Genomic DNA, 54,221 nt, shown 5'->3' with positions numbered 1-54,221 from the left:
CGATATTGGGCGGATCGTGGGGACCTCCTGGTTCGCCATCTGGTTCGCCTTCATCATCCTCATCGGCGCGGCCATGCTGATCGACCCGGCGGACATTCCGTGGCTTTCGGCAATCGATCCGCGCATCGATATTCTCGCCGGGGTGCTTCTGCTCGGCGGTATTGGCTGGCTCATCTACTGGCTGTCGAAGGGCGACCGCTCCCTGCAGATCGGCCAGTTCACGCTGAAACTCCCCACCTCACGCGGCGCGCTCATCCAGGTCGCCGCCGGTCTCGTCGATGTCACGGCGGCGGCGGCGACGCTTTACGTTCTGATGCCCGAGGGGGTGGTTCCCAGCTTCGCCATCTTCGCGCTCGTCTACGTCATTGCCGTCATTATCGGCGTCGCCAGCCATGCGCCGGGCGGCCTCGGCGCCTTTGAGGCGACCATCGTAGCGGGTCTCGGCCTTGGAGCAAATCCCCAGGCCATTGCCGCCCTCGTCGTCTACCGGCTCATCTATACCGTCATGCCGCTGCTGACTGCCGTGGCCGGCCTTCTCGTCTGGGAGGTTCTTCGCCGTCGCCAGCAACTGACCAAGCGGGCGCGTTTCGCAGCACGTATCATCGAGCCAATCATTCCGGGTCTCGCCGCCAGCGTGACGTTCCTCGGCGGCATCGTCCTGCTCATCTCGGGCGTCACCCCGGCAATGCATTACCGGCTGGAAATCCTGTCGGACATTCTGCCGCTGTTCTTCGTCGAGATGTCGCATCTAGCTGCGAGCTTTGTCGGCGTAGCCCTCCTCATCGTCGCGCGCGGGCTGGCGCGACGCCTGGCGCGCGCCTGGGTCACGACCATGATCCTGTTTTTGGCGGGCGCGGTTTTCTCACTCGTCAAGGGCCTCGACTGGGAGGAAGCGCTCATTCTCTGCGCCTTTGCGGGAATCCTCTGGGTGTTCCGCGATTCCTTCTACCGCCGTCCGATCACCGGACCGTTCGAACTCACCTGGAACTGGATCGCCAGTGTCGGCACCACGGTGCTGGTCGCCACATGGCTCGGCTTCTTCGTCTACCGGCATGTCGAATATTCCAATAGCCTGTGGTGGGATTTTGCCTGGAACGGCAGTGCGCCGCGCTTCCTGCGGGCGACCGTGCTCGTGCTCGCGGTGGTGTTCGTGGTCTGCCTCAACACCGCCGTCAACCGCCGGGGCGTGCGGCGGTCGAAGGCAGACTTTGCTATCCCTGAAGCTGTGCCAGCGCTCGTCGCGGCGTCGCCCAATGCGGAGGCCGCGCTGGCGCTGCTCGGCGACAAGCAGTTCCTGATGGATCCGGAGAATCGCGGCTTCGTCATGTATGCGCAGTCCGGCGGCAGTCTTATTGCGCTTGGCGAGCCGGTGGGTGACAGCCGGGTTGCCGAAGAACTGGCCTGGTCGTTCCACGCGCTGGCGGACCGGATGGCGCTGCGCACCGTCTTCTACGGCGTCGGGCCGCAGAGCCTGCCGCTCTTTCTCGATATGGGGCTCGTCGCGCTGAAGCTCGGCGAAGTCGCGCGCGTCGAGTTGCAGGATTTTTCGCTGGACGGCCCATCGCGCCAGCCCTTTCGCTATGCCGATCGCAAGGCGACGCGGGATGGCCTCGTGTTCGAAGTCATCCCCGCTGAGCAGGTTCCGGCGCTGATGCCGGAACTGCGGCGCGTGTCGGACGCTTGGCTCGCCCACAAATCGGGCAGCGAGAAGCGCTTTTCGCTGGGCTTCTTCAACCCGGAATTCCTGTCCCGCTTCGATATCGCCGTCATGAAGAAGGATGGCGCCATCGTCGCCTTCGCCAATATCTGGCGCAGCGCCGACAAGAACGAGTATACTGTCGACATGATGCGTTATCTGCCCAACATATCGAAGATCATGATGGACGCATTGTTCGCCAAGCTGCTGATGCAGGCCAAGGCTGAAGGTTTCCGCTGGTTCAATCTCGGCGCGGCTCCTCTCTCCGGTCTTTCCGGCAGTCCGCTTGCCTCGCGATGGAACCGCTTCGGCTCCTTTCTCTACCGGCGCGGCGCGGATCTCTACCATTTCGACGGGCTGAAAGCCTTCAAGGAAAAGTTCGATCCCGTCTGGTCCCCGCATTATCTCGTCTGCCCCGGCGGCCTCGATACGCCCCGCGTGCTGGTGGATGTGACGACGCTCATCAACGGCAACCCGCTGGAGTTCATCCGCAAATGAGGAAACGTCCACTCCTTGCCGCCGCGATGGCCGCGCTGGTGCTGGTTGCCGCAACAGCCGGATATCTCGGATATTCCGGCAAACTTCCGCGCTATTGGGCCCGGCTGACCGGCGCGGAGGATATCGCCACCCATGTGAGCGCCGAGCGGCTCAAGGACATTCCCGTCCTCATGCCTCCTGACGATCCCATCGGCCTTGCCGTCCTCGTTTCCGATACGGGCGGGATGAATGCCAGGGATCGTGCCTTTGCCGATGCGCTGCTCGCCCGCAATCTCATCGTGTTGCCTGTCAATCTCGACACATGGCGCGCCGAGCTCGACAAGGATGACGGCGAGTGCATCTATCTCGATTCGGATTTCGAAGGCATCGCCAAGGAGGCGCTGCGGACGCTCGATCTCGACGTCTATTTCCATCCGGTCGTCGCGGGCATCGGCCAGGGCGCGACTCTCGCCTACGCCGCCGCCGCAGATGCGCCGGATGCGACGCTGGCGGGCGCGGTCGGACTTGACCCGGCGGATGCGCTGAAGTCCCGCCTTCCCTCCTGCGAAGGCGCCAAGGCGACGGCTGCGCCCAGTGGCGGCTATACATACGCGCTTGACGCTATATTGCCGACACCGGTGACGCTTGTGAGCCAGTCAGGCCCGGTGAACGACCCGGCGGAGGCAAAGAAGCGGCACATTGCCGTTCTACAGAAGGCGGAGAACCCGACGGTACGGCTCAACATGGCGGCGGATGCGGCGGCGGCGATGGCGACCAAGGACGCCGCCAACGAGGCTCTGCCTATCATCGACATTCCGGCCAAGGGCAAGGCGAATTACGTCGCCGTGTTCTTCTCCGGCGATGGCGGCTGGCGCGATATCGACAAATCCATCGGCGACTGGCTTAGCAATCACGGCGTCCATGTGGTGGGGGTCGATTCGCTGCGCTATTTCTGGACGGAGCGCACGCCGCAGGAAATCGCCGAGGACACCGATGCCATTCTTCGGAAGGCGGACCCCTCCGGCAAGCTGCCCATCGCCATCTTCGGCTATTCCTTCGGCGCGGACACTTTTCCCTTCGCCTGGCAGTATCTTGATCCTGAACTTCAGAACCGGACCCAAATGATCGCTCTGCTGGGCGCTTCGACGACGACCACCTTCCAGGTCACCATCGAGGGCTGGCTCGGAATGGAAGGCAGCCACAAGACCGCCCCGGCCATCGCCACCCTGCCGCTCGACAAGGTCGTCTGCGTCTATGGCGAGGAGGAGGACGATACCGTCTGCACCGAGCCCACGCTCTCCGCCATGGAGAAGATGAAACAGCCCGGCGGCCACCATTTCGACGACAATTACGAGCCGATTGCCGAGGCGCTGCTGAAGGAATTGCAGGAGCGGGCCGGGAACGGAGGCGGTGCGAAGGTTGACTAGGCTTCGGCCATATCCGGCTTAAATAAGCTCTCAGGGACAGGAACGTTTATGGCGTCCCGTCGTTCGGTTGCAGTCAGTGTACTCCAACCCAAACGAAGGGAAGCCAGATGTTCTTCAGAACAAACCAGTTCCAGTATAATGCGAAGCCCGAACGTCCCGACCCCGTATATGCCAAGAAGCTCCAGGAAGTGCTTGGCGGCCAGTGGGGCGAAATCAGCGTGATGATGACCTATCTGTTCCAAGGGTGGAATTGCCGTGCGCCGGCCAAATACCGGGATATGATTCTTGACATCGGCACGGAGGAAATCGCGCATGTCGAGATGCTGGCGACCATGATCGCCCGGCTGCTGGAAACGTCGCCCGTGGAGGCGCAGGAGGCGGCGGCTGAGAACTCCGCGGTCGGCGCGATTCTCGGAGGCTCGCGCCTTGAGGACGTGCTCGTGTCCGGAATGAACCCGCAGCATGCCATTGTCTCAGGCATGGGCGCCACCCCAACCGACAGCGTCGGCTATCCCTGGAATGCGCGGTATACAATCGCTTCCGGCAATCTTCTTGCCGATTTCCGCTTCAACGTAACGGCTGAATCGCAAGGACGCCTCCAGGTCTGCCGTCTTTACGAAATGACTGATGACCCCGGCGTTCGCGACATGCTCTCCTTCCTGATCGCGCGGGATACAATGCACCAGAATCAATGGCTTGCTGCTATCGCCGAACTGCAGGAAGACGGCCTCGAGACAACGCCGGTGCCGCAGAGCTTCCCGCAGGAGCGCGAAATGTCCGAAGTCGCCTATCAGTTCTGGAACTGCTCGGACGGAACCGAAAGCGAAGCCGGACGCTGGGCCAAGGGCCCCACTCCCGACGGAAAGGGTGAGTTCGAGTATTTGGCCGATCCCCAGCCCTTGGGAGAAACCGTCAACGAGCTTGCTCCCGGCGATCCGCTGCTGCACGGCACGCCAAAGAAACCGATGCCGCCTGCCGCTTCGTGAGTACCGATCCGTATCGTAACAGGAAATGGGCGTCACATGGCGCCCATTTTTGCACCCGTTCGTCTATTAGAAATTCAAGTAACTGCTTGATTTTGTTGGTGAGCGCGCAGGGATTCGAACCCTGGACCTACTGATTAAAAGTCAGTTGCTCTACCGGCTGAGCTACGCGCTCCCTGGGGGACGGGGTGTCCCCGGGAAGTCGCGCGGAACATAAGGGCGGGAGCCGCGCGGGTCAACAGCATTCTGCAGCGTACCACACGAAAATCGGGAGCGATTTCCGTGTGGTAAGGCTGGCTTCTGTCACAAACCCATCACATCCGCCAATATCTCGAACGAACGGATGCGGGCGGCGTGGTCGAAAATCTGCGCCGTAACCATCAGTTCATCGGGACGGGTGCGGGCGATGAAAGCGTCGAGGTCCTGCTTAACCGTTTGCGGCGCGCCGACAAAAGAGCAGGACAACGCATGGCGAAGCAGCGCGCGCGCCGTCTGGTCCAGCCCCTCCTCGTAGTTCTCGACAGGCGCGGGCAGCATTCCGGGGCGGCCCATGCGCAGGTTCACAAAGGCCTGTTGTAGCGAGCTGAAGAGCAGCTTCGCCTCGGCATCCGTTTCCGCGGCGAAGACGTTCACGCCCAGCATCAGATAGGGCTTGTCGAGATATCGCGACGGCCGGAACTGGGCGCGGTAGAGCTCTATCGCGTGTTCCATTTCGGCGGGAGCAAAGTGCGAGGCGAAGGCGTAAGGCAGGCCCAACAAGGCAGCGAGTTGCGCGCCGAAAAGGCTCGATCCCAATATCCAGACCGGGACCTCCAGCCCCTCCCCCGGCACGGCGCGTATACGCTGGCCTTCTTCCGCCGGGTCGAAATAAAACAGGAGCTCCTGGACATCCTGCGGAAAAGAGTCCGCATCGCCGCTCAAATTGCGGCGCAACGCCCTTGCCGTCAGCTGGTCGGTGCCCGGCGCACGACCGAGGCCAAGATCGATTCGCCCCGGATAAAGCGCGGCGAGCGTGCCGAACTGCTCGGCAATCAACAGCGGCGCGTGATTGGGCAGCATGATACCGCCTGCACCGACGCGGATGGTCGAGGTGCCTCCGGCGACATAACCTATCACCACCGAGGTCGCCGCGCTGGCGATGCCCGGCATGCCATGATGCTCGGCGAACCAGATGCGGCGGTAGCCCAGGCGCTCGGCATTGCGGGCTAGGTCAAGCGAATTGCGCAGGGATTGCCCCACGTCGCCTCCCTCTGGAACGGGCGACAGATCGAGAACCGATAACGGTATGCTGCTCATGATATCCCCTCACACGGGAAAAACTCCCATGCATTTAGAAAACAAATTCTAGGCCGCATGATCCTATCCAAAAAGTCTGCAACTTCTCCGGATCATGCGCAAAAGAAAACGCCGGTTATCAGAGATAACCGGCGTCGCCCATTTTCGTAAATGCAAGTTTCGGTGAACTGGCTCAGTGGTGCGCCGGTTCCGGCTCGCCCATTTCCTCCGCCAGCCCCTCCTTCTTGGAGATGTAGGTGTAGAACATCGGCACCACGAAAAGGGTGAAGATCGTTCCGACCAGGATGCCGGTGAAGATCACGAGGCCCATGGAGTAGCGCGCCGCGGCGCCCGCGCCGGTGGCGATGATCAGCGGCACGACGCCGAGCGCCATCGCCGCCGTGGTCATCAGGATCGGACGAAGACGGGTCTTCGCCGCCTCGATGATCGCCTCGCGCCGTGTCATGCCATGCAGCTCGCGCTGCTGGTTGGCGAACTCGACCATGAGGATGCCGTGCTTGGTGATCAAGCCGACGAGCGTAATGAGGCCCACCTGCGTATAGATGTTCAGCGTCCCGAGCCCCATGTTCAGCGGCACGATGGCGCCGAAGATCGACAGCGGCACCGACATCATGATGATGAAGGGATCGCGGAAGCTCTCGAACTGTGCCGCCAACACCAGGTAGATGACTACGACAGCCAGGATGAAGGCGACGAGGATCGTATTGCCCTGCGTGGCCTCAAGCCGCGACTGGCCGGAATAATCGATGAAGTAGCCTTCCGGCAGGTTCTTCCGGGCGATATCGACAATCGTCTGCAGCCCCTGCCCCGAGGTCACGCTCGGCATCGGCAAGGCGGAGAGGGTTGCCGAGTTCAACTGGTTGAACTGCTCGATCGCCGCCGGCGCCGCATTCTCGGAAACCTTGATGACCGAGTTCAGCGGTATCATCTGGCCCGAGGCGCTGCGCACATAGAACTCGCCCAAGCGGTCGGGGTTGTTCCGGTACTGGTCCGGCACCTGCGGGATGATGTCATAGCTGTTGGAATCGCGGTCGAACTTGGCAACCGACGCGCCGCCGGTCAGGAGACCGAGGGTCTGGCCGATATCGCTGACCTTGACGCCCAGCGCCGCCGCACGGTCGCGGTCGATGGTAACGGTCGTCTGCGGCGAGTCATAGGACAGCGAGTTCTGCACGATGATGAACTGTCCCGAAGCCTGCGCCTCGTTCTTGATCTTCTCGGCCATCTCGTAGACCTGATCGGCAGGGCCGGTGGACTGGATCACGACCGAAATCGGCAGGCCACCGCCTGCGCCCGGCAGCGAGGGCAGAGCGAAGGCGAATGCCTGCACGCCCGCGAGCTTGGTGAGGCGCTGGGTGATTTCCTCCTGAAGCATTTTCTGCGACTTGGTGCGCTGCGACCAGTCCTTGAACGCCCAAAGAGCGATGCCGGAATTGGTGCCGCCGTCCATGCCGACGATCTGGAAGCGCGCCCGAAGCTCCGGAATATCCTTGGTCAGATTGTCCATCTGGTCGGAATAGAGCTTCATATATTGGGACGTCGCGTATTTCGGCCCCTGTATCTGCGCGAAGAGAGCGCCCGAATCTTCTTCCGGCGCGAGCTCCGTGCTGGTGTGCATGAACAGGAGGCCCGTCACGCCCACCAGCGCAAGAACCATCAGCAACGTGATGGGGCGATAGTTCAGCGAACCTTCGACGCGGCGCGCATACCAGTTTTCGAAGCGCCCGAAGGTGCGGTCGATGAACTGCTGGAAGCGCGAGGCATTGCCATGGGACAGCATACGCGAGCACATCATCGGCGAGACCGTCAAGGCCGCGATACCGGAGATGATGACCGCGCCGGCGAGCGTGAAGGCGAACTCGCGGAAGAGCGAACCCGTCAGGCCGCCAGTGAAGCCGAGCGGGGCGAACACGGCGGCGAGCGTGATCGTCATGGCGATGATAGGGCCGGTGATTTCCCGCATGCCCTTCAACGCCGCGTCGATGGGCTTCAATCCCTCTTCTATGTGCCGGTGGATGTTCTCAAGCACCACGATGGCGTCGTCGACCACGAGGCCGATGGCAAGCACCATGGCCAGCAGCGATAGAAGATTGATCGAATAGCCGAGCACATAGAGGAAGAAGCAGACGCCGATCAATGAAATCGGAATCGTCACGATCGGAATGATGACCGAGCGGAACGAGCCCAGGAAGAGGATGATGACGATAACGACGATGGCGACGGCTTCGCCGATGGTCGTGAACACCTCATGGATCGACGAGCTGATCTGCTCGGTCGCGTCATAGACGATGACGAGCGACATGCCCTCGGGCAGCGACGCCTGAATGTTGGGCAATTCCTTGCGGACCGCGCTCGCCACGTCGATGGGGTTGGCGCCCGGTGTCGGCATGATGCCGAGGAAGGTGCCGTCCTGGCCGTTGAACCTGACAATGGTGTCCGTGCTCTCGGCGGCGAGCTCCACCTTCGCCACGTCACGCAGGCGCACAATGTTGTCGCCGTCGGACTTCACCACCATGTTGCCGAACGCCTCGGGCGTCTGCAACGTGGATTTCAGCAGGATCGAGGTGCTAACGAATTGGTTCTTGGTCTTGCCCGGAGCAGAGAGGAAGTTCGAAGCGTTGATCGCGCCCAGCACCTCCGCCGCGGTGATATTGCGCGCGGCAAGCTGGACGGGATCGAGCCAGACGCGCATCGAATAGGTCTGGCCGCCGAGAATCTGCGTCTCGGCCACACCGGGAACGGTCGAAAGACGCGGCTTGATCACCCGGTCGAGATATTCGGTGATCTGCTCGTTCGTCATGTTCGGGTTCTGCGCGGCCAGATACATCGTCGCGAAGCTTTGCCCGGTTCCCTTGAGGATAACGGGGTCTTCCGCCTCCGAAGGCAGGTCGCCACGCACCTGGTTGACCTTGGAGATCACCTCAGTCAGCGCCGCGTCAGGGTTGGCGCCCAGGCGCATATGCACGCTGACGGTGCTCGTCGACTGCGCGCTCGAGGACGTCACGTAATCGATGTTCTCGGTTGTCGCGACGGCCTGCGCGATGGGCGACGAGATGAAGCCCTGGATCAGGTCCGCGTTCGCGCCGGGATAGGCCGTGGTGATGGTGATAACCGTCTCATCGACCTTCGGATATTCGCGAACCGAGAGGTTGGAGATGCCCAGCGCGCCCAGAAGAATGATCATCAGGGCCACGACCGTGGCAAGCACGGGACGGCGAATGAATATGTCCGAAAAGCTCATAGCGTCGCCCTATTGCTGTTGTTGCAGCGCGTCAGAGGGATTGACGGTGTTGTCGATGACCACATGCTGGCCCGCGCTCAGGCGGTTCTGGCCGGAATCGACGATGATGTCACCATCCTTCAAGCCGCTTGTGACTTCCACCCGGCCATGGGACTGACGGCCAAGCTTGACGAAGACCTGCGCCAGCACCTGAGCCGGCTTGCCGTCGGGTCCCTTTTCCGCCGGCTTGCCGTCCTTGGCTTCAGCCTCGCGCACGGCGAAGACGTAATCGCCGTAGAGGCTGGTCGTCACCGCCGTCTGCGGCAGCGCGATCACATTGTTCTCTTCCGGCAGCTTGACGCGAACCTGCACGAATTGGCCGGGCGTCAGCTTGCGGTCGGGGTTCTCCACCTGGGCGCGCACGGAAACGAGCCGGGTCGACGGATCGATGCGTGGGTCGATGCCGATGATCCTGCCGTCAAAGGTCGTGTCGTCGTCGGAAAGGTTGACGCTGACCGGCTGGCCGATCTTCAGCTTGTCAAGCGACTGCTCAGGAACGGTGAAATCGACGCGCATCGTGTCGAGGTTCTGCAGCGTGGCGACCGTCGTGCCCGGCTGCAAATACTGGCCGATATCGATCTGCGGAATGCCGATGGTGCCGGAGAACGGCGCAGTCAGGCGTTTCTGATCAACCGTCGCCTCGAGCTTGGCCACGGTAGCCTGCGTCGATTCGGCCCTCGCCCTGGCGGTATCGACATCCGATACGGAGCCGACGCGCTGGCCCAGAAGCGTCTGGGCACGCTTCAGATTGATCTCGTTCAAAGCCGCGTCGGCCTGCGCGGAAGCGAGATCCGCCTGCTCGATGCTGTCATCAAGCTGGACGAGAAGCTCGCCCTGCTTGACGCGCTGGTTGGCCTTGAAATTGATCTGCTTGACGATCCCCGCGACCTGGACGGCCAGATTCACGCCTTCCGAGGCGTTCACCGTGCCGATCGCCTCGATATACGGATCCCACTTCGCCGGCTTGACCGTGACGGTGGAGACCGTCAGCGGCGGCTGCTTCATGTTGGCGAAATAGCTCGCAACCATCTCCGGCTTGAAGATCAGATTGAACCAGACGAGCCCACCGCAAACGGCAAGGACGAGCAGGAGAAGCAAAAAGGGAAGAAGGCGACGCATCGGTGGGAGGCTCCAGAGCGGGCATGACTTCGGACTGCCTGCACGCAATCACATCATGGCGAGGGCAATCGTTTTAGGTTGAATTCCAAGCGCGGATTACTGTACCGTCCGGACGGTATTGTCAACCGGATGTGTACGCCGAAAGTTCTAGATGTACGGTAAAAAATTGTCGTCGCGCGAGAGAATCCTGCAGGCCGCCACGGCCTTGGCCAAGGAAGTGGGCCCTGCGCATCTCTCGCTCGATGCGGCCGCCGCCCGCGCGGGTCTTTCCAAGGGCGGTCTCCTCTATCATTTCCCGACGAAGGCGAAGCTGCTGGAAGCGGTGGTCGAGGAGCATCTGAGAGAGCATGAGGCGGCGCTCAATGCCGAAGACGAGAAGCGGCAAGATGCGCCCAATGGCGTCGCGGAAGCCTATCTCGAAGTCTTCCGCGCAGAACAATGCCACAAGGAGCCGCCGCCCTCGGGCGTTCTGGCGGCGCTTGCGGAAAATCCGGATTTCATCAGCCCCATCCGCCGCTACAACAGGCAATTGCTCGACCGGATGCAGTCGCGCTCGAGCGACCTGGCCGTGGCCCTCATCACCTTCCTCGCCGTCGAAGGAATGCGCGCCATGCAGCTTTTCGACTGCGATATCCTGACAGATGCTGAGCGGGAGCTGGTAATGGAGCGGCTGACGGGGTTGTTGAGCGAATAGCCGCAGGACCAAGCGCCCTCATCGATAACGAGATTCCCCTTCCCTGGACAAGCTCAAGGCCAGGTCGCGCCTAGCCATGAGGGATTCACTGGAATGTCTCGGAATGCCCCTCACCCTTACCCTCTCCCCGTGAAATACGGGGAGAGGGGGACATTGACGTCGTTCGCTTGTCTCTTTTGCCAGGTGCAGGGGGAGAAGAAGAGGCGGAAAGGTTCACGTCCCCCTCTCCCTGCTTGCGGGGAGAGGGTAAGGGTGAGGGGCATTCCACGCGGTGTGTTTTTTAGGCTCTACCCCTTTCACCCTCGTCTTGAGGTGAATCGCGAGATCTAAGCCTCGAAGGGCGAGGTTCACAAAGCGGAAATATCCCCCTGCTCCCATCCCGCCTGCGTTTCCGCGACATAATCCGCGTAACGCCCCGCCTCGATAGCATCGCGGCAACCTTGCATAAGCTTCTGGTAATAGGCGAGATTGTTCCAGGTGAGCAGCATAGCGCCCAGGAACTCGTTCGACTTCACCAGATGGTGCAGATAGGCGCGGCTGTAATCGCGCGTGGCGGGGCAATCGGATTGCTCGTCCAGCGGGCGGTGATCCTCGGCATGACGGGCATTGCGCAGATTGATCTTGCCATGGCGCGTGAAGGCGAGGCCATGACGGCCGGCGCGGGTCGGCATGACGCAGTCGAACATGTCGATGCCGCGCGCCACCGACTTCAATATGTCGTCCGGCGTGCCGACACCCATGAGATAGCGCGGCTTTTCCGGGGGCAGGATCGGGCAGACCACATCCAGCATGTCGAGCATCACCGCCTGCGGCTCGCCCACCGCAAGGCCGCCGACCGAATAGCCCTTCAAGTCCATCGCTTTCAGCGCAGTCGCCGAGCGCTCGCGCAGCCGCGCATTGTCGCCGCCTTGCACGATGCCGAACATCGCCTTGCCCGGCTGGTCGCCGAAGGCCGTCTTGCAGCGCTCCGCCCAGCGCAAGGACAACTCCATCGCCCGCTCGATGTCCTTTTCGGAGGCCGGCAGTGCGACGCATTCGTCGAGTTGCATCTGGATATCCGAATCGAGCAGGCCCTGAATTTCGATGGAACGCTCTGGCGTCATTTCATAGGCGCGGCCATCGATATGCGACTGGAAAGTTACGCCCTTTTCGTTGAGCTTGCGCAATTGCGCCAGCGACATGACCTGAAAGCCGCCGGAATCGGTCAGGATCGGCCCGGGCCAGCGGGCGAATTCGTGGAGGCCGCCAAGCCGCGCGACACGCTCCGCGCCGGGGCGCAGCATCAGATGATAGGTATTGCCCAGGATGATGTCGGCGCCGAGATCGCGCACCTGGTCCATATACATGGCCTTGACGGTGCCGCCAGTGCCGACAGGCATGAAGGCAGGGGTGCGGACGGTCCCGCGCGGCATGGTGATTTCACCGCGCCTTGCAGCGCCATCGGTGGCAAGGAGTTTGAACTGGAAGTCTGTACTCATGATAGCGCACGCCATAGCAGGCTTGCGTCGCCATAGGAATAGAAGCGGTAGTTTTCCCGGATCGCGTGCTCATAAGCCGCGCGCATCGTCTCCAGCCCGGAGAAAGCCGAGACGAGCATGAACAGGGTCGAACGCGGCAGGTGGAAGTTCGTCATCAGCCCATCGACCGCGCGGAAGCGGTAGCCGGGGGTGATGAAAATATCCGTCGCGCCCGACCATGGCCGCATCGCGCCGTTTTCGTCCGCGGCACTTTCCAGAAGCCGCAAGGAAGTGGTGCCGACGCAGACGATTCGCCCGCCATTGGCCCGCACGCGATTGAGCGCTCCGGCGGTTGCCTCCGAGACATGGCCGATCTCGGAATGCATCTTGTGGTCGTCGGTATCGTCGGCCTTCACCGGCAGGAACGTTCCTGCCCCGACATGAAGCGTGACGAAATGCTTCTCGACACCGCGCTCCGTCAGCCTTTCGAGCAGTTGCGGCGTGAAATGCAGTCCGGCGGTCGGCGCGGCGACGGCCCCCTCTTCGCGGGCGTAGACGGTCTGGTAATCCGTGCGGTCGCGCTGGTCCTCGGGCCGCTTGGAGGCGATATAGGGCGGCAACGGAATATGCCCCACCGTGGCAATCGCCTCGTCCAGCATTGCGCCGCTCAGGTCGAAAACAAGCAGCGCCTCGCCCGCTTCGCCTTTTTCCGCGACGATGGCGTCGAGGGTGCCAAGATAGCAGCTCGCCCCGCCATGGCCGAAGCGGATGCGCTCGCCCTCCTTCACCCGCTTGCCGGGGCGCAGGAACGCCTTCCAGCGGTCCGGCCCGACGCGCATATGCAAGGTCGCGCTGATCTGCGCGACCGTGCCTTCGCGCTCACGGATGCCTTCGAGCTGGGCTGGAATGACCTTTGTATCGTTGAAAACCAGCGCGTCGCCGGGCTGGAGCAGATCGGGCAGGTCATAGACGTGCAAGTCGGCGAGCGGCTCGCCCGGCCTGACATGCAGAAGACGTGCGGAATCACGCGGCTCCGCCGGGCGAAGCGCGATCCGCTCTTCCGGCAGATCGAAATCGAACAGGTCTACGCGCATGGCTTGCTCAGTTGGAAAATGTTGGCGGGACAGCGCCCCCTCTGCCCTGCCGGGCATCTCCCCCGCAAGGGGGGAGATCGGCTGTCACTTCTGCTTTCGCCAATCGTCGTCGGAGCAGAATGCAAAGCCGCCATAGATGAAAGCTAATCTCCCCCCTTGCGGGGGAGATGTCCGGCAGGACAGAGGGGGGCGCTGTCCCGCCGGCGTTCTCGCTTAAGCCGCGATATCAGCCGCAATCCGCGCCGACACAATCGAATCCGGATCCTGCACCGGCTCACCGCGCTTGATCTTGTCGACATTGTCCATGCCTTCGATCACTTGGCCCCAGACCGAATATTGACGGTCAAGCCAAGGCGCATCCGCGAAGCAGATGAAGAATTGCGAGTTGGCCGAGTCCGGCGCTTGACTACGGGCCATGGAGCAGGTGCCGCGCTTGTGGTTGACGTTGGAGAATTCCGCCTTCAGGTCCGGCTTGTCGGAGCCGCCCATGCCGGCGCGGGCCGGATTGAAGTTCGCGCCGCCGGTCTTGCCGAAGCGCACGTCGCCGGTCTGGGCCATGAAACCGTCGATGACGCGGTGAAAAACCACGCCGTCATAAGCGCCTTCGCGCGCCAGCTCCTTGATGCGCGCGACATGGCCGGGGGCCAGATCGGGATAAAGCTCGATGACGACGTTCCCCTTGGTGGTTTCGAGGACGAGCGTGTTTTCGGGATCTTTGTAAGCCATTTCAGTCTCCTTTGGTCAGTTGGAAATCGGCTCTTGGTAGTTAATCGCATTGTATGAGCCAGGCACCAAACCCGGCTCGCAAACGCATTTAGGTGGCCGCGTGATACAACGCCAGAGCTTCCGCTTCGGCGCTGACGCTTTTTTACTTCTTCACATCGGCCTGGATGACGGCCTTGATGATCTCGTCGGGGTCCTTGACCGCGCCATTATTGGCTTCGTCGCCCTTCTTGATCTTATCTACGGCGTCCATGCCGCTGACGACATTGCCTATCACGGTGTATTGGCCGTTGAGGAACGAGCCGTCACCATACATGATGAAGAATTGCGAATTGGCGGAATTCGGATTGGCCGAACGGGCCATGCCGACCGTGCCGCGCACGAAGGGCTCTTTGGAGAACTCGGCCGGCAGATCGGGCAGCTTCGAGCCGCCGGTGCCGACGCGCGCGGCGTCGAAGCCCTTCTTGGAATTGCCGAATTCGACATCGCCGGTCTGCGCCATGAAGCCTGGGATGACACGGTGGAAGGCGACGTGATCATAGGCGCCTTCACGCACCAGCTTCTTGATCTGCGCGACATGCTTGGGCGCGAGGTCCGGGCGCAGCGCGATCACCACGTCCCCATATTTCAGGGTGAGGACCAGCGTGTTTTCCGGGTCGGCAGCGCGGGCGGACAGGGACGCCACCAGCGTGAACGCGACCATGGCGATAGCGGCCATGCTCAAACGGAACAGTTTCATGGAAGTCTTCTCCATTCAGGATTTGAACTTGGATTTAAGCGCCTGCCCGACGGCAGCGGGCACGAAGGGGCGGATATTGCCCCCCATTGAGGCGATCTGGCGCACAAGAGTGCCGGTAATGGCGCGCGATTGCGGGCTTGCAGGAAGGAAGATGGTCTGAATATCGGGCGCCATCGCGCCGTTCATGCCGGCCATCTGCATTTCATAATCGAAATCCGTGCCGTCGCGCAGGCCACGCACCATCAGCGTAGCGCCATGTTTTTTGGCCGCGTCGATAACAAGCCCATCGAACGAAACCACGCGAATGCGCCTGGCGTCCACGCCGAACATGGCCTTGGCCGCCTCGCCGATGAGTTTCTCGCGCTCCTCGAAGGAGAAGAGCGGCTTCTTGCCCGGATGGATGCCGATGGCCATGACGACCTCATCCGCAAGGCGCAGCGCGCCCTTGAGGATGTCGAGATGGCCGTTGGTCACGGGATCGAAAGATCCGGCATAGATAGCGATGGTCATGAGACTGGCGTAACGCGTTTGGGAACGGGATTCAATGTCTCGATCCATGCCTCTCTTACAAAAAGAAACGGCCCTCAACAAATTATGAATTGAAGATGAACCGGCACTTCACGCGCAATTCAGATCGCTTTTGACAATATCAGACAACGATTATGCAACTTTTTTCGTGTTAAAGCGTAATGGTTGCGAAAGGAAAGTCCGATGCTGATATTTCTGCTCTCGCTGTCCATGATGATCTCGATGACGGTTGCGGCAATCATCCTGCTGCTCGAGGAGAACGCCGCGCGGCAGAAGATCGCGGAGCCGGTCTTCGATATTCGCACCGTTCGCCGCATGCCGCGGCACAAATAACAGTTTACCTGGCCCTCCAGCCAAAGAAAGAAAGGCGGCGCTCTCCCAAGCGCCGCCTTTCTTGTTTCTTATGCCTCGCCGCCGTCTTCGCCGGTCTCGCTCTGGATCTCCTCGACATCGTCGCCTTCGGATTCCGAGATGCGCTCGACGGAGACCACCCGGTCGCCATCGGCGGGCTTGAAGATGGTGACGCCCTTGGTCGAGCGGCCGGCGATGCGGATGCCGTCCACGGGGACGCGGATCAGCGTGCCGCCATTCGACACCAGCAGGATCTGGTCCTTCGCCTCGACCGGGAAGAGTGCGACGAGCTTGCCGATCTCGTCCGTCTTCGAAGTGTCGGTGGCGCGGATGCCCTTGCCGCCGCGGCCCGAGATGCGGAACTCGTAGGAAGACGAGCGCTTGCCGTAGCCATATTCGCTGATGGTCAGCACGCTCTGCTCGCGCGCCTTCAACTCCTGATAGCGCTCTTCGGAAAGCTCCGCGTCAGCCCCTACATCCTCGCCTACAACAACGATATCTTCCGCGTCTTCCGCCCCCTCCGCGCGCCGCTCGGCGATGGAGCGCTTCAGATAAGCAGAGCGCTCGGCGGGCGTCGCATCGACATGGTGCAGGATGGCCATGGAGATGACCTTGTCGCCCTCGGCCAGATTGATGCCGCGCACGCCGATGGAATTGCGGCCCGCGAAGACGCGCACATCGGTGACGGGGAAGCGGATGCACTGGCCGCCCGCCGCCGTCAAAAGCACGTCGTCGAACTCGGTGCAGGTATCGACGGAGAGGATCTCGTCGCCCTCCTCCTCCAGCTTCATCGCGATCTTGCCGTTGCGGTTGACCTGGACGAAATCCGAGAGCTTGTTGCGCCGCACCGTGCCGCGCGTCGTCGCGAACATGACGTCGAGGTTCGCCCAGCTATCCTCGTCCTCAGGCAGCGGCATAATGGTGGTGATGCGCTCGCCCTCCTGCAAGGGCAGCATGTTGATGAGCGCCTTGCCGCGCGATTGCGGCGTGCCGATGGGCAGGCGCCAGACCTTTTCCTTATAGACGATGCCGCGCGAGGAGAAGAACAGCACCGGCGTGTGGGTGCTCGCCACGAACAGGCGGGTGACGAAATCCTCCTCCCGCGTGGCCATGCCCGAGCGGCCCTTGCCGCCGCGGCGCTGCGCGCGATAGGTGGCGAGCGGCACGCGCTTGATATAGCCGGCATGGCTGACGGTGACGACCATGTCCTCGCGGGCGATCAGATCCTCATCGTCCATCTCGGGACCGCCCTCGCCCAGCTCGGTGCGGCGCGGCGTGCCGAACTCGTCGCGAAGCGCGGCAAGCTCATCCTTGACGATGTTCATGATGCGGATGCGGGACGCGAGAATATCGAGATAATCGCGGATTTCCTCGCCGATCTTGTTGAGCTCGTCGGCGATCTCGTCGCGTCCGAGCGCGGTCAGGCGCTGCAGGCGCAGATCGAGAATGGCGCGGGCCTGCTCTTCGGACAGGTTGTAGGTGCCGTCCTCGTTCAGCACATGGCGCGGATCGGCAATGAGCGCGATGAGCGGCGCGATGTCCTGTGCCGGCCAGCGGCGCTCCATCAATTGCTCGCGCGCGGTCGAAGGGTCCGGCGCGCGGCGAATGAGGTTGATCACCTCGTCGATATTGGCGACGGCGATGGCGAGACCGACCAAGACATGCGCCCGATCACGTGCCTTGCGCAGCAGGAATTTGGTGCGGCGGCTGACCACTTCCTCACGGAAGGAAACGAAGGCGCGCAGCAAGTCGAGCAGCGTCATCTGCTCCGGCTTGCCGCCATTGAGCGCCACCATGTTGACGCCGAACGAGCTTTGCAGCGGCGTATAGCGATAAAGCTGGTTCAGCACGACATCGGCAACGGCATCGCGCTTCAACTCGACGACAACGCGATAACCCTCGCGGTCGGATTCGTCACGCAGATCCGAGATACCCTCGATGCGCTTCTCGCGCACCAGTTCGGCCATCTTCTCGATCATCGTCGCCTTGTTCACCTGATAGGGAATCTCGGTGATGATGATCGCCTCGCGGTCGCCACGCATGGACTCGATCTGGACGCGCCCGCGCATGATGATGGAGCCGCGCCCGGTCGAATACGCGGAATGGATGCCCGCGCGGCCCAGAATGATGCCGCCGGTCGGGAAATCCGGCCCCGGAATGATCTCCATCAGTTCCTGAAGATCGATAGCGGGATTGTCGATGAGCGCGATGCAGCCGTTGATGATCTCAGAGAGATTGTGCGGCGGGATGTTGGTCGCCATGCCCACAGCGATGCCGCCGGAGCCGTTGACGAGCAGATTGGGAAAGCGCGCCGGCAAAACGGTCGGCTCCTGCTCGCGGCCGTCATAATTGTCCTGGAAATCGACCGTTTCCTTGTCGATATCGGCAAGCAGCGTCTCGGACAGCTTCTCGAGGCGGCATTCGGTATAACGCATGGCCGCAGGGGGGTCGCCGTCCACGGAGCCGAAATTGCCCTGCCCGTCGATCAGCGGATCGCGCAGCGAAAAATCCTGCGCCATGCGCACCAGCGCATCATAGATCGAGGCGTCGCCATGGGGATGGTATTTACCCATCACCTCGCCGACCACACCGGCTGACTTACGATAGGGGCGGTTCCAGTCCAGCCCCATCTCGTTCATGGCGTAAAGAATGCGCCTGTGAACCGGCTTCAAACCGTCACGCGCGTCGGGCAGCGCGCGGCTCACGATCACGCTCATCGCGTAAGCGAGATAGGAGGTCTGCATCTCCTCGACAATGGAAACCGGCTCAATGCCGTTGGGATCTTGCGGACCGGTCGGCGGAGTTTGATCTGACACTGTTCAAAGGTCTTTCATGCGAGAATCGATCCAGCCCTTATAGCGGAAACGCGGAAGAAACACCAATAAACAGGCCTTTTCATAGGGGATAATTGGCCTTATATTTCAATGCGATAGAAACGGGCATACAAAGATGGGCGAATCATACGCCACATTCGGGCCATGATTGGCCTCGTCTTGAAGGAGCAAGGCAACAGGGAAACAAGAAAGTATGTTTTATTCGCAAACATACTCCCTGCTCACCTATTCCCTTACACCCCAATTCCCTTTCAACGGAAAGCATCCGATGGTCTACGACACAATCCTGAGTGCCTTCGTCACGCTGCTGGTGACCATCGACCCACCGGGGCTGGCGCCGCTGTTTCTGGCACTCACGACAGGCATGGACCGCAAGGCGCGGGGACAGGTGGCGCTGCGGGCAAGCATCATCTCATTCTGCGTGCTGGCGCTCTTTGCTGTTGCCGGGGCACAGATATTGGGCGTGTTCGGGATCACCATCGGCGCGTTCCGCGTTGCTGGCGGGCTGCTCCTCTTCTGGATCGCCTTCGACATGATCTTCGAGCGGCGGCAGGAGCGGAAGGAAAAGAGCGCCGAGGTGGCTATCACCAAGGATCACATCCGCAACATCGCGGCCTTCCCGCTGGCGATCCCGCTCATCGCGGGACCCGGTGCGATTTCGGCGACGATCCTGCTCGGCGGCTCGTTTCCCGAGACGGGGCCGCGGCTGGTGCTGGTGCTGATCCTCCTGGTCTGTATCCTGACCACATATCTGGTGCTTCTGCTCGGTGAACGGATCGACCGTTTTCTAGGCGAGACGGGCCGGTCGATCCTGACAAGGCTCCTCGGCGTCATCCTCGCCGCGCTGGCGGTGCAGTTCGTGGCGGATGGGGTGAAGGCGCTGGTGGTGGGGTGATGCGGACGATGCGATCAATGGCCACTGGAGCGGGACGAGATGACAATAAGTCATCTCCAGCCAAATCATGCGCCGGAGCTATGGTCACCGCCACCGAAATATTGGGCATAGCCGCTGGCTAATAGCAAATGCGCTTCGGCATTCGCCAAATAGCGCACACTCGGTAAATCAGGCGATGCCAGCCAATTCCAATCTGGGATGGCTGGCATCATAGGGGTGCTTGAATCGTCTCCCGCTTAGAACGGAATCTCATCGTCCAGATCGCGCGAGAAGCCGCCACCGCCGCCCTGCGATGGGCTGGAGCGGCCGAAATCGGAGCCGCCCTGGTCGGAATAATCGTTCATCTGGCCACCGCGGCCGCCTTCGAAGCGTCCGCCGCCGCTGCCGGCACCCTCCCCGCGGGAATCGAGCATCTGCAGCTCGCCGCGGAATTTCTGGAGCACCACTTCTGTCGTGTAGCGGTCATTGCCGGTCTGGTCCTGCCATTTGCGGGTCTGCAGCGAGCCCTCGATATAAACCTTCGCGCCCTTCTTCAGATATTGCTCAGCCACCTTGGCGAGATTGTCATTGAAGATCACGACGCTGTGCCACTCGGTCTTCTCCTTGCGCTCGCCCGACTGCTTGTCGCGCCAGGTCTCGGACGTCGCGATGCGCAGATTGGCCACCATATCACCGGAATTCAGGCGCCGGATTTCCGGATCCGCTCCGAGATTGCCGACGAGGATGACCTTGTTGACGCTACCTGCCATAAAACCCACTCCAACTTTTGTGTTTCCCCGCACCATACAGGAGCGAGGCGCAGGGCGCGCATCCGTATGGCAATTCGCCCCTGACTATCCACAGAGTTATTGTTCTATGTTTGTTCTATAGATTTTTGCGCCAAATGCAAGGGGAAGTTGGTAAATGGTGAAGAGAGTAACCCAAGCCCACCATTCACAATTCACTATTTTGCTATTCACTCATGTGATTGGCCCCGCCGCTCTTATGTTCCTGGCGCGCGGGGCCGGATTGGGGATCACCCTCTTTGCCGGTAGTGATTCACCGGCAAGTTCTCAAGGAAACATCCGTTTCCCTTATCAATCGTCCAAATTTTCAGTAGCCGGCTTAAGCGTGTCACCTATAGGTGGCTTAAGCCTTGGATGAATTATCAGGTGGACTCATGCCTCATTCCTCCTGTCAATTCCCGTCCCGACCGAAGGCGGAATTGCGCGATGACCGCTCGTCCATCCGGCCATCATTCCGCGCCTTCGATCACCATTGAATGTGTGCCTGTCAGGAGCATTCGTCAACGATCTTGTCATCACAATTTGCGTGGCTTATGTCAGGAGTCGGTTGTTCGATGTTTGTTCCAGTGATAAGAACGGCATCTCTTGAACTTTCGCGAAGACAGGATGGCAGGGGCGCGAATGAGCGATCAGAAATTCATCTCCATACGCGGCGCGCGCGAGCATAACCTGAAGAATGTCGATCTCGACCTGCCGCGCGACAAGCTCATCGTCATGACCGGCCTGTCGGGTTCCGGCAAGTCCTCGCTCGCCTTCGACACGATCTATGCCGAGGGACAGCGGCGCTATGTCGAGAGCCTTTCGGCCTATGCGCGCCAGTTCCTTGAAATGATGCAGAAGCCCGATGTCGACCAGATCGACGGGCTTTCGCCCGCCATCTCCATCGAGCAGAAGACGACGAGCCGCAATCCGCGCTCAACGGTCGGCACCGTCACCGAGATCTACGACTATATGCGCCTGCTCTTCGCGCGTGTGGGCGTGCCCTATTCACCCGCCACCGGCCTGCCGATCGAAAGCCAGACGGTGAGCCAGATGGTCGACCGGGTGATGGCGCTCCCGGAAGGCACGCGGCTCTATATCACCGCGCCGATCGTGCGCGGGCGCAAGGGCGAGTATAAGAAAGAGCTGGCGGAGCTGCAGAAGAAGGGCTTCCAGCGCGTCAAGGTGGACGGCACCTTCTATGAGATTGCCGACGTTCCGGCGCTGGACAAGAAATATAAGCACGACATCGATGTGGTGGTGGACCGCGTGGTGGTGCGGGACGATCTCGCCTCGCGCCTGGCGGATAGCCTCGAGACCTGCCTGAAGCTGGCGGATGGCCTCGCCATTGCCGAATTCGCGGACAAGCCCCTCCCCCCGGAAGAAACCGCCGAAGGCGGCTCTGCCAATAAATCCGCCAATGAGACGCATGAGCGCATCCTGTTCTCGGAGAAATTCGCCTGTCCGGTTTCGGGGTTCACAATTCCCGAGATCGAGCCGCGGCTGTTCTCGTTCAACAATCCGTTCGGCGCCTGCCCGACCTGCGACGGGCTCGGCTCGCAGCAGGCCATCGACCCGAACCTGATCGTTCCCGATGAAAACGCGGTCGTGAAGAACGGCGCGATTGCGCCATGGGCCAAGTCGTCCTCTCCCTATTACAACCAGACGCTGGAGGCGCTGGGCGCGGCCTATGGCTTCAAACTGGGCGCCCGCTGGCGCGATCTTTCGGAAGAGGCACAGAAGGCCATTCTTTACGGTACAGGCAGCCGGGAAATCACCTTCGCCTATGATGACGGGTTGCGCTCCTACAAGACGACCAAGACTTTCGAGGGCGTGATTCCCAATCTGGAGCGGCGCTGGAAGGAGACGGATTCGGCCTGGTCGCGCGAAGAGATCGAGCGCTATATGGCCTCCTCCCCCTGCCCCGCCTGCAATGGCTATCGCCTGAAGCCCGAGGCGCTGGCGGTGAAGATCGGCGGGCTGCATATCGGCGCGGTGACCGAGATGTCGATCCGCAAGGCGGATGCCTGGTTCCGCGATATCGACAAGACCTTCAACGAGAAGCAGCATGAGATCGCGGCGCGCATCTTGAAGGAAATCCGTGAGCGGCTGCGCTTTCTCAACGATGTCGGCCTCGATTATCTGACGCTGTCGCGCAATTCCGGCACGCTTTCGGGCGGCGAGAGCCAGCGCATCCGGCTGGCCTCGCAGATCGGCTCGGGACTGACCGGCGTGCTCTATGTGCTGGACGAACCGTCCATTGGATTGCACCAGCGCGACAATGCCCGGCTGCTCGACACGCTCCGGCATTTGCGCGACCTCGGCAACACGGTCATCGTCGTGGAGCATGACGAGGATGCGATCCTGACCGCCGACTATGTGGTCGATATCGGCCCTGCCGCCGGCGTCCATGGCGGGCAGATCATTGCCGAGGGCACGCCCGAAGAGGTGATGGCGAATTCGAAATCGCTCACCGGGCAGTATCTCTCCGGCGCGCGCGAGGTGGCGGTTCCCTCGGAGCGGCGTCCGATCTCCAAGGCGAAGCGCATCAAGGTCGTCGGCGCGCGCGGCAATAATCTGAAGAATGTTTCCGCCGAAATCCCGCTCGGCACATTCACCGCAGTCACCGGTGTTTCGGGCGGCGGCAAGTCCACCTTCCTCATCGAGACGCTGTTCAAGGCGGCTTCGCGGCGCATCATGGGCTCGCGCGAGCATCCGGCGGAGCATGACCGCATCGACGGGCTGGAACATCTCGACAAGGTCATAGATATCGACCAGTCGCCTATCGGGCGCACGCCGCGCTCCAACCCGGCTACCTATACCGGCGCCTTCACGCCCATCCGCGACTGGTTCGCGGGGCTGCCGGAGGCGAAGGCGCGCGGCTATCAGCCGGGGCGCTTCTCCTTCAACGTCAAGGGCGGGCGCTGCGAGGCCTGCCAGGGCGATGGCGTCATCAAGATCGAGATGCATTTCCTGCCTGACGTCTATGTGACCTGCGATGTCTGCCACGGCAAGCGCTACAATCGCGAGACGCTGGAAGTGACCTTCAAGGGCAAATCCATCGCCGATGTGCTCGACATGACGGTGGAGGAAGGCGTCGAGTTCTTCTCCGCCGTTCCCGCCGTGCGGGACAAGCTGCAGGCGCTGCTCGATGTGGGCCTCGGCTATATCAAGGTGGGCCAGCAGGCAACGACGCTGTCTGGCGGCGAGGCGCAGCGCGTCAAGCTCGCCAAGGAATTGTCGAAACGCTCGACGGGCCGCACGCTCTATATCCTCGACGAGCCGACCACCGGACTCCACTTCCACGACGTGGCGAAGCTCTTGGAAATGCTGCATGAGCTGGTCAACCAGGGCAACACGGTGGTGGTGATCGAGCACAATCTGGAAGTGATCAAGACCGCCGACTGGGTGATCGACCTCGGCCCCGAGGGGGGCGATGGCGGCGGCGAGATCGTCGCGGTGGGAAGGCCAGAGGATATTGTGAAGGAGACACGGTCCTATACCGGACAGTTCCTGAAAGAACTGCTGGAGCGGCGGCCGAAGCGCAAGGCGGAAGCGGCGGAGTGAACCATGGCGAACGCAGGCACCATACGGGCAGGCATCGGCGGGTGGACCTTTGAGCCGTGGGAGGGGACGTTCTATCCGGACGATCTGCCGAAGAAAAAGCAACTCGAATATGCCAGCCGGCAGCTTGCCACCATCGAGATCAACGGCACCTATTACGGTTCACAGAAGCCGGAGACCTTCGCCAAATGGGCAAGCGAGGTGCCGGAAGGTTTCGTCTTTTCGCTGAAAGGCAATCGCTTCGTCACCAACCGCAAAGTTCTGGCGGAAGCGGGCGAGTCGATGGAGAAGTTTCTGACGCAAGGGATCACGGAGCTTGGGTCGCATCTGGGGCCTATCCTCTGGCAGTTCGCGCCGACGAAGAAATTCGATCCGGAGGATTTCGAGGCGTTTCTCAAGCTTCTGCCGGAAAAGCAGGATGGGCTGAAGCTGCGCCATACGGTGGAGGTTCGCCATCCTTCCTTCGTGGTCCCGGAATTCGTGGCGCTCGCCCGCAAATACAATGTGGCGATCACCTGTGCCGAGCATTTTGACTATCCTGAAATCGCTGACGTCACCGCCGATTTTGTCTATGCCCGGTTGCAGAAGGGGGATGACAATATCCCCACCGCCTATTCGCCCGCGGCACTCGACCGATGGGTGGAGCGCGCGGAACTCTGGGCGAAGGGCGGCGCGCCTGACGATTTGGCCTATGCCGATCCGGACAACAAAATCCCCGCCGCGCCGCGCGATGTGTTCGTCTACTTCATCCATGAAGGGAAGGTAAGAGCGCCTAATGCGGCACGGGCGTTCATGGAGCGGGTTGAGGGAAAAGGATGAGGTTACACGTGAGGTTGCTGCCGGATTGATTCTGGGAATTTACGTAAGTGGCTGATTTTATAAGGAATGACGTATTTAATTTTAATGGCGAGGCTGGCGGTCTCACACCCTCCTTCCCCCTTGCGGGGAAGGTGCCCGCTTTAGCGGGCGGATGGGGATGGGGACATTTGCGCTTTTGCTGGAGGTAGAGGCATCAGCGTCACCACCCCCATCCGTCTTCGCAGACACCTTCCCCGCAAGGGGGAAGGAGGGTGTTTCCCAGCATCTCCGGCAAATCCTCCGCGATCAAACCCGGGCCGAAGCGTCTGGCGGCGGCGGCGTGAAGCCAGACGGCGGCGGTGGCCGCCTCAAAAGCGGGCATGGCTTGTGCGATGAGGCCGGCAATCATGCCTGCCAGCACGTCGCCCGATCCCGCGGTTGCCAGCAGCGGCGTGCCGTTGGTGTTGATCGCCGCGCGACCATCGGGGGACGCGATGACGGTGTCAGGGCCTTTGTAGATCACCACCGCATTGGCGCGTTTTGCCGCCGCCCGCGCCTTTTCCAGCTTCGACAAGGCCGTGTCATCGGCGATGTCAGGGAACAGGCGGCGGAACTCGCCTTCATGCGGCGTCAGCACCAGCGCATTGGCGTTTTCTCTGTTGGAAGCTCGGAACAGAAGGCCGGGATTGTCCTGGAAAGCCGTCAGCCCGTCAGCGTCCAGCACCAGCGCGCGAAAACCGTCGCCCGTCTGGCGCTGGTCAAGCAAGTTTGGCGCACGGGCCCGAATGTCCGCCATATTGCCGAAACCGGGTCCCAAAACAGCGGTGGCAACCTTGCGCTCCCGGATGAAAGAGAGGTCGGCCGCGTCGCCTTCCATTTTGCGCAGCATGATGCTGGTCAGATGCGCGGCGTTCACAAGAAGCGCGTCGGGCGGCGAGAGCACGGTGACCGCCCCTGCCCCTGTTCGAGCCGCAGCCCGCGCCGAGAGCCGCGCGGCGCCCGCCGCAGTCAGGCCGCCGGAAAACACGGCCACATGTCCGCGCCGGTATTTATGCGTGTCCTCCGCCAATCTCGGAAAAGCCCCGTGCCAAAGATCGGGCGTGTTCTCGAAGCAGCGCGGCGCGATTTTTTCGAGCACGTCGTCCTTGATGCCGATATCGGCGACCAGCACCTCGCCGCAGTGCTCGCGTCCCGGCAGCAACAGATGGCCGGGCTTCTTGCGAAAGAAGGTGACCGTCAGCACCGCATGAAGGGCAGCGCCAAGAACTTCGCCGCTCTCGCCGGAAACGCCGCTAGGCAGGTCCACCGCCACCACCGACAGGCGGGCTTCATTCACCTTTTCGATCATTACGCGCTCGATCCCCTCCACCGGACGCGACAGTCCGGCGCCATAGAGCGCGTCGATGACGAGATCGCAATCGCTCACGCCGAAATCCTCGAAACCATGCACCGGTCCCAGATAATCCCGCGCGGCGAGGAATGCGTCGCTGCCCTCGCGCGGCGCGGCCCCCCGGAAGCAGCGAACGGAGAGCCCGGCCTCCCGCAACAGCCGGGCTGCTACATAGCCATCCCCGCCATTATTGCCCGGCCCGCAAAGTATGGCGATGCGGCCCGCGGCGGGAAACCGCTCCAGCACGGCCCTAGCGATGGCCGCACCGGCGTTTTTCATCAGGCCATAGCCGTCAAGCGGGCCTTCGTTTATTGCCAACCGGTCGGCCTCGGCCATTTCCCGCGGGGTCAAAAGCGCGTGCATCGGGGCACTCCATGACTATTCATTATGCATATTGCCTATCTTTTGCCCAGTTTCACGCCGCTTAGTGCGCGCGAGGCGAGGCATAAAGCGCGCCGGGCAATGACCGGCTCGTTTATCCTGCCGGGTCGCATGGCGCATTTCCATCCGTTTTTCGGCGCCATCCGAAAGAAACGCGAGGGCAGGCGAAATTTCTGCAGTTTGGCACGGTTCCTGCTTACAAAAGAGCGAAACGGGCGCAAGGTCCGTTTCGCTTTTAAGAAAAGCGGAGTCCGTTCTCTGATGAAAAAGATCGAAGCCATCATCAAACCGTTCAAGCTCGACGAAGTGAAGGAAGCGCTTCAGGAAGTCGGGCTCCAGGGCATTACGGTCACCGAGGCCAAGGGTTTCGGGCGGCAGAAGGGCCATACGGAACTCTACCGCGGGGCGGAATATGTCGTGGACTTCCTGCCGAAGGTGAAGGTGGAAGTGGTTCTCGGCGACGAATCCGTGGAAGCGGCGATCGAAGCAATCCGCAAGGCCGCGCAGACCGGCCGGATCGGCGACGGAAAGATCTTTGTCTCCAACATCGAAGAAGTCATCCGCATCCGTACCGGTGAATCCGGTATCGACGCGATCTGACTTGGGGTCCTCCCATCATCCATCGTCGCAATGTCGTGTGAATTGAGGAAAAAATCGAAATGACGACTGCAAATGACATTCTGAAACAGATCAAGGACAACGACGTAAAGTTCGTCGATCTCCGCTTCACGGACCCCAAGGGCAAGCTCCAGCATGTGACGATGGATGTCGCCGTTGTCGATGAGGACATGTTCGTTGACGGCGTGATGTTCGACGGCTCCTCGATTGCGGGCTGGAAGGCCATCAACGAGTCCGACATGGTGTTGATGCCCGATGTCGAGACCGCCCATATCGATCCGTTCTTCGCCCAGTCGACCATGGTCGTCATGTGCGACATCCTCGACCCGATCTCCGGCGAGGCCTATAACCGCGACCCGCGCACGACCGCCAAGAAGGCCGAAGCCTATTTGAAGTCGCTCGGCATCGGCGACACGATCTTCGTCGGCCCGGAAGCCGAATTCTTCGTCTTTGACGACGTCAAGTACAAGGTCGATCCCTACAACACCGGCTTCAAGCTCGACTCGACCGAACTGCCCTCCAATGACGACACCGATTACGAGACGGGCAATCTCGGCCACCGTCCGCGCGTCAAGGGCGGCTATTTCCCGGTTCCGCCGGTCGACAGCGCGCAGGACATGCGCTCCGAGATGCTCTCCGTGCTGACCGAGATGGGCGTCACCGTCGAGAAGCATCACCACGAAGTCGCCGCCGCGCAGCATGAGCTGGGCGTCAAGTTCGACACGCTGGTCCGCAACGCCGACAAGATGCAGATCTACAAGTATGTCGTGCATCAGGTTGCCAACGCCTATGGCAAGACCGCAACCTTCATGCCGAAGCCGATCTTCGGCGACAACGGCTCGGGCATGCACGTCCATATGTCGATCTGGAAGGACGGCAAGCCGACCTTCGCGGGCAATGAATATGCCGGCCTTTCCGAGAACTGCCTGTTCTTCATCGGCGGCGTCATCAAGCATGCCAAGGCGGTCAACGCCTTCACCAACCCGTCGACCAACTCCTACAAGCGTCTGGTTCCGGGCTATGAGGCGCCGGTGCTGCTGGCCTATTCGGCGCGCAACCGCTCGGCTTCCTGTCGCATTCCGTTCGGCTCCTCGCCGAAGGCGAAGCGCGTGGAAATCCGCTTCCCCGATCCGTCGGCCAATCCGTATCTCGCCTTCGCCGCGCTGCTGATGGCCGGTCTCGACGGCATCAAGAACAAGATCCATCCGGGCCAGGCCATGGACAAGGACCTGTACGACCTGCCGGCAAAGGAACTGAAGAAGATCCCGACCGTCTGCGGCTCGCTCCGCGAGGCGCTGCAGAACCTCGACAAGGATCGCGGCTTCCTGAAGGCCGGCGGCGTGTTCGACGACGACCAGATCGACGCTTTCATCGAGCTCAAGATGGCCGAGACGCTGCGTTATGAAACGACCCCGCATCCGGTTGAGTACGACATGTACTATTCGATCTGATCCGGAATCAGGCCCCGAAAGCAAGAAACCCCGGCAATGCCGGGGTTTCTCTTTTTTAAAGGGTTCTTGGGAGGAACCTGTTACTTGGTCCGAAAGATGATGTTCTTTGCGAACTCGTCCGCATTTTCGGACGTTGTCTCCGCATCCGTCGGCGTTCCGAAGGGATGCATCGACGAGACCAATACCGCAATGAAGGTCAGCGCCAGATAGACGTAAGGACGTGACATCGGACTATTCTCCTTTGTTCGAACCTTGAGCCTTGGCGCGATCTGACCCAGCAAAACGGGCAGTTTAAGGACCTCAAAATGAAGAGGTTGCGGCAAACATTGCCGCTGCTGCCATCATTTCCTCTTCGCGCCAGGCCCGCCGGGCCTTCGCTTCCGCGTCTTCGCCCCAGTGCTCGATGGTCCAGTCCTCGTCGAGATGGGCGAGGTCCCAACCTTCCTTCGCGCCGATCTCACCCTTGGCTATGGCAAGCGCAAGGAGCGCGGAGCCGGTTAGCGTGGTCATGGTATGGAGCGCCGCCAGCGCAACAGGATCGCGGACCGCATTCACATGAACACCGAAGGCTGCGAGCGCCTCGCGCGGCTGGGCCACGTACATCACGCCCTCGGCGAGGATGAAATGCGCGCCAAGCGCCTCGGAGGCCCAATCGAGGAGCGGGTCCCAGCGCTCCGCCTGTCTTTTGACCAGCGCTTCCGGTCCCTCGGCGCGATAGAACAACATGTCGGAATTGGCGAAGCGCAGCAAATCCTCCACCACCGCTTGGCTGTCTTCTGCGACCCCATCGACCGCCGTGTTGGCGAGCCGGGTGGCGGGCATTTTCGCGGGGTCGATCACTTTCTCCTGCCGGGCGAACTCATCGGCGACGATTTGCGCCGCCGCGCGGGTGGGCAGGATCAGCGCCTTGCGCCCCGGCGTGCGCACCGGCTTGCCGTCGAGATGGACACTATAGCCGCCCTCCGCCTCCTCCACCGTGACGGCGGTGTAGAATTTCTTCGGCAGCGGCGTCTTCATCGCTTCCTGCGCGCGGCGGACGGGGTCGGGGCCTTCGCCGTTTTCGAGATCGTTCAGAATGTCACGCATGGGACCGTTCCTGTTCAGGGTGGTAGTCGATTATGTAAAGGTCTGCGAAAATACCCCTCATCCGACCGCGCGAAAGCGCGGTCGGATGAGGGGCCGTTCGCCGGTACAAGCAGAAGCTTAGACCTGCACCGCCCCAGTCTCCTCCAGCAGCGCCAGCAAATCGGCAGGCACGGCAAGCACGTGATCCGCGCCGCTTTCCCTTAAGGCTTTCGGCGTATGATAGCCCCAGGATACGCCAACAGCCAGCGCGCCCGCGGCGCGGGCCATCTGCATGTCGTATATGGCGTCGCCGACGACAAGCGCGTCGCGCGGATCGAAGCCGGCCTCCGAGGAGGCTTCCAGCACCATGGCCGGGTGCGGCTTGGACGGGCAATCATCCGCCGTGCGAACCACGAGGAAATGATCGGCAAAGCCCTGCGCTTCCAGGACCCGGCGCACACCCCGTCGCGATTTGCCGGTGACCATGCCGATAACGATATCGTCCCGGCCTGCCAGCCGGGCAATCAGGTCCGGAATGCCCGGGAACACCGGCTCGGCGAATTCAGGCTCATCGCGCAAGGCGATGAAATGATCCTTGTAGCGCGCGCTCAGCGCCTGAACGGACGCATCGATCTCGCAGTTCAAGAGCCTGGCAATGGCATTATCCAGCGAAAGGCCGATGATGGAGCGGGTATCCGCTTCGTCAAGCGCGGCCAGCCCCGCCTCGGCGAAGGTCCGCGCCATGCAACGATGAATGACGCCGGCGCTATCCACCAGCGTACCGTCGCAATCGAAAAGAACGAGCCGCATCAATCCGCCTCCGCCATTGCTTCATCGAACCCGAGCAAGTTCCAGCTCTGCACCATATGCGGCGGCAGCGGCGCGGTGACATCGATTATCCCGCCGCCAGGATTGGGAATGCGAATGCGGCGCGCGTGAAGATGCAGGCGATTCTGGATGCCGCCGGGGAATTCCCAGTTCTGGTCCGCCTCGAAATATTTGGGATCGCCGATGATGGGATTGCCGATATGGGCGGCGTGGACACGCAGCTGGTGGGTACGCCCGGTATAGGGCTCCATTTCAAGCCAGGTCAGGTTGCGGCCCGCCATGTCGATTACCCGGTAGTAGGAAACGGCGTGATCCGCATCCGGCTCGCCATGCTCGCAGACGCGCATGCGGTCACCATCCGGCGTCGTTTCTTTGACGAGCCAGGTGGAAATCTTGTCCTCGCGCTTGCGCGGCACGCCCTTGACCAGCGCCCAATAGGTCTTCTTGGTGTCGCGCTCGCGGAAGGCGGCAGTCAGCGCCTGAGCGGCGCTGCGGGTTTTCGCCACGACGAGCACGCCCGACGTATCCCGGTCAAGGCGATGCACAAGCCGCGGTTTCTCGCCCTTCTTGTTGCGCCAGGCCTCCAGCATGGCATCCACATGGCGCGAGACGCCGGAGCCGCCCTGCACGGCCAGCCCCGCCGGCTTGTTGAAGACATAGACCTTCGGGTCTTCATAAAGCAGCATCTGGGAGAGCACATCGGCATCGCCCCGGTCTCTGATGGTGCGGCCCGTCAGCGGCCCGGCGGCTTTTTCGTCGACGCCCAGCGGGGGGATACGGATGGTTTGGCCTGGCTGAATGCGGGTGTCGGTCTTGGCGCGGCCGCCATCGACCCGGATCTGGCCGGAGCGCAGCAGCTTTTGGAGATGGCCGAAGCCCAGCCCCGGATAATGCACCTTGAACCAGCGGTCGAGCCGCATGCCCGCCTCGCCCGCTTCCACCGTCTTCTGCTCTACGCCTGCCATGTTTTTCCGATATCCATGCTCGTCACGCCTGCTTATTGTTTAGCCGCATGATCCTATCCAAAAAGTCTGCACCTTTTTTGGATCATGCTCTAGAACCTTTCATGCTCCAACCGCAAGGCCCGCGCGCGTAAACCAAGGCTCGTTTCGCTCCTTGCGGCGAGCTCTCACGCGATGTAAAGAATGTTGATGCAAAGTGTCAGCGGGACGGAAAAAGTCCTTTGATCACGGCCAGTTACAGGGCGTAGCAAATTATGGTTTCATTAATAGCGAAACCGCCACTACCTATTCCAGTGGAATATCATGACGCTTTTGCGCGCCAGGAACACCTCTAACGGTTGGAGTGGCACATTGTCCTTGCTGAGCATTTACTGGAGATCGCTGCGGTATCTGGGGGCCGATAAATCGGCAACCGTGCTCCTGTGCGTGGCCAATATCGTCCTCGCAGGCGTGATGGTGGCCGAGCCGATCCTCTTCGGACGGGTGATCGATTCCATATCCGACAAGACCGCGATCTTGCCGACGCTGGCGATGTGGGCCGGTCTCGGCGGGTTCAATATTGTCGCCGTGGTGCTGGTGGCGCGCGGGGCAGACCGGCTCGCGCACAAGCGGCGGCTGGGCGTTCTCTCGGATTCGTTCGAGCGCGTTATCACCATGCCGCTTTCCTGGCACCACCAGCGCGGCACGTCGAATGCCCTGCACACGCTGCTGCGTGCGACGGAAACGCTTTTCACCCTGTGGCTCGAGTTCCTCCGCAACCACCTTTCCACCGTGGTGGGTCTCGCCATCCTTGTGCCGACCGCGATGCAGATGGACCTGCGCCTGTCGCTAGTGCTCGTCGTGCTGGGGGTCATCTATGTCATGATCGGTCAGCTCGTCACCCGCAAGACCAAGGATGGGCAGGCTGCCGTCGAGCGCCATCACCACAAGGTTTTCGAGCATGTCAGCGACTCGATCAGCAATGTCGCCGTCCTGCAGAGCTATAACCGCATCACCGAGGAAGCCCGGTCGCTGCAGCAATTCACCGACCGCCTCCTGCAGGCGCAGAATCCCGTCTTAAACTGGTGGGCGCTCGCCAGCGGTCTCAACCGCATGGCCTCGACCATTTCCATGGTGATCGTGCTGCTGCTGGGCGCCTATCTCGTTACCAAGGGCGAGCTGCGCGTCGGCGAAGTGGTGGCCTTTATCGGCTTTGCGCAGCTCATGATCGCCCGCCTCGACCAGGTCAGCAATTTCGTCAACCAGACGGTGACGGCGCGCGCCAAGCTGGAAGAGTTTTTCGAGATGGAGGATTCCACCGCCGACAGGCAGGAGCCCGCCTCCGTCCGCTCGCTCGAGCATGTGGAAGGCAATATTGTTTTCGAAAACGTGACCTTCGAGTTCGCCAATTCCGGCCAGGGCGTCTATGACGTGTCCTTCGAGGCCAAGGCCGGCCAGACCATCGCCATTGTCGGCCCCACGGGCGCAGGCAAGACGACGCTCATTAATCTGTTGCAGCGCGTCTACGATCCACAGCGCGGCCGTATCCTCATCGACGGCGTCGATACGCGCGAGATCAGCCGCCATTCGCTGCGCCACGCCATTGCGACCGTGTTCCAGGATGCGGGCATGTTCAACCGCTCGATCGAGGACAATATCCGCATCGGCCGCGCCGACGCCTCTAATGAGGACGTGCATGCCGCCGCCCGTGCCGCCGCCGCGCACGAGTTCATCCTGTCGAAGAGCGCGGGCTATGACACTGTCGTCGGCGAACGTGGCTCGCAGCTTTCGGGCGGCGAGCGTCAGCGGCTGGCGATTGCCCGCGCGGTGCTGAAAAACGCGCCGATCCTGGTGCTGGACGAGGCGACGAGCGCGCTCGACGTTGAGACCGAGGCGCAGGTGAAGAACGCGATCGATGAGCTCTCGAGCAATCGCACGACCTTCATCATCGCCCACCGGCTTTCGACGGTGCGCAATGCCGACCTCGTGCTCTTCCTTGACAAGGGCCATTTGATCGAGGCCGGCAAGTTCGACGAGCTCGCCGCCCAGAACGGCCGCTTCGCCGCCCTCCTCCGCGCCGGCGGCCTGCTGGCCGAGGACAGCGCGGAGAAGAACAATGTGACGCCGTTTCCGCTGAAAGGCGCAGCGGCGTAGGATTGGCCTACGTTGGATGGATGTGGAAAAGCCCGGCGACGTCCGGGCTTTTTTGTTTCGGCTTAGAATGCTGGCGGGACAACCGTCGCTATTTATAGAAAGATGTCCCTCACCCCACCACCCTCTCCGCCACCGGCCTGCGCCGTTGCGACACGTCCGCAATCGACGGTGGGATGTAAGCGGCGCGGTCCAGCGGTGCGACATCGACGCCTGGCGGGACGATCTCATCGATCCGGTCGAGAATATCATCGGAGAGCACCACTCCTGCCCCCGCGAGCAGGCCGTCGAGCTGTTCCATGGTGCGCGGGCCGATGATGGCGGAGGTCATGGCCGGGTGGGATGTGACGAAGGCGAGCGCCATATGCATCAGCGACATTCCCGCGCTTTCCGCCAGCGGAATGAGCTGCTCCACCGCATCGAGGCTGGCCTCGTCGGACATCGCCTTCGGCATGAACCTTGCACGCAGCGAATCCGGCTGCGGCGCGCCTTTGCGGTATTTTCCCGTGAGCATGCCCTTGGCGAGCGGGCTCCAGGCCATCACGCCCATGCCATAGCGTCGGCAGGCGGGAAGCACCTCGCGTTCGATCGCCCGGTTCAGGATCGAATATGGCGGCTGCTCAGTGCGAAAGCGGGCAAGGCCCCGGCGCTCCGCCACCCATTGCGCCTCCACGATATCGGCGGCGGGGAAGGTCGACGAGCCAATGGCGCGCACCTTGCCGGCACGCATCAGATCGGTCAGCACCGACAGGGTTTCCTCAATGTCGGTATCCGGCGCGGGTCGGTGGACCTGATAGACGTCGATATAATCGGTCTGAAGGCGGCGCAGCGAATCCTCGACCGCGCGGGTCAGCCAGCGGCGCGAGCTGCCTTGGCTGTTCGGGTCGTCGCCCATCGGCAGGAAGGCCTTGGTGGCGAGCACGACATTGTCACGCCGCCCTTTCAGCGCCTTGCCGACAATCTCCTCGGACTCGCCCTGGCTGTAAGCATCAGCGGTGTCGATAAAGTTGATGCCGAAATCGAGAGCCTTATGAATCTTGCGAACGCATTCGTCATGATCGGCATTGGCGATCTTGCCGAACATCATCGCGCCAAGGCACCAAGGGCTCACCCTGATGCCGGTACGGCCCAGCGGACGATAGTGCATGCGAATTCTCCTTGCGTGAGATCTTTGTTTTTGCCGCATGATCGCGGCCGGAAAGTCTGCGACTTTTCGGGGATTATGCTCTGGCGAAATCCCGGCCGGGAGGGTATACAAACGGAACGCTCGTCCGTTTATATACGGAACAACGTTCCGTTTAGCAAGAGGTTTTCATGGAGAAGAGTGCCGTGGACGCAGACAGTGACCGTCCCATGCGCGCCGATGCGCGGCGCAATCTCGATGCGGTGCTGCAGGCGGCAATGAAAGTGTTCGCGGAATCGGGCATTGACGCGCCGATGCGGGCGATTGCGACGGAGGCAGGCGTCGGCGTCGGCACGCTCTACCGGCATTTTCCGCAGCGCTCGGACATGATCAAGGCGATCATCCAGCGTGAGGTGGACGCCTGCGTGGAAGCCGCCGCCAGGCTAGGCGAGACACATGCGCCTGACGAGGCGCTGGGCCTTTGGGTGGAGCGGCTGGTTGATTTTGTCGCGACCAAGCGCGGTCTTGGGCCCGCACTGCATTCCGGCGACCCGGCCTATCAATCCCTCCCCGATTATGTGGAAGGCCAGCTCACCCCGGCACTGCAAGGCCTGCTCGACACCGCAGCAGCCGCAGGCGCGATCCGTGAGGATGTCAATGCCCGCGAACTGCTCTTTGCTTGCCTGCGCCTAGCGACACCGGCAAGCAATGGCGACCTCGGGGAAGCGCGGCGGATGGTGGGGTTGCTCATCGATGGGGTAAGGTTTGGGGTGGGAAAGTCCGGGAATGGCGGTTCGGCGAGTGTCTCACCGACACCGAAAGTGCGGACGCTGTAATGTGCCGCCATTCGGCGAGCCTGTGGGCTGAGATATTATCGGAAGCTTCGGCGGGACAGAGGGAGGGTGAATAGGGCCGAGGGTATAGATTAATCCTTACCCCTGCCGCTCCCGCCGCAGCTTCGCCCAATAATCCAGCCTTTTGCGGATCTCCCGCTCAAACCCGCGTTCGGGTGGATCATAAAAGGTGTGGCGCCCCATGGATTCCGGAAAATAATCCTGGCCGGAGAATGCATCCGGCTGGTCGTGGTCATAGGCGTAGCCCGCGCCATAGCCCTCGCCCTTCATTAGCTTGGTCGGCGCATTGAGGATATGCTTGGGCGGGAGCAGCGAGCCGTTTTCCTTGGCGGCGCGCATGGCCGCCTTGTAGGCCGTGTAGACCGCGTTCGATTTCGGCGCGGTGGCGAGGTAGACGCAGGCCTCTGCCAGAGCCAGCTCACCCTCCGGCGAGCCCAGATAATCATAGGCGTCCTTGGCTGCATTGGCGATGACGAGCGCTTGGGGATCGGCGAGGCCGATATCCTCCGCCGCCATGCGCACCAGACGGCGGCCCAGATAAAGCGGGTCTTCGCCGGCATCGAACATGCGGCAGAGGTAATAGAGCGCGGCGTCCGGGTCCGAGCCGCGCACGGATTTGTGCAAGGCGGAAATCAGATTGTAATGGCCGTCCTGGCTCTTGTCATAAACAGGCGCGCGGCGCTGCACGATTTCCTGCAATTGCACGGCATTGAAAATCTCATCCTTGCGCGCGGCGCGCCAAACCTCTTCGGCCAGCGTCAACGCGGCGCGGCCATCGCCATCGGCCATGCGGATGAGGCTTGCCCTCGCCTCCTCATCAAGCGGCAATGGCTGGCCTTCGCTTTCCTCTGCCCGGGCCAGCAGGATAGCGATGCTGTCGGCGTCGTGCGGGTGAAAGGTCAGCACACGGGCGCGGGAGAGAAGCGCGGCGTTGAGCTCAAATGACGGGTTCTCGGTGGTCGCGCCGATCAGGATGACCGTGCCGTCCTCCATGACCGGCAGGAAACTATCCTGCTGCGCGCGGTTGAAGCGATGGATCTCGTCCACAAAAAGCAGCGTCTGGCGACCGGACATGCGGCGCGCGCGCGCGGCCTCGAACACCTTTTTCAAATCCGCCACGCCGGAGAAGATCGCCGAAATCTGCTCGAAGGCGAGATTTGTCTCGCCCGCCAAAAGCCGCGCCACCGTGGTCTTGCCCGTGCCGGGCGGGCCCCAGAAGATCATCGAGCCGAGGGTGCCGGAGGCGATCATGCGGGTCAACACCCCCTCGGGACCAGTCAAATGCGCCTGCCCCGTCACCTCCGAGAGGTGGCGGGGGCGCATGCGGTCGGCGAGCGGCCTGTTGCGGTCGGCCTGCGGGTCGGCACCGATTGAGAAAAGGTCAGCCATGCCCTGATATATAGGACTTTTTTCGTGCATAGTCTTGCCCGAAAAGCCGGTCAGCTTTTCGGGACTACGCTCAACGGATATTCAGCGGATATATTGTCTGATGATCGCGCCGTTGCGCTCGAACTCGAAGCGCCACAACAGGCCGGTGCCCGCAGAGAGGACCTGTGTCAGGTCGCTCGTCGACGCGATATCCACGCCATTGACGCGGCGGATGATATCGCCGGGACGCAAGTTCAATTGCGCCGCGGGTGAGCCGCGATAGACGCCGGTGACGACGACGCCGCTTGCCGCATTGCCGAGACGGAACTTGCGGGTGAGAGTGGGCGTCAAATCGGCCACGTCGGCACCGGCGAGCGGGGTGTCGCCGTCAAGCGTCTGCATCTTGGTGACGTCCTTGGGCGGGTTCGCTAGCGTCACGGTCACTTCGCGCTCGGCGGAATTCGTCAACACATTGAGCTTGATGGGATTGCCAATGCCGGTTGTGAGCGTGCGGTAGGCGAGCACATCGGGATTATCGACGCGCTGCCCATCGGCGGAGAGGATGAGATCGCCCACCTTCAGCCCCGCCTTGTCTGCCGGACCGCCCTTGTCGATGGCCGTTATCAGCGCGCCATAGGGCTGGTTGAGTCCCAGGCTTTCGGCGACATCAGGCGTCACCGACTGGAAGGTCGCGCCGATGAAGGGGCGCTCAAAGCTCTTGCCGCCTTTCTTCGCCGTCTCCACAACCGCCCGCACCATGTTCGACGGGATGGCGAAGCCGATACCGATGGAGCCGCCGGAGCGGGAATAGATCGCGGTGTTGATGCCGATCAGTGAGCCCTGCATGTCGATGAGCGCGCCGCCGGAATTGCCGGGATTGATGGCAGCGTCGGTCTGGATGAAGAAATCCATGTCCGAAACGCCGACGCGGGTACGCGCCTGCGCCGAGACGATACCGCTGGTCACAGTCTGGCCGACGCCAAAGGGATTGCCGATTGCGAGCACCAGATCGCCAACCTCGACCTTGTCGGAATTACCGAGCGGGATGGTCGGAAAGGCTTCCTTAGCGTCGATCTTGAGAATGGCGAGATCGGTGGTCTCGTCTTTCAGGAGGATGCGGCTTTCAAACTCGCGTCCATCGGAAAGCGCCACCTTGATGTCATCGGCATCCTTGATGACGTGGTAATTGGTGACGACAATGCCGCTGGGATCGACGATCACGCCCGAGCCGAGCGAAGACTGGATGCGCGGGCGGCCCTGAAACTGTCGCCCGAAAAATTGCTCGAAGAATGGATCACCGGCAAAGGGCGAGCGCGTGACAACTTCACGCGCGGCATAGACATTCACCACGGCGGGCGCGGTTTTCTTCACCAAGGGAGCATAGGACCACTGGATCTGCTCGCGGTTCGCGGGGATTTGCTTACCCGCTGGCGCCGGCTGCTCGCTGGAATTTCCGCCCAGAAAGCCCTTGATCGTATCCGTGATCGCCTCGCCCGTTGTCTTATCCTGGGCATAAGATGGAGCCATGGCGGCGACGGCCATCGCCGCTGCCAAGAGCAGAGCAATCCTGGAAGAACCAAAGGGCATGGGCAAACTCCTCAATTGATATTTTCAGGATAGATAGGAACAGATTCGAGCGAGCCAAGCCATGGATATGAATGAATAGATATGGACCGGATTATGAAAGCCGAGATGGTTGCCAACAACGGCGCTTGATTTGCAACCGAAGGCTTCATAGAATCCTATGCAGCCACTCTACGTGCGGGATTAACATGTCCACGGTCAGTCTCAAGGATGCCAAGGCCAGCCTGTCGGCTTATATTGACGAGGCAAACAGAGGCGAAATCGTCACCATCACGCGGGACGGAAAGCCCGTTGCCGCGCTGGTTCCGCTTGAGGCAGCAGAAATCGCGCGGGAAACGCTCAACAAAAAGAACCGGCCGAGCCTGCTTTCCTATCTCAAAAAATTTCCCGGTGGAGAGTTTGAGCGAAATCGTTCCCCCTCGCGGGATGTCGATTTATGAATGGCTACCTGCTCGATACCAACATCATCTCATCGCTATTTCCTTCAACAGCCCGCTCATCCATAGCATTGGCAGAATGGCTTGAAGGAATCGAAGCAAATGGCGGCTTCTTTCTCTCCGCCGTGACAATCCACGAAATCGAAAAAGGAATCTGCCTTCTTGAAAGAAAGGGAGCTTCCACAAAAGCCGGCAATCTTCGCATCTGGCTTTCCGGCCTTCTGGCGACTTACGATGATCGGATCATCGCCGTCGACAAACAAGTTTGTTCCATTTCCGGCATGCTCGAAGCAGCCTCAATTGCCGCAGGGCACAATCCCGGATTGGCCGATGCATTGATCGCAGGATCGGCCAAAGTCCATCAGCTCGTCGTCGTCACCAAAAACCGCAGGCATTTCCAGTCGTTCGGCATCGAGCTTCTCACTCCGGCTCCTTGAGCCGACGGCCCAAAGAAAAAGGGGCCTCGCGGCCCCTTCCTCCAATCTCAAATGCGAAACGCTGATTACGCAGCTTCCGCCTCGGAGGCCTCAGCCTCGGTGCGGGCGTGGTCCTTGGCGCCCTTGGCGTTGACGTCGCGCTCCACGAACTCGACAACGGCCAGCGGCGCGTTGTCGCCGGCACGGAAGCCGGCCTTCATGATGCGGATATAGCCGCCATTGCGCTGTGCATAGCGCGTCGCCAGCGTGTCGAACAGCTTGGCGACAAGCTTCACATCGCGGATTGCCGAGATTGCCTGACGGCGGGCGTGCAGGTCGCCGCGCTTGCCGAGCGTGACAAGCTTTTCGACGATGGGGCGAATTTCCTTGGCCTTGGGCAGCGTCGTCACGATCTGCTCATGCTCGATCAGCGAAGCGGCCATATTGGCAAACATCGCCTTGCGGTGGCTGGCAGTCCGGTTCAGCTTGCGGCCTGATTTACCGTGGCGCATGAGCCTTCTCCTTCAATCTTCTTACGGGGTTTACCCGGCAATTCTCAATATTGGTCTTCGTAACGCTTGGCGAGATCTTCGATATTTTCCGGCGGCCAGGACGGGATCTCCATACCCAGATGGAGGCCCATGGACGCCAGAACTTCCTTGATCTCGTTGAGCGACTTGCGGCCGAAGTTCGGGGTCCGCAGCATCTCGGCTTCCGTCTTCTGGATCAGGTCGCCGATATAGACGATATTGTCGTTCTTCAGGCAGTTCGCCGAACGGACCGACAATTCGAGCTCGTCCACCTTCTTCAGCAGCGCCGGGTTGAAGGCGAGCTCCGCCACCTGCTCCTGCTGAACTTCCTTCTGCGGCTCGTCGAAATTGACGAAGATCGACAGCTGGTCCTGCAGGATACGCGCGGCGTAAGCCACGGCGTCCTCGCCGGAAATCGAGCCATTGGTCTCAATGCTCAGCGTCAGCTTGTCATAGTCGAGAACCTGGCCCTCACGGGTGTTCTCCACCTTGTACGACACTTTGCGAACCGGCGAATAGAGGCTGTCGACCGGGATGAGCCCAATCGGCGCATCCTCGGCGCGGTTGCGCTCGGCGGGGACATAGCCCTTGCCGGTGTTGACGGTGAACTCCATGCGGATTTCCGCGCCCTCGTCGAGGGTGCAGATCACATGGTCCGGATTGAGGATCTCGACATCACCGACCGTCTGGATATCGCCCGCCGTCACCACGCCCGGGCCTTCCTTGCGGACAACCATGCGCTTCGGGCCATCGCCTTCCATCTTGATGGCGATTTCCTTGATGTTGAGCACGATATCGGTCACGTCCTCACGAACGCCCGCAATCGAGGAGAACTCGTGCAGAACACCGTCGATCTGCACCGCCGTCACGGCGGCGCCGCGCAGCGATGACAGCAGCACGCGGCGCAGCGCGTTGCCGAGCGTCAGACCATAGCCGCGCTCGAGCGGCTCGGCGATGACGGTCGCCTTCGTCCTGCCGGAGGTCTGGAACTCGACCTTGTTCGGCTTGATCAGTTCCTGCCAGTTTTTCTGGATCATTTGCTTTTCCTTGTCCTTGCCTTCACCACCATCCAATCGTGGTGACAGAGCGTGGAACCGCAGAGGAGCCCCAAAGGGCTCATGCGGTATGTGTGATCCGCAGTTTATATGTTAGACGCGGCGCTTCTTGCGCGGGCGGCAGCCATTGTGCGGGATCGGGGTCACGTCACGGATCGAGGTGATCATGAAGCCCGCGGCCTGCAGCGCGCGAAGCGCCGATTCACGGCCCGAACCCGGACCGCAAACCTCGACTTCAAGCGAGCGCATGCCATGCTCCTGCGCCTTCTTGGCGCAATCCTCGGCGGCCATCTGCGCGGCGAAGGGGGTCGACTTGCGGGAACCCTTGAAGCCCTGCGCACCAGCAGAGGACCAGGCAATCGCATTGCCCTGCGCGTCCGTAATAGTGATCATCGTATTGTTGAACGTCGAATTGACGTGAGCAACACCCGAAGAGATATTCTTGCGCTCGCGGCGGCGAACGCGCGTGGCTTCTTTAGCCATAAGGTAGTCCTTCCGTTGATCTCAACGCCGCCGTGATGCCAGCGGCTACACCAGAGAGCGAATAGCGAAATAGCGGTTAGCGAATAGGTTTTTTCTATTCGCTATTCGCGACTTCCCATTCGCTTCTTACTTCTTCTTACCTGCAATCGCCTTGGCCGGGCCCTTACGGGTGCGCGCATTGGTATGCGTGCGCTGGCCGCGAACCGGGAGCGAGCGGCGATGACGCAGGCCGCGATAGCAGCCGAGGTCCATCAGGCGCTTGATGTTCATCGATACCTCACGACGCAGGTCGCCTTCGACCTGATAGTCGCGATCGATGGTTTCACGGATCTGAAGCACTTCAGCATCCGTCAACTGATGGACGCGGCGCTCGGCGGGAATGCCGACCTTGTCCATGATTTCCTGGGCGAATTTCGGCCCAATCCCGTGAATATACTGAAGCGCGATGATGACGCGCTTGTTCGTCGGGATGTTGACGCCAGCAATACGAGCCACGCCTGTTCTCCTTAATGTTGCCGCTGCCCTGTCCGGACACGCGCTCTTTTCGTTTCGCAAGCCCCGGACAGCATAAAATGACCGGTATCGGCTCTTGATGTTTTCGCCGCCACCGACCATTCAAAACGAGATGAATTGGTGCAGTCTTTGGCGGAATCGCCGGGAAAAGTCAACTCCCCGGCTATTCATTTCCAATATCGTCCAGATGACTTTGCGTCATGCCACGCCACGCGCGGCTATAAAGCTTCAGGCCGGTATCAGTATTCTTTCGATCTCGGCGGTCACAGTATCGACGTCGGCCATGCCGTTGACCACTTTGAGCTCGCCCGTCTCGGCATAATAGGCCGAAAGCGGTGCGGTCTTTTCGCGATACTCCACCAGACGCTTGCGGAAGGATTCCGGATTGTCGTCCGAGCGGACATTGCCGCCTGCGGCGGTCGTTTCGGCGACCCGGTTTTCCATGCGGCGAACCAGAGCGGCCTCATCGACCTTCAGCTCGATGACGGCATCGAGAGCGAGGCCCTTCTCCTCAAGCATCCGGGCCAATGCCTTCGCCTGCGGGACCGTGCGGGGGTAGCCGTCGAGGATGAACCCCTTGGCACAATCCTGCTGATCGATCCGCTCCGAGACGATCTGGTTGACGATGTCGTCGGAAACGAGCTGCCCGGCATCCATCACCGCCTTGGCGCGCTTGCCGACTTCCGTCTCATTGGCAACCGCTGCCCGAAGCATGTCACCCGTCGACAATTGCGGAATGCCGTGCTTCTCGCTCAGATACTTGGCCTGCGTCCCCTTGCCTGCCCCCGGAGGACCAAGAAAAATCAGTCTCATTTGTAGCGCTTTCCTCCCCGAAGCTTCGATTTCCTGATGAGCCCCTCATATTGATGGGCGATCAGATGACCCTGTATCTGCGCGACCGTATCGAGCGTCACGCTGACCACGATGAGCAATGACGTGCCGCCAAGGTAGAAGGGAACGCCGGTTGCCGAAATCAGAAACTCGGGCAGAAGGCAGACAAGCACGATGTAGATGGCGCCGACGACGGTGATGCGCGTCAGGACATAATCGATATATTCCGCCGTGCGCTCGCCGGGGCGAATGCCCGGGATAAAGCCGGAATGCTTCTTGAGCTGGTCCGCCGTATCCTTCGGATTGAAGACGATGGCCGTATAGAAGAAGCAGAAGAAGATCATCAGCGCAGCATAAAGCGCCATATAGATGGGCTGGCCGTGGCCGAGCGCGGCGAGCAGCGTCGTCGCCCAGCCGGGCATCTCCTGCGTGTTGGCGAAGCCCGCAACGGTCGCCGGCAGAAGCAGCAGCGACGAGGCGAAGATCGGCGGAATGACGCCGGCGGTGTTGAGCTTCAGCGGCAGGTGCGACGTATCGCCCTGGAACATGCGGTTGCCGACCTGGCGCTTCGGATACTGGATCAGAAGCCTGCGCTGCGCCCGCTCAACGAAGACGATGATGGCGATAAGCGCAATGGCAAGAACGATAATGCCCAGAATCAGCGCGGTCGAAAGCGCGCCGGTACGGCCCAGTTCCAGCGTACCGCCGATGGCATGCGGCAGATTGGCGACGATACCGGAGAAGATGATCAGCGAAATGCCGTTACCGATGCCGCGCGCGGTGATCTGCTCACCCAGCCACATCAGGAACATCGTGCCGCCGACCAGCGTGATGACTGTGGAGATTCGGAAGAACAGGCCGGGATCGGTGACGATGCCGTTGCCCGATTCGAGGCCCGCCGCGATGGCATAAGCCTGAACGGTCGCAAGCAGAACCGTGCCGTAGCGGGTATATTGGTTGATGACCTTGCGGCCCGCCTCCCCTTCTTTCTTCAGCGCTTCAAGCGACGGAACGACCGACGTCATGAGCTGCACGATGATCGAAGCGGAGATATAGGGCATGATGCCGAGCGCGAAGATGGCCATACGACCCACGGCGCCACCGGCGAACATGTTGAAAAGGCCGAGCACCCCCTGGCTGTGCTGCTGGAAAGCCTGCGCCAGCGCATCGGGATTGATGCCGGGCAGCGGGATATAGGTACCGAACCGGTAGACGAGCAGCGCGCCCAGCGTGAACCAGATTCGCCGTTTCAGTTCTTCGGCCTTTGAAAAAGCCGCAAAATTTAGATTGGATGCAAGCTGTTCTGCAGCCGATGCCATGGAAGATCTCCGGTCTGTCCCCCGCCAACCAGGGGCGGTCCTACCCCAGATATGCGCACGGGCACAAAGGTGCAAGCGGTGAGATTAGTCCGTTTGCCGCATTATGCAACGCCGGGTGTTTCCACCCGGCTGCAAACGCGTATCACCGCTTGCCGACTCTATGCTTACTCGGCGGCAGCCGCGGCTTCCGGCAGCTTCACCGAGCCGCCCGATTTCTCGACCTTCTCGATGGCGGCCTTGGAGGCGCCGGCGATGTCGAAGTTCACCTTGGCGGTGATTTCGCCATCGGCGAGCAGGCGCACGCCATCCTTCGCACGGCGGATGACGCCGGCGGCGATGAGTGCCTCGGCATTCACCACGTCCTTCACGTCGAGCTTGCCGGCATCGATAGCCTGCTGAACGCGGCCAACCGAAATGACATTATAGCTCTTGGCGAAGATGTTGGTAAAGCCGCGCTTCGGCAGGCGCCGATAGATCGGCATCTGGCCGCCTTCGAAGCCGTTGATCGAAACGCCGGAACGGGACTTCTGGCCCTTGACGCCGCGACCGGCGGTCTTGCCGGAACCGGAGCCGATACCGCGGGCGACGCGCTTGCGAGCCTTGGTCGCGCCAGGCTTGTCACGCAAATCGTTGAGTTTCATTGTCCAATCTCCCACGTTATCAGGCCTCGTCCACGACGCGGACGAGATGCTGAACCTTGGCGATCATGCCGCGAACCGCCGGCGTGTCTTCCAGGGTGCTGCGACGATGCAATTTGTTAAGACCCAGACCAATCAGCGTTGCGCGCTGCTCGGACGGACGACGGATGGGGCTGCCGGTCTGCTCGACCGTAACCGTCTTGCTCTTCTTCTCAGCCATCACTTATCTTCCTTGTCTTGCGCAGGCGACTATTCTTCGGCGCCGACCACGGTGTGGCGGCGGGCCTGAAGGGTCGAGTACTTGATGCCACGCTGCGCAGCGATGTCCTTCGGATGCATCTGATGCTTCAGCGCGTCAAAGGTGGCGCGAACCATGTTGTACGGGTTCGACGAGCCGAGCGACTTGGCGACAACGTCCTGCACGCCGAGCGTCTCAAAGACAGCGCGCATCGGGCCACCCGCGATGATACCGGTACCGGGAGCGGCGGCGCGAACGAGCACCTTGCCGGCGCCGTGACGGCCTTCGACGTCATGATGAAGCGTGCGGCCCGAGCGCAGCGGCACGAAGATCAGATCGCGCTTGGCAGCTTCAGTGGCCTTGCGGATGGCTTCCGGCACTTCGCGCGCCTTGCCATGACCAAAGCCCACCCTGCCCTTCTGATCGCCGACGACGACGAGCGCGGCAAAACCGAAGCGACGGCCGCCCTTGACGACCTTGGCCACGCGGTTGATGTGAACCAGCTTATCGACGAATTCGCTGTCGCGCTCCTCACGGGCGCCGCGCTCTTCGCGGTTACGTTCTCTCTGTGCCATTTCCTAGTTCCTTTTTCTTTTCCGGAAGCACAATGTTTGTCTACTTCGTCATTCTCGGGCTTGTCCCGAGAATCTACTACGCTGCATCTAGCCACTACGAGGCTAATAATGCGCGTTGCAGTCTTCCTTGGCCGCCGCAGATTCTCGAGACAAGCCCGAGAATGACGCGGCGGAAAAGGCGATGCTTAGAAGCTCAGCCCAGCTTCACGGGCGGCTTCAGCCAGCGCCTTGACGCGGCCGTGATAGATGAACGAGCCGCGGTCGAACACGACTTCCTTCACACCAGCCTTCGAGGCGCGCTCGGCGACGAGCTTGCCAACGGCAGCGGCCGCAGCCGTGTCCGCACCGGTCTTCAGCGAGCCCTTCAGCTCGCCATCGAGCGTCGAGGCGGCAGCAAGCGTGACGCCGCGCGTATCGTCGATGATCTGGGCGTAGATGTTCTTCGAAGAGCGATGCACGCTGAGCCGCGGGCGGCCATTGGCGACCGCCTTGATCTGACGGCGGACGCGAGATGCGCGACGCTGAATGGTTTCTTTCGGCGATGCCATAACGCTGGTCCCTTACTTCTTCTTGCCTTCTTTGCGGACGATCTTTTCGCCGGCATACTTGACGCCCTTGCCCTTATAGGGCTCGGGGCCGCGATACTCGCGAATTTCAGCCGCGACCTGACCGACCTGCTGCTTGTCGATGCCGCTGACGACGATTTCCGTCGGCTTCGGCACGGCAACAGTGATGCCGGCGGGGACCTCGTAGATCACTTCATGGCTGAAGCCCAGCGAAAGCTGCAGGTTCTTGCCCTGCATCGCTGCGCGGTAGCCGACGCCGTTGATCTCGAGCTTCTTCTCAACGCCGTCCTTCACCCCGGAAAGGATGTTGGCGATCATCGTGCGGGACATGCCCCACTTCGACCTAGCCGACTTCGACTGGTCGCGCGGGGTCACGTGGACCGCATTGTCTTCCAGCTTCACCAGCACTTCATCATTAACGACGAACGAAAGCTCGCCCTTCGCGCCCTTGGCCTTGACGGTCTGACCATCGACGGTGGCGGTTACGCCTGCCGGGACCGGCACGGGTTTTTTACCGATACGAGACATTTTTATACCTGTCCGTTTATCTGTAAGCTTCTACCAGATTAGAAAATCTGGCAGAGCAGCTCACCACCAACGTTCTGTTCGCGGGCCTCATGATCCGCCATCACGCCCTTCGGCGTGGAGAGGATCGAGATACCAAGGCCGTTCGCAACATGCGGAATCGACTTGACTGACACATAGACGCGGCGGCCAGGCTTCGAAACGCGGTTGATCTCACGGATCACCGGCGCGCCTTCGTAGTACTTCAACTCGATTTCGATCTCGGCCTTGCCGTTCTCGAATTCGGTCTGGCTGTAGCCGCGGATGTAACCTTCGGACTGGAGCACATCCAAGACGCGGGCGCGCAGCTTGGACGCAGGCGTGGTAACCTTCGTCTTCTTGCGGCCGATCGCGTTGCGGATGCGGGTCAGCATATCGCCGAGAGGATCTGACATAGACATGGGGCTTCTCCCTTACCAGCTCGACTTGACCACGCCGGGCACCTGGCCGAGCGAACCCAGCTGGCGCAGCGCGATACGCGACATTTTGAGCTTGCGGTAGAAACCGCGCGGACGACCCGAAACCTCACAACGATTGCGGATGCGAACCTTGGACGAATTACGCGGCAGTTCGGCGAGCTGGATGGTGGCGCGGAAGCGCTCGTCCAGCGGAAGGCCCTGGTTCATGACAACCGCCTTCAAACGCGCGCGCTTCGCAGCGTAACGCTTAACCAACTTTTCACGGCGCCTGTTCTTTTCAACTGCGCTAGTCTTGGCCATTTCAATTACCTCGCTACGCTTGCCGTTACTGCCGGAACGGGAAGTTGAAGGCGCGCAGCAGGGCGCGTGCTTCATCATCCGTCGTGGCGGTCGTGCAAACGATGATGTCCATGCCCCAGATCTGATCAACCTTGTCGTAGTTGATCTCCGGGAACACGATGTGCTCCTTGATACCCATGGCGAAGTTGCCACGGCCGTCAAAGCTCTTCGGGTTCAGGCCGCGGAAGTCGCGAACGCGCGGGAGCGCGATGGTGACCAGGCGGTCCAGGAACTCGTACATACGATCCTTGCGGAGCGTAACCTTCGCGCCGATCGGCATATTCTCACGCACCTTGAAGGTAGCGATCGAATTGCGGGCGCGGGTGATCACCGGCTTCTGGCCGGCAATCTGAGCCAGATCCTCAGCGGCAACCGACGGCTTCTTGGAGTCGCCCGTCGCTTCGCCGACGCCCATGTTGAGAACGACCTTCTCAACGCGCGGGATCTGCATCTCGTTTTCATATTTGAACTGCTCGAGAAGCGCCTTGCGGACTACGTCCTGGTAATGCTTCTTCAAGCGCGGTTCGATCTTTGCCTCAGCCATCGATCAACTCTCCAGAACGCTTTGCCACACGCACCTTCTTGCCGCCATCCTCGATACGGAAGCCGACGCGGGTCGGCTTGCCGTCCTTGGGATCGGCAATAGCCAGATTCGACAGATGGATCGGGGCTTCCTTCGAAATGATGCCCGCTTCCTGCGTCTGGGTCTGGCGCTGATGGCGCTTCACCATATTGATGCCGCGCACGACGGCCTTGTCTTCCTTCGGGGAGACGCTGAGCACTTCGCCCGTACGCCCCTTGTCCTTACCGGCCAAAACGACGACCTTGTCGCCTTTGCGAATCTTTTGCATCGTCTTGTTCCCTTACAGCACTTCGGGAGCCAGCGAGATGATCTTCATGTGGTTCTTGGCGCGCAGCTCGCGCGGAACCGGTCCGAAGATACGGGTGCCGATAGGCTCTTTCTTGTTATCGATCAAAACAGCAGCGTTCTTGTCGAACCGGATAACACTGCCATCGGCGCGACGGATATCCTTGGCGGTGCGCACGACAACCGCCTTCATCACATCGCCCTTCTTGACGCGGCCGCGCGGAATGGCTTCCTTGATCGAAACGACAATGATGTCGCCGACCGAAGCATATTTCCGCTTCGAACCGCCCAGCACCTTGATGCACATGACACGACGGGCGCCGGAATTATCCGCGACGTCGAGGTTTGTTTGCATCTGAATCATGACTGGCCGCCTTCTTTTCGTTCAGCCGGGCCGGACTTGCGCCCTGCCCTCGATTGCATGTTTCTTATTATTCGCATGAACCTTATCCGAAAAGTCCTACAACTTTTCAGGGTCATGCATCTATTCGCATGAGCTTATCCGAAAAGCCTTGCGGCTTTCCGGTGTCATGCTTTCGTTACGCAGCCGGGGTATCGGTTACGACGACCCAGGTCTTGTCCTTCGAAATCGGCTTCGATTCCTGGATGGAAACGACATCGCCGACCTTGAATTGGTTGTTCTCGTCATGCGCCTTGTACTTCTTGGACTGGCGCACGGTCTTCTGGAGGAGCGGATGCGAATAGCGCCGCTCGACCTTGACCACAACGGTCTTGTCGTTCTTGTCGCTGACGACAACGCCCTGCAGAACGCGCTTAGGCATGATTTTCTTTTCCTTATGCCTTGCTTTCGGCCGCCTTCTGGCGGGCGATAGTCTTGATACGTGCGATATCCCGGCGGACCTGCTTGACCCGCGCGGTCTTCTCAAGCTGGCCGGTCGCCTTCTGGAAGCGCAGGTTGAACTGCTCCTTCTTCAGCTTGGCCAGCTCGTCATTCATCTGGTCAACGGTTTGCAACCGTACTTCAGCGGCTTTCATGGCTGCTTCTCTTTCCCTTCGCATAATCTTATCCGAAAAGTCTGCAACTTTTCGGGATCATGCTTTACTCAGCAATGCGCTGGATGAAACGCGTCTTGATCGGGAGCTTCGCCGCCCCGAGTCGGAGCGCCTCACGTGCCACATCCTCGGGTACGCCGTCAAGCTCGAACATGATACGACCGGGGGCAACACGCGCCGCCCAGTAATCCACGCCGCCCTTACCTTTACCCATACGGACTTCGGTCGGCTTCGAGGTGACCGGCACGTCCGGGAAAATGCGGATCCAGACCCGGCCCTGACGCTTCATCTGGCGGGTGATCGCACGGCGGGCCGCCTCGATCTGGCGCGCGGTGACGCGTTCCGGTTCCATCGCCTTCAAACCGAAGGCGCCGAAATTGAGTTCCGTGCCGCCCTTCGACGCGCCGTGGATACGGCCCTTGAACTGCTTGCGGAACTTTGTGCGCTTAGGCTGCAACATTGTTCTCTACTCCAAATCCGTCAACCGATCAGGCGTTTTCGCGCCGGCGGTTCTGCGATTGTCCCTGGGCCTCGCCCTCGGTGGCGCGGCGCTCGGAAGCCATCGGGTCGTGCTCGAGGATCTCACCCTTGAACACCCAGACCTTCACGCCGCAGATGCCATAGGCGGTCTGGGCTTCGGCCGTACCGTAGTCGATGTCGGCGCGCAGCGTGTGCAGCGGAACGCGGCCTTCGCGATACCACTCCATACGCGCGATTTCCGCGCCGCCGAGACGGCCCGAGCAGTTGATACGGATGCCTTCGGCGCCAAGACGCATGGCCGACTGCACGGCGCGCTTCATGGCGCGGCGGAATGCCACGCGGCGTTCCAGCTGCTGGGCGATCGACTGGGCGATGAGCGTCGCGTCGATTTCCGGCTTGCGCACTTCAACGATGTTGAGCGCGGCGTCGGAGTTCGTCATCTCGGAAAGCTTCTTGCGCAGCTTCTCGATGTCGGCGCCCTTCTTGCCGATGATCAGGCCCGGGCGAGCCGAGTGGATCGTCACGCGGCACTTCTTGTGCGGACGCTCGATCACCACCTTGGAGATCGCGGCCTGCTTGAGCTCGTCCATCAGATACTGACGGATCTTGAGGTCCTCATGCAGCAGCTTGCCATACTCGCCCGTGTTCGCATACCAGCGCGAATCCCAGGTGCGATTGATGCCGAGGCGCAAGCCGATCGGATTAATCTTCTGGCCCATTATGCGGCCTCCCCTTTTTCCGCGACTTCGCGGACGACGATGGTGAGATGCGAGAAGGGCTTCTCGATCCGGCTCGCGCGGCCGCGGCCACGGACGTGAAAGCGCTTCATGACGATCGACTTGCCGACATAGGCTTCCGCGACGACCAGAGCATCGACATCGAGATCGTGGTTGTTTTCTGCGTTGGCGATCGCCGATTCGAGCGTCTTCTTCACCGTTCCGGCGATCCGCTTGCGCGAGAACTCCAGATCGGCGAGCGCCGCATTCACCTTCTTGCCGCGGATCAACGCCGCCACAAGATTGAGCTTCTGCGGGCTGACGCGGAGAGTGCGGGCGACGGCTTTCGCCTCGTTATCCTTAAGCTGGCGCGGAGCCTTGGCCTTGCCCATCGTTATTTCCTCTTTGCCTTCTTGTCCGCACCGTGACCATAATAGGTCCGGGTCGGAGAGAATTCACCGAATTTGTGTCCGACCATTTCCTCGGACACCGAAACCGGCACATGCTTGTTGCCGTTATAAACGCCGAAGGTCAGGCCGACGAACTGCGGCAGGATCGTGGAGCGGCGGCTCCAGATCTTGATGACCTCATTGCGACCGCCCTCGCGCACCTTCTCAGCCTTCTTGAGAAGATAGCCGTCGACGAACGGGCCTTTCCAAACTGAACGAGCCATTTCAGACTACCCTCTTATTTCTTGCGCTGATGACGCGAACGCATGATGAACTTGTCCGTCGCCTTGTTGGAGCGCGTCTTCTTGCCCTTTGTGGGCTTGCCCCACGGAGAAACAGGATGACGGCCACCGGAGGTACGGCCTTCACCACCACCATGCGGATGGTCGACCGGGTTCATCGCGACGCCGCGAACGGACGGACGCTTGCCGAGCCAGATACGGCGGCCTGCCTTGCCGAGCGACACGTTGCCATGGTCCGGGTTCGAAACCGCGCCGACCGTGGCGAAGCAGGAACCATGAACCAGACGCTGCTCACCGGAGTTCAGGCGAAGGATCGCCATGCCCTGGTCGCGGCCGACGAGCTGAGCATAGGTACCGGCGGAACGAGCGATCTGGCCGCCCTTGCCCGGCTTCATCTCCACATTGTGGATGATGGTACCGACCGGCATCGCCGCAAGCGGCATCGCATTGCCCGGCTTCACGTCGACCGACTGGCCGGAGATGACGGTGTCGCCAACGGCCAGGCGCTGCGGCGCCAGGATGTAGGAGAGCTCGCCGTCCGCATAGCGGATGAGAGCAATGAACGCCGTGCGGTTCGGATCGTATTCCAGACGCTCGACGGTCGCGGCGACATCGTGCTTGCGGCGCTTGAAGTCCACGAAACGATAGGTGCGCTTGTGACCGCCGCCCTGATAGCGGGCGGTGATGCGACCGTAATTGTTGCGTCCGCCCTTCTTCGTCAAGCCCTCGGTCAGCGACTTGACCGGCTTGCCCTTATAGAGCTCGGAGCGGTCCACGAGGACCAGCTGACGCTGGCCGGGCGTGGTGGGGTTATAATGCTTGAGTGCCATTGTCTTTTACTCCACGGCCTCTCAAAGACCGGTCGAAACGTCGATGGATTGGCCTTCGGCAATCGTCACGACCGCTTTCTTGACGTCGCTCTGGCGTCCGATGGTGCCGCGGAACCGCTTCACCTTGCCCTTGCGCACGGCGGTGTTCACAGCGGTGACCTTGACGCCGAACAGCGCTTCGACCGCAGCCTTGATTTCCGGTTTCGTCGCCTTGCGGGCCACGTTGAAGACAACCTGGTTATGTTCGGAAACCATGGTGGACTTCTCGGTGATGACAGGGCTGACGATCACGTCGTAGTGGCGAAGATCAGTCATTTGAAACGCTCCTCGAGAGCTTCGACCGCCGCCTTGGAAAGAACGAGCTTGCCGCGACGAAGGATGTCGTAAACGTTGATGCCCTGCACCGGCAGCACATCGATATTCGGAATGTTCGAGGCCGCGCGCTGGAAGTTCACGTCGATCTCGGCACCGCCGATGAGCAGCGCATTGTCGAGACCGAGCTTGGCGAACTGTTCCGTCAGCGCCTTGGTCTTGGCTTCCTTCGCGGCCAGATCGTCGATGACGATGAGGTCGGAAGACTTGGCCTTGGCCGAGAGCGCATGGCGCAGGCCGAGAGCACGAACCTTCTTCGGCAGGTCGTGGTCATGGCTGCGAACAACCGGACCATGGGCCTTGCCGCCGCCGCGGAACTGCGGAGCGCGGGCCGAAGAGTGGCGGGCGCGGCCCGTACCCTTCTGCTTGTACATCTTCGCGCCGGTGCGGGCGACTTCCGAGCGGCCCTTGGCCTTGTGGGTGCCTTGCTGGCGGCGGGCAAGCTGCCAGCGCACGACGCGCTGCAGGATGTCGTCGCGCGGGTCGAGGCCGAAGATCTCCTCGGAGAGCTTCACCTTGCCGGCGTCCTTGCCTTCAAGAGTTGTAATCGTGAGATCCATTATTCGGCTCCCTCAGTCGCTGCGGCCGTTTCCGGCGCGGAGGACGCTGCTTCGGTCTTTGCCGCCTGGCGGAGAGCCGCAGGCTTCGGCGCGTTCTCGGGCAGCGAAGCCTTCACGGCATCGCGCACCAGGATCCAGGCGCCCTTCGAACCCGGAACCGCGCCGCGAACCAGAATGAGGCCGCGATCGATATCCGTGGACACGACTTCAATGTTCTGCGTCGTCACGCGGGTCTGCCCCATGTGACCGGCCATCTTCTTGCCCTTGAACACCTTGCCGGGGTCCTGGCGCTGACCGGTCGAACCATGCGCGCGGTGGGTAATTGAGTTACCGTGCGAAGCGCGATGGCCGCCGAAATTGTGGCGCTTCATGACGCCCTGGAAGCCCTTACCAATCGTCGTGCCGGTCACGTCGACCTTCTGGCCGGGAACGAAATGTTCCGCCGTGATCTCAGCTCCAACGTCGAGAAGGTTGTCCGGCGAGACGCGGAATTCGGCGACTTTCGCCTTCGGCTCCACCTCGGCCTTCGCGAAATGACCGCGCAGTGCCTTGGACGTGTTCTTGACCTTGGCTAGTCCAACACCAAGCTGGACAGCCGTATAGCCATTCTTTTCAACTGTACGCTGGGCCACGACCTGGCAGCTCTCCATGCGGAGAACCGTCACAGGCACATGCTCGCCGGCGTCGTTATAGACGCGGGTCATGCCCAGCTTCTGTGCAATAACACCTGAACGCATCGGGTTCGTTCCTTCCGTCCTCAAGCTCTTAGAGCTTGATCTCGACATCGACACCAGCGGAGAGGTCGAGCTTCATCAGCGCATCGACGGTCTGCGGGGTCGGGTCAACGATATCGAGAAGACGCTTGTGCGTGCGCATCTCGAACTGCTCGCGGCTCTTCTTGTCGATGTGCGGCGACCGGTTGACCGTGAACTTCTCGATCCGGGTCGGAAGCGGGATCGGTCCGCGCACATTGGCACCGGTACGCTTGGCAGTCGACACGATTTCCCGCGTCGAAGCGTCAAGGATCCGATGATCAAACGCCTTGAGGCGAATGCGGATGTTTTGACCGTTCATTTCATCTGTTCCTTGTTCGCGGCAGGCACCTGCCCGGTGTGGACAGGCAGGGCCTCCTGCACAATCTTCTTATTATTCGACGATCTTCGACACGATGCCGGCGCCGACGGTGCGGCCGCCTTCACGGATAGCGAAGCGCAGCTTCTCTTCCATCGCGATCGGAACGATCAGGGACACGTTCATCGTCACGTTGTCGCCGGGCATCACCATCTCGGTGCCC

Annotated in this window: 59 protein-coding genes, 1 tRNA gene and 1 pseudogene (1 of these 61 running past the window's edge); 14 read left to right on the top strand and 47 right to left on the bottom strand. The window is 61.1% G+C overall.

What is annotated here, in order from left to right:
- From mprF to ACOWVG_RS09635, 3 genes are all read left to right on the top strand, one after another.
- Positions 1 to 2,194, top strand: the 3' portion of a protein-coding gene (gene mprF / locus ACOWVG_RS09645; protein WP_420961760.1) for a bifunctional lysylphosphatidylglycerol flippase/synthetase MprF. 416 nt of this gene lie to the left of the window's left edge; 2,194 of the gene's 2,610 nt are visible here — the last part of the coding sequence; its start codon lies off the left edge, out of view; the stop codon is at positions 2,192 to 2,194.
- Entirely contained in the window at positions 2,191 to 3,600 is a 1,410-nt protein-coding gene (locus tag ACOWVG_RS09640) for a virulence factor family protein (protein ID WP_420961758.1), read from the top strand. Before mprF ends, ACOWVG_RS09640 begins: the two co-directional genes overlap by 4 nt.
- 107 nt (positions 3,601 to 3,707) lie before the next feature.
- Complete coding sequence (locus ACOWVG_RS09635; RefSeq protein ID WP_420961756.1) at positions 3,708 to 4,586, top strand: manganese catalase family protein; 879 nt, start codon at positions 3,708 to 3,710, stop codon at positions 4,584 to 4,586.
- A 96-nt stretch (positions 4,587 to 4,682) separates the two neighbouring features.
- Here ACOWVG_RS09635 and ACOWVG_RS09630 read toward each other — a convergent pair.
- The 4 genes from ACOWVG_RS09630 to ACOWVG_RS09615 form a co-directional block, all read right to left on the bottom strand.
- Positions 4,683 to 4,758, bottom strand: a tRNA-Lys gene (locus ACOWVG_RS09630).
- 128 nt (positions 4,759 to 4,886) lie between these two features.
- The gene (locus tag ACOWVG_RS09625; RefSeq protein ID WP_420961754.1) at positions 4,887 to 5,879 is read right to left on the bottom strand and encodes an LLM class flavin-dependent oxidoreductase; all 993 of its coding nucleotides are present in this window, start codon (positions 5,877 to 5,879) and stop codon (positions 4,887 to 4,889) included.
- A gap of 172 nt (positions 5,880 to 6,051) precedes the next feature.
- Positions 6,052 to 9,120 (bottom strand): efflux RND transporter permease subunit, encoded by a 3,069-nt coding sequence (locus ACOWVG_RS09620; protein ID WP_420961752.1) that lies wholly within the window; start codon positions 9,118 to 9,120, stop codon positions 6,052 to 6,054.
- Between the two features lie 9 nt (positions 9,121 to 9,129).
- Positions 9,130 to 10,278 carry an efflux RND transporter periplasmic adaptor subunit gene (locus ACOWVG_RS09615; protein WP_420961750.1) on the bottom strand — a complete coding sequence of 383 codons (1,149 nt, stop codon included), beginning with the start codon at positions 10,276 to 10,278 and terminating at the stop codon, positions 9,130 to 9,132.
- Between the two features lie 151 nt (positions 10,279 to 10,429).
- Between ACOWVG_RS09615 and ACOWVG_RS09610 the strand changes: the two genes are divergently transcribed.
- Positions 10,430 to 10,972, top strand: a complete 543-nt coding sequence (locus ACOWVG_RS09610; protein WP_420961748.1) for a TetR family transcriptional regulator — start codon at positions 10,430 to 10,432, stop codon at positions 10,970 to 10,972.
- Positions 10,973 to 11,319: 347 nt separating this feature from the next.
- Here ACOWVG_RS09610 and tgt read toward each other — a convergent pair whose 3' ends face one another.
- The 5 genes from tgt to coaD form a co-directional block, all read right to left on the bottom strand.
- Positions 11,320 to 12,450 (bottom strand): tRNA guanosine(34) transglycosylase Tgt, encoded by a 1,131-nt coding sequence (tgt, locus tag ACOWVG_RS09605; RefSeq protein WP_420961746.1) that lies wholly within the window; start codon positions 12,448 to 12,450, stop codon positions 11,320 to 11,322.
- Complete coding sequence (queA, locus tag ACOWVG_RS09600; protein WP_420961744.1) at positions 12,447 to 13,523, bottom strand: tRNA preQ1(34) S-adenosylmethionine ribosyltransferase-isomerase QueA; 1,077 nt, start codon at positions 13,521 to 13,523, stop codon at positions 12,447 to 12,449. Before queA ends, tgt begins: the two co-directional genes overlap by 4 nt.
- Before the next feature lie 213 nt (positions 13,524 to 13,736).
- The gene (locus tag ACOWVG_RS09595; RefSeq protein ID WP_420961742.1) at positions 13,737 to 14,249 is read right to left on the bottom strand and encodes a peptidylprolyl isomerase; all 513 of its coding nucleotides are present in this window, start codon (positions 14,247 to 14,249) and stop codon (positions 13,737 to 13,739) included.
- Positions 14,250 to 14,391: 142 nt separating this feature from the next.
- Positions 14,392 to 14,985 (bottom strand): peptidylprolyl isomerase, encoded by a 594-nt coding sequence (locus tag ACOWVG_RS09590; RefSeq protein WP_420961740.1) that lies wholly within the window; start codon positions 14,983 to 14,985, stop codon positions 14,392 to 14,394.
- Between the two features lie 15 nt (positions 14,986 to 15,000).
- Complete coding sequence (gene coaD / locus ACOWVG_RS09585) at positions 15,001 to 15,495, bottom strand: pantetheine-phosphate adenylyltransferase (protein ID WP_420961739.1); 495 nt, start codon at positions 15,493 to 15,495, stop codon at positions 15,001 to 15,003.
- Between the two features lie 201 nt (positions 15,496 to 15,696).
- Here coaD and ACOWVG_RS09580 point away from each other — a divergent pair, with 201 nt between their 5' ends.
- Positions 15,697 to 15,846, top strand: a complete 150-nt coding sequence (locus ACOWVG_RS09580) for a hypothetical protein (RefSeq protein ID WP_420961738.1) — start codon at positions 15,697 to 15,699, stop codon at positions 15,844 to 15,846.
- Positions 15,847 to 15,914: 68 nt separating this feature from the next.
- On the opposite strand, the gene gyrA is transcribed toward ACOWVG_RS09580, so the two are convergent.
- On the bottom strand, positions 15,915 to 18,680 hold the full coding sequence (gyrA, locus tag ACOWVG_RS09575) for a DNA gyrase subunit A (protein WP_420961737.1): 2,766 nt from the start codon (positions 18,678 to 18,680) through the stop codon (positions 15,915 to 15,917).
- A 286-nt stretch (positions 18,681 to 18,966) separates the two neighbouring features.
- On the opposite strand from gyrA, the gene ACOWVG_RS09570 reads away from it, so the two are divergent.
- Positions 18,967 to 19,593 carry a MarC family protein gene (locus tag ACOWVG_RS09570; RefSeq protein ID WP_420961736.1) on the top strand — a complete coding sequence of 209 codons (627 nt, stop codon included), beginning with the start codon at positions 18,967 to 18,969 and terminating at the stop codon, positions 19,591 to 19,593.
- A gap of 236 nt (positions 19,594 to 19,829) precedes the next feature.
- On the opposite strand, the gene ACOWVG_RS09565 is transcribed toward ACOWVG_RS09570, so the two are convergent.
- Entirely contained in the window at positions 19,830 to 20,342 is a 513-nt protein-coding gene (locus ACOWVG_RS09565) for a single-stranded DNA-binding protein (protein WP_420961735.1), read from the bottom strand.
- Between the two features lie 657 nt (positions 20,343 to 20,999).
- Here ACOWVG_RS09565 and uvrA point away from each other — a divergent pair.
- Together uvrA and ACOWVG_RS09555 are read left to right on the top strand one after the other, a co-directional pair.
- Positions 21,000 to 23,924: an excinuclease ABC subunit UvrA gene (uvrA, locus tag ACOWVG_RS09560; protein ID WP_420961734.1), complete on the top strand. Its 2,925-nt coding sequence runs from the start codon at positions 21,000 to 21,002 to the stop codon at positions 23,922 to 23,924.
- Positions 23,925 to 23,927: 3 nt separating this feature from the next.
- Positions 23,928 to 24,740, top strand: a complete 813-nt coding sequence (locus ACOWVG_RS09555; protein WP_420961733.1) for a DUF72 domain-containing protein — start codon at positions 23,928 to 23,930, stop codon at positions 24,738 to 24,740.
- Positions 24,741 to 24,939: 199 nt separating this feature from the next.
- On the opposite strand, the gene ACOWVG_RS09550 is transcribed toward ACOWVG_RS09555, so the two are convergent.
- Positions 24,940 to 26,472: an NAD(P)H-hydrate dehydratase gene (locus ACOWVG_RS09550; RefSeq protein ID WP_420961731.1), complete on the bottom strand. Its 1,533-nt coding sequence runs from the start codon at positions 26,470 to 26,472 to the stop codon at positions 24,940 to 24,942.
- A 279-nt stretch (positions 26,473 to 26,751) separates the two neighbouring features.
- On the opposite strand from ACOWVG_RS09550, the gene ACOWVG_RS09545 reads away from it, so the two are divergent.
- Together ACOWVG_RS09545 and glnA are read left to right on the top strand one after the other, a co-directional pair.
- Complete coding sequence (locus ACOWVG_RS09545; protein ID WP_188821231.1) at positions 26,752 to 27,090, top strand: P-II family nitrogen regulator; 339 nt, start codon at positions 26,752 to 26,754, stop codon at positions 27,088 to 27,090.
- 59 nt (positions 27,091 to 27,149) lie between these two features.
- The gene (gene glnA / locus ACOWVG_RS09540; RefSeq protein WP_420961729.1) at positions 27,150 to 28,559 is read left to right on the top strand and encodes a type I glutamate--ammonia ligase; all 1,410 of its coding nucleotides are present in this window, start codon (positions 27,150 to 27,152) and stop codon (positions 28,557 to 28,559) included.
- Between the two features lie 80 nt (positions 28,560 to 28,639).
- Here glnA and ACOWVG_RS09535 read toward each other — a convergent pair whose 3' ends face one another.
- From ACOWVG_RS09535 to ACOWVG_RS09520, 4 genes are all read right to left on the bottom strand, one after another.
- Positions 28,640 to 28,786, bottom strand: coding sequence for a hypothetical protein (locus tag ACOWVG_RS09535; protein ID WP_420961727.1), 147 nt, complete (start codon positions 28,784 to 28,786; stop codon positions 28,640 to 28,642).
- Between the two features lie 73 nt (positions 28,787 to 28,859).
- Positions 28,860 to 29,645 (bottom strand): ATP12 family chaperone protein, encoded by a 786-nt coding sequence (locus ACOWVG_RS09530; RefSeq protein ID WP_420961726.1) that lies wholly within the window; start codon positions 29,643 to 29,645, stop codon positions 28,860 to 28,862.
- 117 nt (positions 29,646 to 29,762) lie between these two features.
- Positions 29,763 to 30,434, bottom strand: a complete 672-nt coding sequence (locus ACOWVG_RS09525; protein WP_420961724.1) for an HAD-IA family hydrolase — start codon at positions 30,432 to 30,434, stop codon at positions 29,763 to 29,765.
- The gene (locus ACOWVG_RS09520; protein WP_420961722.1) at positions 30,434 to 31,417 is read right to left on the bottom strand and encodes an RluA family pseudouridine synthase; all 984 of its coding nucleotides are present in this window, start codon (positions 31,415 to 31,417) and stop codon (positions 30,434 to 30,436) included. The genes ACOWVG_RS09525 and ACOWVG_RS09520 overlap by 1 nt, the downstream gene beginning before the upstream one ends.
- 348 nt (positions 31,418 to 31,765) lie before the next feature.
- Between ACOWVG_RS09520 and ACOWVG_RS09515 the strand changes: the two genes are divergently transcribed.
- Complete coding sequence (locus ACOWVG_RS09515; RefSeq protein WP_420961721.1) at positions 31,766 to 33,547, top strand: glucan ABC transporter ATP-binding protein/ permease; 1,782 nt, start codon at positions 31,766 to 31,768, stop codon at positions 33,545 to 33,547.
- 109 nt (positions 33,548 to 33,656) lie between these two features.
- Here the strand turns inward: ACOWVG_RS09515 and ACOWVG_RS09510 are convergent, their stop codons facing one another.
- Complete coding sequence (locus ACOWVG_RS09510) at positions 33,657 to 34,691, bottom strand: aldo/keto reductase (RefSeq protein WP_420961720.1); 1,035 nt, start codon at positions 34,689 to 34,691, stop codon at positions 33,657 to 33,659.
- A gap of 167 nt (positions 34,692 to 34,858) precedes the next feature.
- Between ACOWVG_RS09510 and ACOWVG_RS09505 the strand changes: the two genes are divergently transcribed.
- Positions 34,859 to 35,503: a TetR/AcrR family transcriptional regulator gene (locus ACOWVG_RS09505; RefSeq protein WP_420961719.1), complete on the top strand. Its 645-nt coding sequence runs from the start codon at positions 34,859 to 34,861 to the stop codon at positions 35,501 to 35,503.
- 96 nt (positions 35,504 to 35,599) lie between these two features.
- Here the strand turns inward: ACOWVG_RS09505 and ACOWVG_RS09500 are convergent, their stop codons facing one another.
- Together ACOWVG_RS09500 and ACOWVG_RS09495 are read right to left on the bottom strand one after the other, a co-directional pair.
- Complete coding sequence (locus ACOWVG_RS09500; protein WP_420961718.1) at positions 35,600 to 36,910, bottom strand: replication-associated recombination protein A; 1,311 nt, start codon at positions 36,908 to 36,910, stop codon at positions 35,600 to 35,602.
- 81 nt (positions 36,911 to 36,991) lie between these two features.
- The gene (locus ACOWVG_RS09495; protein WP_420961716.1) at positions 36,992 to 38,476 is read right to left on the bottom strand and encodes a DegQ family serine endoprotease; all 1,485 of its coding nucleotides are present in this window, start codon (positions 38,474 to 38,476) and stop codon (positions 36,992 to 36,994) included.
- 185 nt (positions 38,477 to 38,661) lie between these two features.
- Here ACOWVG_RS09495 and ACOWVG_RS09490 point away from each other — a divergent pair, with 185 nt between their 5' ends.
- Positions 38,662 to 38,913, top strand: coding sequence for a type II toxin-antitoxin system Phd/YefM family antitoxin (locus ACOWVG_RS09490; protein ID WP_420961715.1), 252 nt, complete (start codon positions 38,662 to 38,664; stop codon positions 38,911 to 38,913).
- Positions 38,910 to 39,347, top strand: a complete 438-nt coding sequence (locus ACOWVG_RS09485) for a type II toxin-antitoxin system VapC family toxin (RefSeq protein ID WP_420961713.1) — start codon at positions 38,910 to 38,912, stop codon at positions 39,345 to 39,347. Before ACOWVG_RS09490 ends, ACOWVG_RS09485 begins: the two co-directional genes overlap by 4 nt.
- A gap of 65 nt (positions 39,348 to 39,412) precedes the next feature.
- Here the strand turns inward: ACOWVG_RS09485 and rplQ are convergent, their stop codons facing one another.
- The 28 genes and pseudogenes from rplQ to tuf all read right to left on the bottom strand — a co-directional run.
- Positions 39,413 to 39,838 carry a 50S ribosomal protein L17 gene (gene rplQ, locus ACOWVG_RS09480; RefSeq protein ID WP_420961712.1) on the bottom strand — a complete coding sequence of 142 codons (426 nt, stop codon included), beginning with the start codon at positions 39,836 to 39,838 and terminating at the stop codon, positions 39,413 to 39,415.
- Positions 39,839 to 39,882: 44 nt separating this feature from the next.
- On the bottom strand, positions 39,883 to 40,893 hold the full coding sequence (locus ACOWVG_RS09475; RefSeq protein ID WP_420961711.1) for a DNA-directed RNA polymerase subunit alpha: 1,011 nt from the start codon (positions 40,891 to 40,893) through the stop codon (positions 39,883 to 39,885).
- A 111-nt stretch (positions 40,894 to 41,004) separates the two neighbouring features.
- Complete coding sequence (gene rpsK / locus ACOWVG_RS09470) at positions 41,005 to 41,394, bottom strand: 30S ribosomal protein S11 (protein ID WP_068881772.1); 390 nt, start codon at positions 41,392 to 41,394, stop codon at positions 41,005 to 41,007.
- A gap of 126 nt (positions 41,395 to 41,520) precedes the next feature.
- Positions 41,521 to 41,889 carry a 30S ribosomal protein S13 gene (gene rpsM, locus ACOWVG_RS09465; protein ID WP_420961710.1) on the bottom strand — a complete coding sequence of 123 codons (369 nt, stop codon included), beginning with the start codon at positions 41,887 to 41,889 and terminating at the stop codon, positions 41,521 to 41,523.
- A gap of 246 nt (positions 41,890 to 42,135) precedes the next feature.
- On the bottom strand, positions 42,136 to 42,720 hold the full coding sequence (locus ACOWVG_RS09460; RefSeq protein WP_420961709.1) for an adenylate kinase: 585 nt from the start codon (positions 42,718 to 42,720) through the stop codon (positions 42,136 to 42,138).
- A complete protein-coding gene (gene secY / locus ACOWVG_RS09455; RefSeq protein ID WP_420961707.1) occupies positions 42,717 to 44,057 on the bottom strand; it encodes a preprotein translocase subunit SecY in 1,341 nt (446 codons plus the stop codon). The genes ACOWVG_RS09460 and secY overlap by 4 nt, the downstream gene beginning before the upstream one ends.
- A gap of 164 nt (positions 44,058 to 44,221) precedes the next feature.
- Entirely contained in the window at positions 44,222 to 44,698 is a 477-nt protein-coding gene (gene rplO / locus ACOWVG_RS09450) for a 50S ribosomal protein L15 (protein WP_420961705.1), read from the bottom strand.
- Between the two features lie 19 nt (positions 44,699 to 44,717).
- Positions 44,718 to 44,915 (bottom strand): 50S ribosomal protein L30, encoded by a 198-nt coding sequence (gene rpmD / locus ACOWVG_RS09445; RefSeq protein ID WP_420961704.1) that lies wholly within the window; start codon positions 44,913 to 44,915, stop codon positions 44,718 to 44,720.
- 29 nt (positions 44,916 to 44,944) lie between these two features.
- On the bottom strand, positions 44,945 to 45,508 hold the full coding sequence (rpsE, locus tag ACOWVG_RS09440) for a 30S ribosomal protein S5 (RefSeq protein WP_420961702.1): 564 nt from the start codon (positions 45,506 to 45,508) through the stop codon (positions 44,945 to 44,947).
- A gap of 185 nt (positions 45,509 to 45,693) precedes the next feature.
- Complete coding sequence (gene rplR / locus ACOWVG_RS09435) at positions 45,694 to 46,056, bottom strand: 50S ribosomal protein L18 (protein ID WP_420961700.1); 363 nt, start codon at positions 46,054 to 46,056, stop codon at positions 45,694 to 45,696.
- Between the two features lie 12 nt (positions 46,057 to 46,068).
- Entirely contained in the window at positions 46,069 to 46,602 is a 534-nt protein-coding gene (gene rplF, locus ACOWVG_RS09430; protein WP_420961698.1) for a 50S ribosomal protein L6, read from the bottom strand.
- A 38-nt stretch (positions 46,603 to 46,640) separates the two neighbouring features.
- Complete coding sequence (gene rpsH, locus ACOWVG_RS09425) at positions 46,641 to 47,039, bottom strand: 30S ribosomal protein S8 (RefSeq protein ID WP_420961696.1); 399 nt, start codon at positions 47,037 to 47,039, stop codon at positions 46,641 to 46,643.
- 12 nt (positions 47,040 to 47,051) lie between these two features.
- A complete protein-coding gene (rpsN, locus tag ACOWVG_RS09420) occupies positions 47,052 to 47,357 on the bottom strand; it encodes a 30S ribosomal protein S14 (RefSeq protein WP_188821195.1) in 306 nt (101 codons plus the stop codon).
- Positions 47,358 to 47,382: 25 nt separating this feature from the next.
- Complete coding sequence (rplE, locus tag ACOWVG_RS09415) at positions 47,383 to 47,940, bottom strand: 50S ribosomal protein L5 (RefSeq protein WP_420961694.1); 558 nt, start codon at positions 47,938 to 47,940, stop codon at positions 47,383 to 47,385.
- Positions 47,933 to 48,247, bottom strand: a complete 315-nt coding sequence (gene rplX / locus ACOWVG_RS09410) for a 50S ribosomal protein L24 (protein WP_420961692.1) — start codon at positions 48,245 to 48,247, stop codon at positions 47,933 to 47,935. Before rplX ends, rplE begins: the two co-directional genes overlap by 8 nt.
- A gap of 12 nt (positions 48,248 to 48,259) precedes the next feature.
- Positions 48,260 to 48,628: a 50S ribosomal protein L14 gene (gene rplN, locus ACOWVG_RS09405; RefSeq protein WP_068881785.1), complete on the bottom strand. Its 369-nt coding sequence runs from the start codon at positions 48,626 to 48,628 to the stop codon at positions 48,260 to 48,262.
- A gap of 175 nt (positions 48,629 to 48,803) precedes the next feature.
- On the bottom strand, positions 48,804 to 49,046 hold the full coding sequence (gene rpsQ / locus ACOWVG_RS09400) for a 30S ribosomal protein S17 (protein WP_420961690.1): 243 nt from the start codon (positions 49,044 to 49,046) through the stop codon (positions 48,804 to 48,806).
- A gap of 13 nt (positions 49,047 to 49,059) precedes the next feature.
- Entirely contained in the window at positions 49,060 to 49,260 is a 201-nt protein-coding gene (rpmC, locus tag ACOWVG_RS09395) for a 50S ribosomal protein L29 (protein ID WP_188821187.1), read from the bottom strand.
- A 64-nt stretch (positions 49,261 to 49,324) separates the two neighbouring features.
- Entirely contained in the window at positions 49,325 to 49,738 is a 414-nt protein-coding gene (gene rplP, locus ACOWVG_RS09390; RefSeq protein ID WP_420961689.1) for a 50S ribosomal protein L16, read from the bottom strand.
- 28 nt (positions 49,739 to 49,766) lie between these two features.
- Positions 49,767 to 50,477: a 30S ribosomal protein S3 gene (gene rpsC / locus ACOWVG_RS09385; RefSeq protein WP_420961687.1), complete on the bottom strand. Its 711-nt coding sequence runs from the start codon at positions 50,475 to 50,477 to the stop codon at positions 49,767 to 49,769.
- Positions 50,477 to 50,866, bottom strand: a complete 390-nt coding sequence (gene rplV, locus ACOWVG_RS09380; RefSeq protein WP_420961685.1) for a 50S ribosomal protein L22 — start codon at positions 50,864 to 50,866, stop codon at positions 50,477 to 50,479. The genes rpsC and rplV overlap by 1 nt, the downstream gene beginning before the upstream one ends.
- 2 nt (positions 50,867 to 50,868) lie before the next feature.
- Positions 50,869 to 51,147, bottom strand: coding sequence for a 30S ribosomal protein S19 (gene rpsS / locus ACOWVG_RS09375; protein ID WP_420961683.1), 279 nt, complete (start codon positions 51,145 to 51,147; stop codon positions 50,869 to 50,871).
- A 14-nt stretch (positions 51,148 to 51,161) separates the two neighbouring features.
- A complete protein-coding gene (gene rplB, locus ACOWVG_RS09370) occupies positions 51,162 to 51,995 on the bottom strand; it encodes a 50S ribosomal protein L2 (protein WP_420961682.1) in 834 nt (277 codons plus the stop codon).
- 21 nt (positions 51,996 to 52,016) lie between these two features.
- Positions 52,017 to 52,310, bottom strand: coding sequence for a 50S ribosomal protein L23 (locus tag ACOWVG_RS09365; protein ID WP_420961680.1), 294 nt, complete (start codon positions 52,308 to 52,310; stop codon positions 52,017 to 52,019).
- The gene (gene rplD / locus ACOWVG_RS09360) at positions 52,307 to 52,927 is read right to left on the bottom strand and encodes a 50S ribosomal protein L4 (protein WP_420961679.1); all 621 of its coding nucleotides are present in this window, start codon (positions 52,925 to 52,927) and stop codon (positions 52,307 to 52,309) included. The genes ACOWVG_RS09365 and rplD overlap by 4 nt, the downstream gene beginning before the upstream one ends.
- Complete coding sequence (rplC, locus tag ACOWVG_RS09355; RefSeq protein WP_420961678.1) at positions 52,927 to 53,664, bottom strand: 50S ribosomal protein L3; 738 nt, start codon at positions 53,662 to 53,664, stop codon at positions 52,927 to 52,929. Before rplC ends, rplD begins: the two co-directional genes overlap by 1 nt.
- Before the next feature lie 28 nt (positions 53,665 to 53,692).
- Complete coding sequence (rpsJ, locus tag ACOWVG_RS09350; RefSeq protein WP_002964363.1) at positions 53,693 to 54,001, bottom strand: 30S ribosomal protein S10; 309 nt, start codon at positions 53,999 to 54,001, stop codon at positions 53,693 to 53,695.
- A 72-nt stretch (positions 54,002 to 54,073) separates the two neighbouring features.
- Positions 54,074 to 54,221, bottom strand: a pseudogene (tuf, locus tag ACOWVG_RS09345) (elongation factor Tu); the annotation flags it as partial.

This window comes from Brucella sp. IR073, from assembly GCF_049065735.1.
In the GTDB taxonomy this organism is placed as follows: Bacteria; Pseudomonadota; Alphaproteobacteria; order Rhizobiales; family Rhizobiaceae; genus Paramesorhizobium.
Note: the sequence above shows the minus strand (reverse complement) of the source record. Positions and strands in the feature narration are given on the sequence as shown.

What these genes read in the sequence shown, in the direction of transcription:
- rpmD (WP_420961704.1), bottom strand. Translation starts at nt 44,915, where the DNA reads ATGGCTGAGAAGAAGAGCAAGACGGTTACGGTCGAGCAGACCGGCAGC.
- rpmC (WP_188821187.1), bottom strand. Translation starts at nt 49,260, where the DNA reads ATGAAAGCCGCTGAAGTACGGTTGCAAACCGTTGACCAGATGAATGAC.
- rpsJ (WP_002964363.1), bottom strand. Translation starts at nt 54,001, where the DNA reads ATGAACGGTCAAAACATCCGCATTCGCCTCAAGGCGTTTGATCATCGG.
- rplO (WP_420961705.1), bottom strand. Translation starts at nt 44,698, where the DNA reads ATGAAACTCAACGATTTGCGTGACAAGCCTGGCGCGACCAAGGCTCGC.
- coaD (WP_420961739.1), bottom strand. Translation starts at nt 15,495, where the DNA reads ATGACCATCGCTATCTATGCCGGATCTTTCGATCCCGTGACCAACGGC.
- rpsH (WP_420961696.1), bottom strand. Translation starts at nt 47,039, where the DNA reads ATGTCTATGTCAGATCCTCTCGGCGATATGCTGACCCGCATCCGCAAC.
- ACOWVG_RS09520 (WP_420961722.1), bottom strand. Translation starts at nt 31,417, where the DNA reads ATGGCAGGCGTAGAGCAGAAGACGGTGGAAGCGGGCGAGGCGGGCATG.
- rpsQ (WP_420961690.1), bottom strand. Translation starts at nt 49,046, where the DNA reads ATGCCTAAGCGCGTTCTGCAGGGCGTTGTCGTCAGCGACAAGAACGAC.
- queA (WP_420961744.1), bottom strand. Translation starts at nt 13,523, where the DNA reads ATGCGCGTAGACCTGTTCGATTTCGATCTGCCGGAAGAGCGGATCGCG.
- ACOWVG_RS09505 (WP_420961719.1), top strand. Translation starts at nt 34,859, where the DNA reads ATGGAGAAGAGTGCCGTGGACGCAGACAGTGACCGTCCCATGCGCGCC.
- rpsC (WP_420961687.1), bottom strand. Translation starts at nt 50,477, where the DNA reads ATGGGCCAGAAGATTAATCCGATCGGCTTGCGCCTCGGCATCAATCGC.
- rplX (WP_420961692.1), bottom strand. Translation starts at nt 48,247, where the DNA reads ATGCAAAAGATTCGCAAAGGCGACAAGGTCGTCGTTTTGGCCGGTAAG.
- rplN (WP_068881785.1), bottom strand. Translation starts at nt 48,628, where the DNA reads ATGATTCAGATGCAAACAAACCTCGACGTCGCGGATAATTCCGGCGCC.
- ACOWVG_RS09625 (WP_420961754.1), bottom strand. Translation starts at nt 5,879, where the DNA reads ATGAGCAGCATACCGTTATCGGTTCTCGATCTGTCGCCCGTTCCAGAG.
- ACOWVG_RS09635 (WP_420961756.1), top strand. Translation starts at nt 3,708, where the DNA reads ATGTTCTTCAGAACAAACCAGTTCCAGTATAATGCGAAGCCCGAACGT.
- ACOWVG_RS09365 (WP_420961680.1), bottom strand. Translation starts at nt 52,310, where the DNA reads ATGACTGATCTTCGCCACTACGACGTGATCGTCAGCCCTGTCATCACC.
- ACOWVG_RS09580 (WP_420961738.1), top strand. Translation starts at nt 15,697, where the DNA reads ATGCTGATATTTCTGCTCTCGCTGTCCATGATGATCTCGATGACGGTT.
- ACOWVG_RS09495 (WP_420961716.1), bottom strand. Translation starts at nt 38,476, where the DNA reads ATGCCCTTTGGTTCTTCCAGGATTGCTCTGCTCTTGGCAGCGGCGATG.
- rpsE (WP_420961702.1), bottom strand. Translation starts at nt 45,508, where the DNA reads ATGGCACAGAGAGAACGTAACCGCGAAGAGCGCGGCGCCCGTGAGGAG.
- ACOWVG_RS09475 (WP_420961711.1), bottom strand. Translation starts at nt 40,893, where the DNA reads ATGATCCAGAAAAACTGGCAGGAACTGATCAAGCCGAACAAGGTCGAG.
- ACOWVG_RS09555 (WP_420961733.1), top strand. Translation starts at nt 23,928, where the DNA reads ATGGCGAACGCAGGCACCATACGGGCAGGCATCGGCGGGTGGACCTTT.
- rplB (WP_420961682.1), bottom strand. Translation starts at nt 51,995, where the DNA reads ATGGCACTCAAGCATTATAACCCCACCACGCCCGGCCAGCGTCAGCTG.
- ACOWVG_RS09535 (WP_420961727.1), bottom strand. Translation starts at nt 28,786, where the DNA reads ATGTCACGTCCTTACGTCTATCTGGCGCTGACCTTCATTGCGGTATTG.
- rplD (WP_420961679.1), bottom strand. Translation starts at nt 52,927, where the DNA reads ATGGATCTCACGATTACAACTCTTGAAGGCAAGGACGCCGGCAAGGTG.
- ACOWVG_RS09590 (WP_420961740.1), bottom strand. Translation starts at nt 14,985, where the DNA reads ATGAAACTGTTCCGTTTGAGCATGGCCGCTATCGCCATGGTCGCGTTC.
- rpsN (WP_188821195.1), bottom strand. Translation starts at nt 47,357, where the DNA reads ATGGCCAAGACTAGCGCAGTTGAAAAGAACAGGCGCCGTGAAAAGTTG.
- ACOWVG_RS09640 (WP_420961758.1), top strand. Translation starts at nt 2,191, where the DNA reads ATGAGGAAACGTCCACTCCTTGCCGCCGCGATGGCCGCGCTGGTGCTG.
- rplQ (WP_420961712.1), bottom strand. Translation starts at nt 39,838, where the DNA reads ATGCGCCACGGTAAATCAGGCCGCAAGCTGAACCGGACTGCCAGCCAC.
- ACOWVG_RS09525 (WP_420961724.1), bottom strand. Translation starts at nt 30,434, where the DNA reads ATGCGGCTCGTTCTTTTCGATTGCGACGGTACGCTGGTGGATAGCGCC.
- rplV (WP_420961685.1), bottom strand. Translation starts at nt 50,866, where the DNA reads ATGGGCAAGGCCAAGGCTCCGCGCCAGCTTAAGGATAACGAGGCGAAA.
- rplE (WP_420961694.1), bottom strand. Translation starts at nt 47,940, where the DNA reads ATGGCTGAGGCAAAGATCGAACCGCGCTTGAAGAAGCATTACCAGGAC.
- rpsK (WP_068881772.1), bottom strand. Translation starts at nt 41,394, where the DNA reads ATGGCTAAAGAAGCCACGCGCGTTCGCCGCCGCGAGCGCAAGAATATC.
- rplP (WP_420961689.1), bottom strand. Translation starts at nt 49,738, where the DNA reads ATGTTGCAGCCTAAGCGCACAAAGTTCCGCAAGCAGTTCAAGGGCCGT.
- rplF (WP_420961698.1), bottom strand. Translation starts at nt 46,602, where the DNA reads ATGTCTCGTATCGGTAAAAAACCCGTGCCGGTCCCGGCAGGCGTAACC.
- ACOWVG_RS09550 (WP_420961731.1), bottom strand. Translation starts at nt 26,472, where the DNA reads ATGCACGCGCTTTTGACCCCGCGGGAAATGGCCGAGGCCGACCGGTTG.
- ACOWVG_RS09595 (WP_420961742.1), bottom strand. Translation starts at nt 14,249, where the DNA reads ATGGCTTACAAAGATCCCGAAAACACGCTCGTCCTCGAAACCACCAAG.
- ACOWVG_RS09510 (WP_420961720.1), bottom strand. Translation starts at nt 34,691, where the DNA reads ATGCACTATCGTCCGCTGGGCCGTACCGGCATCAGGGTGAGCCCTTGG.
- ACOWVG_RS09610 (WP_420961748.1), top strand. Translation starts at nt 10,430, where the DNA reads ATGTACGGTAAAAAATTGTCGTCGCGCGAGAGAATCCTGCAGGCCGCC.
- uvrA (WP_420961734.1), top strand. Translation starts at nt 21,000, where the DNA reads ATGAGCGATCAGAAATTCATCTCCATACGCGGCGCGCGCGAGCATAAC.
- ACOWVG_RS09545 (WP_188821231.1), top strand. Translation starts at nt 26,752, where the DNA reads ATGAAAAAGATCGAAGCCATCATCAAACCGTTCAAGCTCGACGAAGTG.
- ACOWVG_RS09500 (WP_420961718.1), bottom strand. Translation starts at nt 36,910, where the DNA reads ATGGCTGACCTTTTCTCAATCGGTGCCGACCCGCAGGCCGACCGCAAC.
- ACOWVG_RS09565 (WP_420961735.1), bottom strand. Translation starts at nt 20,342, where the DNA reads ATGGCAGGTAGCGTCAACAAGGTCATCCTCGTCGGCAATCTCGGAGCG.
- rplR (WP_420961700.1), bottom strand. Translation starts at nt 46,056, where the DNA reads ATGGCATCGCCGAAAGAAACCATTCAGCGTCGCGCATCTCGCGTCCGC.
- ACOWVG_RS09615 (WP_420961750.1), bottom strand. Translation starts at nt 10,278, where the DNA reads ATGCGTCGCCTTCTTCCCTTTTTGCTTCTCCTGCTCGTCCTTGCCGTT.
- secY (WP_420961707.1), bottom strand. Translation starts at nt 44,057, where the DNA reads ATGGCATCGGCTGCAGAACAGCTTGCATCCAATCTAAATTTTGCGGCT.
- ACOWVG_RS09460 (WP_420961709.1), bottom strand. Translation starts at nt 42,720, where the DNA reads ATGAGACTGATTTTTCTTGGTCCTCCGGGGGCAGGCAAGGGGACGCAG.
- ACOWVG_RS09620 (WP_420961752.1), bottom strand. Translation starts at nt 9,120, where the DNA reads ATGAGCTTTTCGGACATATTCATTCGCCGTCCCGTGCTTGCCACGGTC.
- ACOWVG_RS09530 (WP_420961726.1), bottom strand. Translation starts at nt 29,645, where the DNA reads ATGCGTGACATTCTGAACGATCTCGAAAACGGCGAAGGCCCCGACCCC.
- ACOWVG_RS09490 (WP_420961715.1), top strand. Translation starts at nt 38,662, where the DNA reads ATGTCCACGGTCAGTCTCAAGGATGCCAAGGCCAGCCTGTCGGCTTAT.
- rplC (WP_420961678.1), bottom strand. Translation starts at nt 53,664, where the DNA reads ATGCGTTCAGGTGTTATTGCACAGAAGCTGGGCATGACCCGCGTCTAT.
- ACOWVG_RS09570 (WP_420961736.1), top strand. Translation starts at nt 18,967, where the DNA reads ATGGTCTACGACACAATCCTGAGTGCCTTCGTCACGCTGCTGGTGACC.
- ACOWVG_RS09485 (WP_420961713.1), top strand. Translation starts at nt 38,910, where the DNA reads ATGAATGGCTACCTGCTCGATACCAACATCATCTCATCGCTATTTCCT.
- tgt (WP_420961746.1), bottom strand. Translation starts at nt 12,450, where the DNA reads ATGAGTACAGACTTCCAGTTCAAACTCCTTGCCACCGATGGCGCTGCA.
- rpsS (WP_420961683.1), bottom strand. Translation starts at nt 51,147, where the DNA reads ATGGCTCGTTCAGTTTGGAAAGGCCCGTTCGTCGACGGCTATCTTCTC.
- glnA (WP_420961729.1), top strand. Translation starts at nt 27,150, where the DNA reads ATGACGACTGCAAATGACATTCTGAAACAGATCAAGGACAACGACGTA.